This window comes from Desulfomicrobium baculatum DSM 4028 (genome assembly GCF_000023225.1).
GTDB lineage: Bacteria > Desulfobacterota > Desulfovibrionia > Desulfovibrionales > Desulfomicrobiaceae > Desulfomicrobium > Desulfomicrobium baculatum.
On the sequence record NC_013173.1, the window covers coordinates 230687 to 288357 of the forward strand.

At 59.4% G+C, this 57671-nt stretch carries 48 protein-coding genes and 5 tRNA genes (2 of these 53 running past the window's edge); 28 read left to right on the top strand and 25 right to left on the bottom strand.

The features are described 5' to 3' along the window. From recD2 to lon, 6 genes are all read left to right on the top strand, one after another. On the top strand, nt 1–1774 hold the 3' portion of the coding sequence (gene recD2, locus DBAC_RS00990; protein ID WP_012805409.1) for an SF1B family DNA helicase RecD2. The gene continues 401 nt to the left of window position 1, outside the view; only the last 1774 of its 2175 coding nucleotides appear in the window; its start codon lies beyond the left edge, outside the window; its stop codon occupies nt 1772–1774. 109 nt (nt 1775–1883) lie between these two features. Next, nucleotides 1884–1966: transfer RNA gene (locus DBAC_RS00995), tRNA-Leu, on the top strand. A 182-nt stretch (nt 1967–2148) separates the two neighbouring features. Beyond that, nucleotides 2149–3456, top strand: a complete 1308-nt coding sequence (gene tig, locus DBAC_RS01000) for a trigger factor (protein WP_012805410.1) — start codon at nt 2149–2151, stop codon at nt 3454–3456. A 189-nt stretch (nt 3457–3645) separates the two neighbouring features. Continuing rightward, on the top strand, nt 3646–4242 hold the full coding sequence (gene clpP / locus DBAC_RS01005) for an ATP-dependent Clp endopeptidase proteolytic subunit ClpP (protein WP_012805411.1): 597 nt from the start codon (nt 3646–3648) through the stop codon (nt 4240–4242). A gap of 35 nt (nt 4243–4277) precedes the next feature. Beyond that, complete coding sequence (clpX, locus tag DBAC_RS01010) at nt 4278–5528, top strand: ATP-dependent Clp protease ATP-binding subunit ClpX (protein ID WP_012805412.1); 1251 nt, start codon at nt 4278–4280, stop codon at nt 5526–5528. A 35-nt stretch (nt 5529–5563) separates the two neighbouring features. Further along, a complete protein-coding gene (lon, locus tag DBAC_RS01015; RefSeq protein WP_012805413.1) occupies nt 5564–8011 on the top strand; it encodes an endopeptidase La in 2448 nt (815 codons plus the stop codon). 154 nt (nt 8012–8165) lie between these two features. On the opposite strand, the gene DBAC_RS01020 is transcribed toward lon, so the two are convergent. Continuing rightward, nucleotides 8166–8954 (bottom strand): class I SAM-dependent methyltransferase, encoded by a 789-nt coding sequence (locus tag DBAC_RS01020; RefSeq protein WP_012805414.1) that lies wholly within the window; start codon nt 8952–8954, stop codon nt 8166–8168. 136 nt (nt 8955–9090) lie between these two features. On the opposite strand from DBAC_RS01020, the gene DBAC_RS01025 reads away from it, so the two are divergent. Further along, nucleotides 9091–9735: a YqaA family protein gene (locus DBAC_RS01025; RefSeq protein ID WP_012805415.1), complete on the top strand. Its 645-nt coding sequence runs from the start codon at nt 9091–9093 to the stop codon at nt 9733–9735. A 29-nt stretch (nt 9736–9764) separates the two neighbouring features. Here DBAC_RS01025 and DBAC_RS01030 read toward each other — a convergent pair whose 3' ends face one another. Continuing rightward, nucleotides 9765–10064 carry a putative quinol monooxygenase gene (locus tag DBAC_RS01030; RefSeq protein WP_012805416.1) on the bottom strand — a complete coding sequence of 100 codons (300 nt, stop codon included), beginning with the start codon at nt 10062–10064 and terminating at the stop codon, nt 9765–9767. A 703-nt stretch (nt 10065–10767) separates the two neighbouring features. On the opposite strand from DBAC_RS01030, the gene DBAC_RS01035 reads away from it, so the two are divergent. The 4 genes from DBAC_RS01035 (at nt 10768) to DBAC_RS01050 (ending at nt 13012) form a co-directional block, all read left to right on the top strand. Beyond that, on the top strand, nt 10768–10986 hold the full coding sequence (locus tag DBAC_RS01035; RefSeq protein ID WP_012805417.1) for a hypothetical protein: 219 nt from the start codon (nt 10768–10770) through the stop codon (nt 10984–10986). An 8-nt stretch (nt 10987–10994) separates the two neighbouring features. Further along, a complete protein-coding gene (locus tag DBAC_RS01040) occupies nt 10995–11222 on the top strand; it encodes a hypothetical protein (protein ID WP_012805418.1) in 228 nt (75 codons plus the stop codon). Further along, nucleotides 11216–12256 (top strand): GGDEF domain-containing protein, encoded by a 1041-nt coding sequence (locus tag DBAC_RS01045; protein ID WP_012805419.1) that lies wholly within the window; start codon nt 11216–11218, stop codon nt 12254–12256. Before DBAC_RS01040 ends, DBAC_RS01045 begins: the two co-directional genes overlap by 7 nt. A gap of 66 nt (nt 12257–12322) precedes the next feature. Beyond that, nucleotides 12323–13012, top strand: a complete 690-nt coding sequence (locus DBAC_RS01050; protein WP_012805420.1) for an HD-GYP domain-containing protein — start codon at nt 12323–12325, stop codon at nt 13010–13012. Nucleotides 13013–13672: 660 nt separating this feature from the next. Here DBAC_RS01050 and DBAC_RS01055 read toward each other — a convergent pair. The 4 genes from DBAC_RS01055 to ppsA all read right to left on the bottom strand — a co-directional run bounded on the left by DBAC_RS01055 (nt 13673) and on the right by ppsA (nt 19467). Continuing rightward, the gene (locus DBAC_RS01055) at nt 13673–14560 is read right to left on the bottom strand and encodes a YitT family protein (protein WP_012805421.1); all 888 of its coding nucleotides are present in this window, start codon (nt 14558–14560) and stop codon (nt 13673–13675) included. Further along, a complete protein-coding gene (gene ablB, locus DBAC_RS01060) occupies nt 14526–15374 on the bottom strand; it encodes a putative beta-lysine N-acetyltransferase (RefSeq protein ID WP_012805422.1) in 849 nt (282 codons plus the stop codon). The genes DBAC_RS01055 and ablB overlap by 35 nt, the downstream gene beginning before the upstream one ends. Next, nucleotides 15364–16677, bottom strand: coding sequence for a lysine 2,3-aminomutase (kamA, locus tag DBAC_RS01065; protein WP_012805423.1), 1314 nt, complete (start codon nt 16675–16677; stop codon nt 15364–15366). The genes ablB and kamA overlap by 11 nt, the downstream gene beginning before the upstream one ends. Before the next feature lie 378 nt (nt 16678–17055). Further along, entirely contained in the window at nt 17056–19467 is a 2412-nt protein-coding gene (gene ppsA, locus DBAC_RS01070) for a phosphoenolpyruvate synthase (protein ID WP_012805424.1), read from the bottom strand. Nucleotides 19468–19783: 316 nt separating this feature from the next. Between ppsA and DBAC_RS01075 the strand changes: the two genes are divergently transcribed. From DBAC_RS01075 to DBAC_RS01115, 8 genes are all read left to right on the top strand, one after another. Further along, entirely contained in the window at nt 19784–21454 is a 1671-nt protein-coding gene (locus tag DBAC_RS01075; protein WP_012805425.1) for a Na/Pi cotransporter family protein, read from the top strand. A gap of 145 nt (nt 21455–21599) precedes the next feature. Next, nucleotides 21600–23573: a sensor histidine kinase gene (locus DBAC_RS01080; RefSeq protein WP_012805426.1), complete on the top strand. Its 1974-nt coding sequence runs from the start codon at nt 21600–21602 to the stop codon at nt 23571–23573. Beyond that, the gene (locus DBAC_RS01085; RefSeq protein WP_012805427.1) at nt 23570–25180 is read left to right on the top strand and encodes a DUF3369 domain-containing protein; all 1611 of its coding nucleotides are present in this window, start codon (nt 23570–23572) and stop codon (nt 25178–25180) included. The genes DBAC_RS01080 and DBAC_RS01085 overlap by 4 nt, the downstream gene beginning before the upstream one ends. A 153-nt stretch (nt 25181–25333) precedes the next feature. Beyond that, nucleotides 25334–25891, top strand: a complete 558-nt coding sequence (locus DBAC_RS18655) for a hypothetical protein (protein WP_143890740.1) — start codon at nt 25334–25336, stop codon at nt 25889–25891. A 445-nt stretch (nt 25892–26336) separates the two neighbouring features. Further along, a complete protein-coding gene (locus DBAC_RS01095) occupies nt 26337–27668 on the top strand; it encodes a multiheme c-type cytochrome (protein ID WP_228644916.1) in 1332 nt (443 codons plus the stop codon). A gap of 526 nt (nt 27669–28194) precedes the next feature. After that, a complete protein-coding gene (locus DBAC_RS01100) occupies nt 28195–29127 on the top strand; it encodes a nuclease-related domain-containing protein (RefSeq protein ID WP_012805430.1) in 933 nt (310 codons plus the stop codon). Between the two features lie 269 nt (nt 29128–29396). Beyond that, nucleotides 29397–30566, top strand: a complete 1170-nt coding sequence (locus DBAC_RS01105; RefSeq protein WP_012805431.1) for a DUF4062 domain-containing protein — start codon at nt 29397–29399, stop codon at nt 30564–30566. 669 nt (nt 30567–31235) lie between these two features. Next, nucleotides 31236–32350 (top strand): IS3-like element ISDba1 family transposase gene (locus DBAC_RS01115; RefSeq protein WP_143890741.1). Its coding sequence is split into 2 segments (ribosomal slippage): nt 31236–31485 and nt 31485–32350, totalling 1116 coding nucleotides; the frame shifts between segments, so codons are not numbered across the junction. A gap of 67 nt (nt 32351–32417) precedes the next feature. Here DBAC_RS01115 and DBAC_RS01120 read toward each other — a convergent pair. The 3 genes from DBAC_RS01120 to DBAC_RS01130 all read right to left on the bottom strand — a co-directional run bounded on the left by DBAC_RS01120 (nt 32418) and on the right by DBAC_RS01130 (nt 34887). Next, nucleotides 32418–33437 carry an IS110 family RNA-guided transposase gene (locus DBAC_RS01120; protein ID WP_012805434.1) on the bottom strand — a complete coding sequence of 340 codons (1020 nt, stop codon included), beginning with the start codon at nt 33435–33437 and terminating at the stop codon, nt 32418–32420. 52 nt (nt 33438–33489) lie between these two features. Then, entirely contained in the window at nt 33490–33795 is a 306-nt protein-coding gene (locus DBAC_RS01125) for a hypothetical protein (protein ID WP_043810198.1), read from the bottom strand. 147 nt (nt 33796–33942) lie between these two features. Continuing rightward, a complete protein-coding gene (locus tag DBAC_RS01130) occupies nt 33943–34887 on the bottom strand; it encodes a LysR family transcriptional regulator (protein WP_012805435.1) in 945 nt (314 codons plus the stop codon). Between the two features lie 130 nt (nt 34888–35017). On the opposite strand from DBAC_RS01130, the gene DBAC_RS01135 reads away from it, so the two are divergent. Next, nucleotides 35018–35503, top strand: coding sequence for a C-GCAxxG-C-C family protein (locus tag DBAC_RS01135; protein ID WP_012805436.1), 486 nt, complete (start codon nt 35018–35020; stop codon nt 35501–35503). A gap of 369 nt (nt 35504–35872) precedes the next feature. Here DBAC_RS01135 and DBAC_RS01140 read toward each other — a convergent pair whose 3' ends face one another. The 7 genes from DBAC_RS01140 to DBAC_RS01170 form a co-directional block, all read right to left on the bottom strand. Further along, the gene (locus tag DBAC_RS01140; protein WP_012805437.1) at nt 35873–36394 is read right to left on the bottom strand and encodes a type 1 glutamine amidotransferase domain-containing protein; all 522 of its coding nucleotides are present in this window, start codon (nt 36392–36394) and stop codon (nt 35873–35875) included. Nucleotides 36395–36672: 278 nt separating this feature from the next. Further along, nucleotides 36673–37926 (bottom strand): type II toxin-antitoxin system HipA family toxin, encoded by a 1254-nt coding sequence (locus DBAC_RS01145; RefSeq protein ID WP_012805438.1) that lies wholly within the window; start codon nt 37924–37926, stop codon nt 36673–36675. Continuing rightward, nucleotides 37910–38251: a helix-turn-helix domain-containing protein gene (locus DBAC_RS01150; protein WP_012805439.1), complete on the bottom strand. Its 342-nt coding sequence runs from the start codon at nt 38249–38251 to the stop codon at nt 37910–37912. Before DBAC_RS01150 ends, DBAC_RS01145 begins: the two co-directional genes overlap by 17 nt. Nucleotides 38252–38456: 205 nt before the next feature. After that, nucleotides 38457–38984, bottom strand: coding sequence for a hypothetical protein (locus DBAC_RS01155; protein WP_012805440.1), 528 nt, complete (start codon nt 38982–38984; stop codon nt 38457–38459). Nucleotides 38985–39088: 104 nt separating this feature from the next. After that, nucleotides 39089–40135: a glycosyltransferase family 9 protein gene (locus DBAC_RS01160; RefSeq protein WP_012805441.1), complete on the bottom strand. Its 1047-nt coding sequence runs from the start codon at nt 40133–40135 to the stop codon at nt 39089–39091. Then, a complete protein-coding gene (locus tag DBAC_RS01165) occupies nt 40132–41241 on the bottom strand; it encodes a glycosyltransferase family 4 protein (protein ID WP_012805442.1) in 1110 nt (369 codons plus the stop codon). The genes DBAC_RS01160 and DBAC_RS01165 overlap by 4 nt, the downstream gene beginning before the upstream one ends. After that, on the bottom strand, nt 41238–42338 hold the full coding sequence (locus DBAC_RS01170; protein WP_012805443.1) for a glycosyltransferase family 4 protein: 1101 nt from the start codon (nt 42336–42338) through the stop codon (nt 41238–41240). Before DBAC_RS01170 ends, DBAC_RS01165 begins: the two co-directional genes overlap by 4 nt. Between DBAC_RS01170 and DBAC_RS01175 the strand changes: the two genes are divergently transcribed. Next, entirely contained in the window at nt 42337–43167 is an 831-nt protein-coding gene (locus DBAC_RS01175; protein ID WP_012805444.1) for a glycosyltransferase family 2 protein, read from the top strand. The two genes, DBAC_RS01170 and DBAC_RS01175, sit on opposite strands and share 2 nt — an antisense overlap. A gap of 96 nt (nt 43168–43263) precedes the next feature. Here DBAC_RS01175 and DBAC_RS01180 read toward each other — a convergent pair whose 3' ends face one another. The 3 genes from DBAC_RS01180 to DBAC_RS01190 are packed head-to-tail and all read right to left on the bottom strand — an operon-like array spanning nt 43264 to nt 46968. After that, nucleotides 43264–44856: an OpgD/OpgG family glucan biosynthesis protein gene (locus tag DBAC_RS01180; protein ID WP_012805445.1), complete on the bottom strand. Its 1593-nt coding sequence runs from the start codon at nt 44854–44856 to the stop codon at nt 43264–43266. Nucleotides 44857–44875: 19 nt separating this feature from the next. Continuing rightward, entirely contained in the window at nt 44876–45235 is a 360-nt protein-coding gene (locus tag DBAC_RS01185; protein WP_012805446.1) for a molybdenum cofactor biosynthesis protein MoaE, read from the bottom strand. 14 nt (nt 45236–45249) lie between these two features. After that, entirely contained in the window at nt 45250–46968 is a 1719-nt protein-coding gene (locus tag DBAC_RS01190; RefSeq protein WP_012805447.1) for a YcaO-like family protein, read from the bottom strand. Between the two features lie 196 nt (nt 46969–47164). On the opposite strand from DBAC_RS01190, the gene DBAC_RS01195 reads away from it, so the two are divergent. Then, nucleotides 47165–48655 carry a helicase HerA-like domain-containing protein gene (locus tag DBAC_RS01195; protein ID WP_012805448.1) on the top strand — a complete coding sequence of 497 codons (1491 nt, stop codon included), beginning with the start codon at nt 47165–47167 and terminating at the stop codon, nt 48653–48655. Nucleotides 48656–48778: 123 nt separating this feature from the next. On the opposite strand, the gene DBAC_RS01200 is transcribed toward DBAC_RS01195, so the two are convergent. The 4 genes from DBAC_RS01200 to DBAC_RS01215 all read right to left on the bottom strand — a co-directional run bounded on the left by DBAC_RS01200 (nt 48779) and on the right by DBAC_RS01215 (nt 49196). Continuing rightward, nucleotides 48779–48853, bottom strand: a tRNA-Gly gene (locus DBAC_RS01200). 104 nt (nt 48854–48957) lie between these two features. Further along, nucleotides 48958–49032 (bottom strand) — tRNA-Gly (locus DBAC_RS01205). A gap of 7 nt (nt 49033–49039) precedes the next feature. After that, nucleotides 49040–49114, bottom strand: a tRNA-Cys gene (locus DBAC_RS01210). Between the two features lie 7 nt (nt 49115–49121). Then, a tRNA-Gly gene (locus tag DBAC_RS01215) sits at nt 49122–49196 on the bottom strand. 1280 nt (nt 49197–50476) lie between these two features. Here DBAC_RS01215 and dksA point away from each other — a divergent pair. The 3 genes from dksA to moaA all read left to right on the top strand — a co-directional run bounded on the left by dksA (nt 50477) and on the right by moaA (nt 53463). Further along, nucleotides 50477–50839: an RNA polymerase-binding protein DksA gene (dksA, locus tag DBAC_RS01225; protein WP_012805450.1), complete on the top strand. Its 363-nt coding sequence runs from the start codon at nt 50477–50479 to the stop codon at nt 50837–50839. A 72-nt stretch (nt 50840–50911) separates the two neighbouring features. Then, on the top strand, nt 50912–52408 hold the full coding sequence (locus DBAC_RS01230; RefSeq protein ID WP_012805451.1) for an NFACT RNA binding domain-containing protein: 1497 nt from the start codon (nt 50912–50914) through the stop codon (nt 52406–52408). 62 nt (nt 52409–52470) lie between these two features. Next, complete coding sequence (moaA, locus tag DBAC_RS01235) at nt 52471–53463, top strand: GTP 3',8-cyclase MoaA (RefSeq protein ID WP_012805452.1); 993 nt, start codon at nt 52471–52473, stop codon at nt 53461–53463. A 148-nt stretch (nt 53464–53611) separates the two neighbouring features. On the opposite strand, the gene DBAC_RS01240 is transcribed toward moaA, so the two are convergent. Then, nucleotides 53612–53893, bottom strand: a complete 282-nt coding sequence (locus DBAC_RS01240; RefSeq protein ID WP_012805453.1) for a hypothetical protein — start codon at nt 53891–53893, stop codon at nt 53612–53614. A gap of 258 nt (nt 53894–54151) precedes the next feature. Here DBAC_RS01240 and DBAC_RS01245 point away from each other — a divergent pair, with 258 nt between their 5' ends. Next, nucleotides 54152–55186, top strand: a complete 1035-nt coding sequence (locus DBAC_RS01245) for a PhoH family protein (protein WP_012805454.1) — start codon at nt 54152–54154, stop codon at nt 55184–55186. Next, nucleotides 55186–55626 (top strand): rRNA maturation RNase YbeY, encoded by a 441-nt coding sequence (gene ybeY / locus DBAC_RS01250; protein ID WP_012805455.1) that lies wholly within the window; start codon nt 55186–55188, stop codon nt 55624–55626. Before DBAC_RS01245 ends, ybeY begins: the two co-directional genes overlap by 1 nt. On the opposite strand, the gene DBAC_RS01255 is transcribed toward ybeY, so the two are convergent. Next, complete coding sequence (locus DBAC_RS01255) at nt 55601–57268, bottom strand: YcaO-like family protein (RefSeq protein ID WP_012805456.1); 1668 nt, start codon at nt 57266–57268, stop codon at nt 55601–55603. The two genes, ybeY and DBAC_RS01255, sit on opposite strands and share 26 nt — an antisense overlap. 75 nt (nt 57269–57343) lie before the next feature. Here DBAC_RS01255 and DBAC_RS01260 point away from each other — a divergent pair, with 75 nt between their 5' ends. Next, a protein-coding gene (locus tag DBAC_RS01260) for a hypothetical protein (RefSeq protein WP_012805457.1) crosses the window boundary here: on the top strand, nt 57344–57671 show its 5' portion. It continues 293 nt past the right edge of the window; 328 of the gene's 621 nt are visible here — the first part of the coding sequence; the start codon lies at nt 57344–57346; its stop codon lies off the right edge, out of view.

Below are 57671 nucleotides of genomic sequence, written 5' to 3' on the forward strand. Positions count from 1 at the left end.
AGTCTCGTCCTGGCAGGAGAAGCGGGAAGTGCGCGGGCTGATGCTCTTTTTGCAGACCCACGGCGTAGCCACGACCTTCGCCCACCGCATCTTCCGTCATTACGGGGTCAACGCCGTGCAGCGCCTGCGGGCCAATCCCTATGATCTGGCCTACGACATCCATGGCATCGGGTTCCGCACCGCCGACGAGGTGGCCTTGAAGCTCGGCTTTGCCGAGGACGCGCCCCAGCGTCTGGAGGCCGGGGTGGAATACTGCCTGCGCCAGACGGCGGATGGGGCGGGGCACATGTTCCTGCCGCGTCCCACGCTGGCGGAGGAGGCGGCCAAGCTGCTGGGCTGCCATGACCTGGAGCTGATCGAGGAGCAGATCGACGCCCTGGCCGAGCGCAAGCGTCTGGTGATCGAGCCCTTGCCGGAAAAGGGCGTGGCCGAGGCCGTTTTTCTGACCTATTTCTACCGCACCGAGCGCGAGATCGCGTCGCGCCTGCAGGGCCTCCTGGATCATGTCAGCCGCCTCGACCCGCAGAAGATATCAAAAGCCGTGGAGCGTGAGGAGCAGCGCCAGTCCCTGACCCTGTCGGAAGAGCAGCGCGCGGCGGTGGAGTCGGCCTGCGGGCACAAGGTGTCCATCATCACCGGCGGGCCGGGCACGGGCAAGACGACCATCACCCGTGTCGTGGTGCGGGCCTTGAAAGCCCTGGGGCTGAAGATTTCCCTGGCCGCGCCCACGGGCCGGGCCGCCAAAAGGCTGGCCGAGGCCACCGGGTTCACGGCCACGACCCTGCACCGCCTGCTGCGTTATCAGCCGGCCACTGGGTTCGAGTTCAACGAGGAGAAGAAACTCTCCGCCGACGTCATGGTCGTGGACGAGGTTTCCATGCTCGACTGCGGTCTGTGCCTGTCGCTCCTGCGCGCCCTGCCCCTGACCTGCCGCCTGGTTTTCGTCGGCGATGAGAATCAGCTGCCGTCGGTGGGCGCGGGCAACGTGCTCGGGGACATGATCGAAAGCGGCGTGGTCCCGGCCGTGCGCCTGACGCACATCTACCGCCAGGCGCGGGAGAGCATGATCGTGGTCAACGCCCACCGCATCAACGAGGGCGAGTTTCCCCTCGGCAGCCCGGAGGCTCCGCCCAAGGCCGATTTCTTTTGGGTCGAGAAAGAGAATCTCATTGAACTGCAGGCCCTGGTCCTGCGCATGGTCTGCGAGCGCATCCCCGAAGCGTACGGCCTTGATCCCATGACCGACGTGCAGGTGCTCACCCCCATGCACAAGGGCGAGGTCGGTACCGTGGCCCTGAACCGCCTGCTGCAGGAACGCCTCAATCCGGATGGCCGGGAACTGGTGCGCGGCCAGCGTGCCTATCGGGTCGGGGACCGCATTCTGCAACTCAGGAACAACTACGACAAGGAAGTCTTCAACGGCGACCTTGGCCGCATCCTGGCCATCGACACCGAAGACGAGACCTTGCATGCGGAATTCGATGGCCGGGAGGTGGAGTACGGGTTCGACGAACTCGACGAGATCGGTCTGGCCTACGCCATCAGCGTGCACAAGAGCCAGGGCAGCGAGTATCCGGCCGTGGTCATGCCGGTGGTCTCGCAGCACTACATGCTCCTGCAGAGAAATCTCATCTACACCGGATTGACCAGAGCCAGGAAGCTGGCCGTGCTCATGGGCTCGCGCCGCGCCATGCACATGGGCCTGGGCAACGAGCGCGGGCGGCAACGCCATACGTCTCTGGCCGTGCGCCTGGCAAAAGAGGGTCAAATCTAGCCCAAGGGGCTGAAAGGACGGACAAATGGGGCCGAAATCATGGATTTGCGGGCGCGAGATGCGTTGACAGGGCCGCGAAAGCTTGTCTATGGAGTCTCTTTTGTGGATTGCGGGCGTGGCGGAACGGTAAACGCACCAGCCTTAGGAGCTGGCGCCAAAAGCTTGTAGGTTCGAATCCTATCGCCCGCACCAAAAAATAGTGAGCAAGCGTCCTGGCAAAGAGGCCCGAAGGCCAGAACTATTCAGGACTGTTCGGACTTATTGAGGAAATGGCGGGAACGGGCAGACCACGGAAAACAGTTTCGGTCCGTCTCCCGTATCAGATCGATTATCCGGGCCCCCGAGGGAGCGCCCATCACCTAAGGAGTGGAGTCATGGAATACAAAGTCGAAGAACTTTCCCCGGTCAAGCGCAAAGTGGCGGTGGAAGTAAGTGTCGAGGAAGTGCATGCCGCGCTGGCCGCCACCGTGGCCCTGTACCGCAAGGGTGCCGACATCAAGGGCTTTCGCAAGGGCAAGGTCCCGTCCTCCGTGGTCGAGGCCAAGTACCGCAAGCAGATTTACGGCGAGGCCACGACCGACCTGATCAACTATCATATCAATGATATTCTGGGCGAACTCAAGCTCTCCCCCCTGTCCCGCATCGACGTGGATGCCAAGGAGATGGAGCGGGACGAGAATTTTTCCTATTCCTTTTCTTTTGAAATCGCTCCCTCTTTCGACCTGCCCGAGTACAAGGGCCTGGCCGTTGAAGAGGAAGACGTGGTCGTCGACCCGCAGCAGGTTGAGGACGTCATCGAGCGTATCCGTCAGAACATGGCCAAGACCGTGATCATTAAAGAGGAGCGTCCCGCCGCTACCGGCGACATCGCAGTCATCGACTTCCAGGCTTTCCAGGACGGAGCCGCCATGGAAGGGATCGCAGCCAACAAGTTTGAGCTCCCCTTGGGCGAAGGCAATTCCTTGCCCGAGTTCGAGGATATCGTCATCGGCATGACGCCCGGCGAAACCAGGGAGAATGCGCTGACCTTTCCCGCGGATTTCATCAACGACAAGCTGGCCGGCCAGACCGTGTCCATGCAGGTCACCCTGCATGCCATCAAGGCCCGCAATCTTCCCGAGGTCGATGATGATTTTGCCGACCAGGCCGGCGGCTACTCTTCGGTGCAGGATCTGAAGGACGCCATCGAGAAGTCCTATGTTTCGACCCGCAAGCAGCTGGTCAAGGGCGATGCCCAGAAGAAGCTCCTGGACGGCATCAAGGCCGAGATCAGCTTCGAGCTGCCGCAGAGCATCGTCGAAGAGCAGATCGACAAGCAGATCGTGGAGCTGCAGGGCAAGCTTGAGCGTCAGGGCAAGAGCCTCGACTCTCTGGGTCGCACTCCTGCGGAGCTGCGCGAAGAGAACCGCGCGCAGGCCGAGGACGTGGTCAAGTCCTCGCTGGTCCTGCTGGCTATCGCGAATGCCGAAAATCTGACGGTCGATCCGCAGGAAGTGGATCTGGTCCTGCAGAAGATGGCCGCATCCACCGGTCAGGACTTCCATTCCATCAAGGATTATTACGAGCAGCACAATCTGATGATCCCGCTGAAAGATCGGGTCCTGGCCGACAAAGCCATGGAGCTTATTTACGAAAACGCCACGGTGACCACGGTTCCCCCGGCAGCCGCCCCGAACGCATAGTTTCTTGGAGGGCCGGGCTTGACCCGGCCCCTTTTCTTTTCCGGGGAGTTCGCGCTCGATCTGGCAGGCAATGTGCAGGTGGAAGCGGACGAACCGCGAGTCTCAGCACACAACCCTTGACACCCTGCTTCGGATCGTTATTTTTCAAATCTTTGGTGTCTGTCCCTATTTTGTTTTTCAGGAGCTTTCATGGTCAGTAATTCCGTATTCGTCATTGAAAACACCGGCCGCGGCGAGCGGATGTACGATATATATTCCCGCCTGCTCAAAGACCGCATCGTGCTTCTGGGCACTCCCATCGACGACCACGTCGCCAATTCCATCTGCGCCCAGCTGCTTTTTCTGGAGTCGGAAAATCCGGAGAAGCAGATCTACATGTACATCAACTCTCCCGGCGGGGCAGTGACGGCCGGCATGGCCATCTATGACACCATGCAGTACATCTCCGCGCCCGTGGCCACCCTGTGCATCGGCCAGGCCGCAAGCATGGCGGCGGTGCTTCTGGCCGCCGGCGAGAAGGGCATGCGCTACACGCTGCCGCATTCACGCATCATGATCCACCAGCCCATGGGCGGTTTCCAGGGCCAGGCCACGGACATCGCCATCCAGGCCAAGGAAATCATCCGTCTGCGCGGGGAATTGAACGGCATCCTGGCGAATCACACCGGCCAGACGCTGGAAAAGGTTGAACAGGACACGGAACGGGATTATTTCATGAGCGGGGAAGAAGCCTGCGCTTACGGTCTCATCGACCAGGTCCTGGCCTCCCGCAAGGAACTGGAATAGATTTCGGGAATTATTTTAGAATTTTTGAGGTAATCATGGCGGAAAGAAAAAAAAGAACTGGCAAGGATCTGACCTGCTCTTTTTGCGGAAAGGGACAGGACGAAGTGTTGCGACTCATTGCCGGTCCGGATGTATACATCTGCAATGAATGCATTGGCCTGTGCGATGACATTTTGAAAAATGACAATCGCAAGGAAGATATTGATTCATCGGACATCCCGTTGCCCCAGGAGATCAAGGCCGCCCTGGATGATTACGTGGTCGGCCAGGACGACGCCAAGAAGATCCTGTCCGTGGCAGTGTACAACCACTATAAGCGCATCAAGTACCACGCCCTGGTCAAGGATGACGTGGAACTCGACAAGAGCAACATTCTGCTGATCGGGCCCACGGGTTCGGGCAAGACCCTGCTGGCACAGACCCTGGCCCGCATCCTGAAAGTGCCCTTTGCCATCGCCGACGCCACGACGCTGACCGAGGCCGGGTACGTGGGCGAGGACGTGGAGAACATCCTGGTCCAGCTGGTGCAGAACGCCGACTACAACCTGGAGACGGCGGCCAAGGGCATCATCTATGTGGATGAGATCGACAAGATTTCGCGCAAGTCCGACAGCCCGTCCATCACCCGCGACGTGTCCGGCGAGGGCGTGCAGCAGGCGCTTTTGAAGATCATCGAAGGGACCGTGGCCAACATCCCGCCCAAGGGCGGCCGCAAGCATCCGCAGCAGGAATTCATCCGCCTTGATACGTCGAACATCCTTTTCATTGTCGGCGGGGCCTTCATCGGACTGGACGAAATGGTCAAGCAGCGCGTGCAGGGTTCGAGCATGGGTTTCGGCGCCACGATGCGTCGCAAGCAGGACGACAACACCGACAGCCTGCTCAAACAGGTCCACCCCATGGACCTCATCCGTTTCGGACTTATTCCTGAATTTACAGGCCGCATTTCGGTCATCACCTCGCTCACCGAATTGAACGAGGACGATCTGATGCGTATCCTGCAGGAGCCCAAGAACGCTCTCATCAAACAGTACCAGAAGATGTTCGAGCTTGAGAACGTGGAACTCAAATTCACGCAAAATGCCTTGAAGGCCCTGGCCGCCAGAGCCATCAAGCTGGAAACCGGGGCCCGGGGCCTGCGGTCCGTGATGGAATCCATCATGCTCGACATCATGTACACTCTGCCGTCCACCAAGGACGTGACGGAATGCGTTATCAACAAGGCCGTGGTGGAAGAGGGCAAGGAACCTTTGCTCCTGTACAAACCCGAGGCCAAGAGCGCCTGACCATCCGTGGTCGGCCAAGACCTGCGAGACCAACCATGACCGATGCCATTGTTTTCGAGAAATCCACCTACGGGAGCATGATCCTTCCGGTCATGTCCCTGCGCGAAGTGGTCATGTTCCCCAAGTCCATCGTGCCTCTTTTCGTGGGCCGGGACTCTTCCATCAAGGCCATCGAGATGGCCTTGGACAAATACGAGAAGCGGATTTTTCTGGTCGCCCAGAAGGACCCCGGCCAGGAGCGTCCCGATGTGGACGGCCTCTACGCCGTGGGCACGGTCAGCAAGGTGTTGCAGATGCTGCGCCTGCCCGACGGGACCATCAAGGTGCTCTTCGAGGGCCTGTACCGCGCGTCCTGGGACCATGAGCGCGGGCTCATGATCGAGGACGATATCCAGATGGTGCGGACCACCGCGCTGCCTGACATCGAGGGTAGTCTCATGGAAGGGGAAGCCCTGGTCCGTGCCACCCACGAGGCGGTGGAGGAGTACTCTCAGGTCAACCGCAAGCTGGCCAAGGAGACTATCCTGGCCATTACCAGCGTGTCCCAGCCCGGCCGTCTGGCCGACAGCATCGCCCCTCATCTCAAAGCCACCTACGATCGCAAGCAGGGTGTTCTCGAACTGCGCAATCCCGTCCGTCGTCTGGAGCGGGTCTATGAACTCATCCAGGAAGAGGTCGAGGTCTTTTCGCTGGAAAAGAAGATCAAGGGCCGGGTCAAGAAGCAGATGGAGGAGAACCAGAAGGATTACTACCTCGGCGAGCAACTCAAAGCCATCCACAAGGAAATGGGGCGCGACTTCGATCCCAAGGCCGACATGGAGGAGCTCGAAGTCCAGCTCAAAGACAAGGACATGCCCGCAGAGGCCCGCGCCAAGGCTATGGCCGAGATGAAGAAGCTGCGTCAGACTCCGCCGTCCTCGGCCGAGTATGCGGTGCTGCGCAACTACGTGGACTGGATCCTGGCTCTGCCCTGGAACGTGGTCCGCGACGTGGACATCGACATCAAGCAGGCGCAGAAGATTCTGGATGACGACCACTACGGGCTGGAAAAGCCCAAGGAGCGCATTCTCGAATACCTGGCCGTGCAGGCGCTGGTCAAAAAATTGCGCGGCCCCATCCTGTGTCTGGTCGGCCCTCCCGGCGTGGGCAAGACATCCTTGGCCAAATCCATCGCCCGGGCCACGGGGCGCGAGTTCGTGCGCCTGTCGCTGGGCGGCGTGCGCGACGAAGCCGAGATTCGCGGCCATCGACGTACCTATGTCGGAGCCCTGCCGGGCAAGATCATCCAGTCCCTGAAGCGCGTCTCGACCAACAATCCGGTCTTCTGCCTGGACGAGGTCGACAAGATGAGCATGGATTTTCGCGGCGACCCTTCGGCCGCGCTGCTTGAAGTGCTCGACCCGGAACAGAACAGCGCCTTCAACGACCATTACCTGGACATGGACTACGACCTGTCCCAGGTCTTTTTCATCACCACTGCCAATTCCTTGCAGACCATTCCGCTGCCTCTGCAGGACCGCATGGAGATCATCACCATCCCCGGCTACCTGGAGACGGAGAAGGAACGCATCGCTTCGGATTTTCTGCTGCCCAAGCAGCTTGAGCAGCATGGTCTCAAACCCGAGAACCTGAGCATGTCCAAGGGCGCGATCCTTGAGATCATCCGCCGCTACACCCGCGAATCCGGGGTGCGCAACATGGAGCGCGAGCTGGCCTCGGTCTGCCGCAAGGTGGCCAGGGCCCTGGTGGAAGAGGGCGACATGGACAAGACCGTGGCCGTGACCAAGTCCATGCTCGGCACCTACCTTGGAGTTCCCAAGGTTCGCCACGGCCAGCGCGAGGAAGAGGCCCAGGTCGGCGTGGCCACGGGCCTGGCCTGGACCCAGGTCGGCGGAGAGCTGCTGTTTGTGGAAGTGGCGCTCATGCCCGGCACGGGCAAGATCGAGATCACCGGCAAACTTGGCGACGTCATGCAGGAATCGGCCAAGGCGGCCATCAGCTACATCCGTTCCCGGTCGGAATTTTTCGGGCTGCGCAAGGATTTCTACAAGGAGATCGACACCCACATCCACGTGCCCGAAGGGGCCACGCCCAAGGACGGGCCTTCGGCCGGGATCACGCTGGCCACCTGCCTGGCCTCGGCCCTGCTCGACATCCCCGTGCGCAACGACGTGGCCATGACCGGGGAGATCACCCTGCGCGGCCGGGTTCTGCCCATCGGCGGGGTGCGCGACAAGCTCCTGGCCGCCCACCGGGGGCTCATCACAAAAGTGCTGATGCCCAAGGAGAACGAGCGGGATCTGAAGGAAGTGCCGAAAGTCATCCTGAAGGATCTGGAGATCGTCTTTGTCGAGAACATGGACCAGGTGCTCTGCGAGGCCTTAAAAGACGTCACCATGGAGACGCTTTTCTGCCCGACCGCCGATATCATCCCGGTCTCCAAGGCCCTGCACAAGGGGCATGAGTTTACAAGCACGCAGTAATCGTATTTCGCGGGAAATGATTCAAACGCGAGAACCCCCGTCGCGCAAGCGGCGGGGGTTCTCGCGTTTGTTTTAGGCTGCGCCAGGGACTTCTCGTCGAGAGAATAATGTCTTCAGCCAAGCCGACGGTTTTTTTCCGGGGCTGGAGGTGGATTCACCCCATGCGGTAGACCCAGACGGGCTTGTCCGCCCGGTTTCGGAGCACGACGACAGGTTTCAGCGTCGGGGCTTCGAATTCAAGGCTGACCAGCCAGCTTCCTTGGGAAAGCTCCTGCCTTGCTTTCGCTGCTGCCGGTCCCATGCTCTCGGGTCGCTGAAACATGTAGACCATGGAGTAGCCCGACCAATCCTCTTTCCAGATATCCGCGTGGCGTACTCGGGCGAAAGGGCAGCGCCAGGCGCACAAAAAGCGCAGGGGCCAGCTTTTCTCGAGCCCGTCAAGCTGCGCCACAGGATAGACCCGGTGCAACTCCGCAAGCCCCGCACCGAGTCCGCAACCGGCGTCCAGAATGCGATCCGTGCATTTGAGCGGCGCGATCGTGTCCAATCCGTCCAGAATGCCATGGGGAGTGGGGAAGAGCGGGGCGTCCCGCCAGGCGCTCATGGGGTAGAGGAGCAGCAAAAGTCCAAGCGGGATGAGCCAGGCCCAGGGCGAAAGCCCGGCTCCGAGGTTTGAGGCGGCCAAAGACAGGGGAAAGCCGGCGCTGATGAAAAGTTTGCGCCAGGCAGAGGCGGCGCGCAGGCCGGCCGCGAAACCAAGGCTTGTGGCCAGGATCAGACTCCACAAAACAGGAATTTGCAGGGCACTCAGGCTCAGGAAAAGCGCCCAGCACACGCTCCAGGCGATAAGGGCGGGTAGCGGCCACGGCAGGACCGGGCGGCGGCCTGGGGCGTGATCTGTACTACCCGGCACGGGCTTTGGCCGAGTTTTGGGTCTGGTCATGCTGATTCCGGAAAAAGGGTGAGCCTTGAAGGCCGGACTGTGCGGGAAACGCGGGCAAAAGAAAAGGGGCGCAGAGTATGCGGAGGCGCGTTTTTTTGTTGTGATCCCTGCGGTTTTATGCTGCGCTGCCAGCGCAATGAAACACGATTCCTCCACCTCCGCTCCAACCGATCTGGCCCAGGCCCGCGCCACGCGCAACCCTTTGCGAAAGCTCTATTACTGGGTCCTGCATTGGGCTGCCACGCCCTATGCCCTGCCCGCCCTGGTGGTTTTGTCCTTTGCCGAGAGCTCTTTTTTTCCGGTGCCGCCCGACGTGCTGCTCATCGCCTTGTGCTTTTCGACGCCCGCGCGTTGGTTCAAGCTGGCCGCCTGGTGCACCGCGGCCTCGGTTGTGGGCGGACTGCTTGGCTATTTCATTGGTTGGGGTCTGTGGGAGACGGTGGGGCAGCCCATCGTACGGATGTATCATGGCGAGGCCGTGGTGGAGATGGTCCGCGTCTGGTACGAAAATTACGGATTTTTCGGCGTGCTGGTCGCGGCGGTGACGCCCATTCCCTACAAGGTCTTCACCATCGCTTCCGGCATGATGAGTTTTGATTTGGCACAGTTCGTCCTGGCCTCGGTGCTGGGCAGGGCGATGCGCTTTTTCCTGGTGGCCGGCCTCATCCGCCTCTATGGGGCGCGCATCAAGCCCTTTATGGAACGGCATTTCGAGCTGGCCGCTTCGGCCCTGGTTGTCCTGGCCATTCTCGGGTTCATGGCCATCAAATACCTGAAATAGCGCCTCCCCTTCGCGGAGCAAAACCTCTGTCAGTTTTTGGGCCAGATCTTGGTCAAGGCGCGCATGCTCTTGCTCTCCACCCAGGGCGCGGTGGTTCGCGCGTACTCCGTGAAATGGGGCGTTTCACGGTGGATGCCGTAGAACGTCGCCGCATCCGTATATGATTCGTAAAGGGTGATGCGGGACGGGTCTTCGGGGTTTTCGAGGATGTCGAAGCCAAGACATCCCTCTTCCCTGCTCATGGAATTCTCTCCCTGTCTGAGCACCGCTTCCCTGAAATTCTCCACGAATTCTTTTTTGATAACGATATCGACGATGACGACGAACATGAATCCCTCCGGTTTTGTATCGGCCGGGGAGGCGCTCCGCCCTGTCTGATCGGCTCCCCGGCCGGACTGGGCAGGATTTTCTCCCGGCGACGTGCATGAGAAGCGACGGGGTGCAAAAACGCCCCGGCGGCATTTGCGTTTGTCCACCTTGGCGGTGCCGCCTCGTCCGCCATCGTGTCGCTAACAAACCAGATGGCGGTCGTTTCGCAGCCGCTTGAGTAGCGTTCGCAACGTATTTTTTTAGCACTCAGCGGGTTTCCTGCCAAGAGAGATTTGCCAGCCATCTTTAAGAGTGCCATTGAATTCAGGCAGGTGTCTGGTCAGACGGAACTTGGCCTCGGACCGGGTAGGATAACAGGCGCGCGGTATTGGCTTCTCATTTTTTGCGGTGATGAGTATTGACAGAATTGGGCCTGCCGGGATAATTCGCGCTCATACGAATTAGTCGCGTCTAATAATTATTTGTTGTGAGTCGAGACTGCTGACGGTGTTACTCTTCTGTTTACGGGTGCTTTGGGAAGGTAGTATGTGGCGTAAAGACGTTGTGTATAAAAATAGTTAGCTGTGTCTAATAAATGTGTGCGCACCGCTACCGATCTTTCGAGACATGACGCGGCGCGATGTTCACGGCCGGGAAAGATGAACGGGATATTGCGCCTCGTTCATGGGGACAATGAAAATCAATCGAAATCGTGGAGGATATATGTGTTTCAAGCTGGATAACGGATCGGAATTGTTTTCGATTCAGGAAATGCACCGGTTGCGAAAGAACTCGAGCGGCGTGATGGGGTCACGGTCATGGGCCAGAAAGACGGGCATCGGGGACGCGCAAAGCCTTGAAAATAGCGATGGGGCGGGTTCCTGCCAAGACGAGAGCAAGCGACGCGATGCCGTGGAAAAGCACCGGGAAGTACAGGGATGAGGGAAGTTATGCATCTTCATGGAATTGACTCGTTGCGCGTGGAGATATCCGAATCCACGCTGGCCAGGCTTTTGGCGGAAGGCCATCTGGGGGCCTCGGAGCTGCGCTGCCTGGACCATGCGTCCGGGCGGCGCTTGCGACGCTTGTGTCTGAAAAGCTGCGTCTGGCGCAAGGCCGGAGGCGGCTGCAACGCGCCGGGCTGCTGCCCGTTGCGGCGTGAGGGTGCGAAGTGTTGAATTTTTTTTGCGGCGGCCAGCCCGTGAAGGAGCGAAGTTCCAGCCGCGTGTCCGCTCCGGAAACGGCCGCCCAGGCTTCCTTCGACCCCGGCCGTGCGTCCTGGCCGTCGCGTATCGGCATCGTCAGGCGGGTGGCGTTGCTCCTGTTTGTCCTTGTACTCGTGCCCATGGGGACGACCCTGGCCATGCTCGAATCCGGGACGGTCATCGACCCCGTCAACATGCTCGTGGCCAGCCTGGCCGTTGCGCTGGGCCTTCTGGCGCCGATAAGCCGGATCGGGGCGCATTTTCTGGTGCTCCGCGACCTGCGCCTTCTGAACGAGTTCTGCTCGCAGATCCAGCAGGGCCGCTACGGTGCGCGTTTTCCCGTAGGCCTGGAGGGTGATGACGAGCATGAAATGCTGCGCCTGAAGCGCAACATGAACTGGATGGCCCACCACATCGAGACGCAGACCAAGAAGCTTCATGAACGGCTCGACGAGAGCGACCTGCGCAAGCGCTTCTACGAGGAAATGTCCTATCGCGACCCTTTGACCGGACTGTACAACCGGCGTTACTTCGATTGCTTTGTGCCGAATGCCTTGCGCGACCCCGCGCGACGGCAGGGCGTATTCCTGGCATTGCTTGATTGCGACGGGTTCAAGCGTGTCAACGATACGCATGGTCATCAGGTCGGGGATGAAGTTCTGGCGACCTTGGGCCGTGTCATCGGCGAATCGGTGCGAGAAGGCGTGGACGTGGGTTTCAGGTTTGGTGGCGACGAATTCGGAGTCATTTTCCGTACCGTTGATTTTTCTGCCTGTCTCGGTGCCTGCGAGCGGATTCGAGTCCGTTTCGCGAACAGCAATGCTGACGGATGCACGGTTTCCATCGGCCTGTGCGCCTGGAGCCCCGCGCTTGGGCACGACATGCCCGATCTGGTGCGCAGCTGCGATACGTGCCTGTACCAGGCCAAGGGCCTGGGTGGAAATCAGGTGGTCACGAACGAGACCGTTTCCATTCCGCCCCGCCTTTCCTCTCCTGCCCCGTCCTAGGGCATCAAAACCCACTTCGTGCGGCGTGCCCGCAACGCTCTCATCTTTTACGATGTAAGGAATCGTATGTTTCATAATACCGGATGCCTGTTTTGTCAGGCAGAGTCTGTTACGGCCAAGGCCGATCCCTGCGCTCCGCTGGCGCTGACCCTGCATCAATTGGCGGAATCCCTGGGCAGGGCCGTGGACGCCAAGGACGCCTGGACCTGCGCCCATTCCGAGGAGGTGGCCGTGGTCAGCCAGATACTGGCCCTGAATATGGGCTTCACGCCCGCCCAGGCCGAGATTGTCCATCTGGCCGGGCATCTGCACGACATCGGCAAGATAGGCATTCCCGACGCCATCCTGCAGAAGCCCGGGCCTCTGACGCGGGAGGAATTCGAAATCATCAAGCGGCATCCGGCCATCGGCGAGGGCATCGTGCAGCCGGTCAAGGCCTTGAACGGCCAGAGCGGAGTGGCGCGCATGATCCGCCATCACCACGAACGGTACGATGGATCGGGCTATCCGGACGGATTGAGCGGATACGACATTCCGGTGGGCGCCCGGATTCTGGCCGTAGCCGACAGCCTCTCGGCCATGATGCAGGAGCGACCGTACAAGAGCGCCATGTCTTTTGAAGACGCCGAGGCCGAGATTCTGTCCCAGTCCGGGAAAATGTACGACCCGAGGGTGGTGCGGGCTTTTGCCAAGGGCCGCGACCACATCCTGTCCTGGGTTTCAGGCATGCGCGGGGATGTGAGGGCCGCTGGGTGACTGGTTGGGAAAGGTGCTCCAATCTGACCGAGCGTTGGAAGGGCGAGCGCATGTCGACGGGATCCGGGCAAGGACTGCCTGAACTCCTTCGCGGGCCTCGTAATGCTTCCCGACCTTGAGGTTCGGGCATTCTGCCGCGCTTCGTGCGGCAAACGGCCGGGAAGCAAACGATGCCCGGCTCAGTCAGACAGCAGGCAGCCTTTGCCCGGCCCCCGCCGACACGCTTGAGGCGATGCGGGAAGGGGTTGGAAATGGCAGGCAGTTCCCGTGCGGCCGCGAGTCGGGCTTGGCCGGACAAGGGCTGCCTAAGGGCGGGGTGGTTGCCTCTTCATCTTTTTCTGCGGGCCCCCGCCGACACGCTTGAAGCGATGCGGTAAGGGGTTGGAAATGGCTGGCAGTTCCCGTGCGACCGCGAGCCGGGCTTAGCCGGACAAGGGCTGCCGAAACTCCTTTGCGGGCCTCGTAATGCTTTCCGGCCTTGAGGTTCGGGCATTCTGCCGCGCTTCGTGCGGCAAACGGCCGGAAAGCAAACGATGCCTGGCTCAGTCAGACAGTCGGCAACCCTTGTCCGGCTAAGCCCGGCCCGCTGGAGTGGTGTGGAAATGGGGGGGATGGTTTGATGCGTGTGATCGAAGGCGGTTGTATGATACGATTCGGGTGTCAGTAGATCTTGCGCTTGGAAAAGCTTGAGCCCAGCACCGTGAAGGTGTTTTCCACGATGAAGAGGGCCTGCGGGTCGTGGGTGAAGGTGATTTCTTCGAGCTTTTTGAGCTGGATGTTGTTGACCACGGTCATGAGCACGTTTTTTTCGCGCTTGCTGAACGCGCCCATGCCTTTGAGGAAGGTCGCGCTCTGCTTCATGGAATCGAGAATGGTCTGGCTGATGGCTTCGGAATGATCGGAGATGATGAAGACGACCTTGCGTTGCGAAAAGAGCGCCAGGGTCTGTTCGACCATGGCCGAGGAGATGAAGACCAGAATGAGGGATACGATGACCAGATCGGCGGGCATGATCGTCAGGCACAGGAGGAAAAGGGCAAGGTTGAATCCGAAATAGACCTTGCCCACGCCGATATTGTACGTCTGGAAGAGATAGACCGCGATGATGTCCAGGCCTCCTCCCGATCCCAGAGAGCGCAGGATGAGCCCGCCGCCAAGCCCGTTCAGCACGCCGCAGGCTACGGCCGCGTAGAATTGGTTGTGAATCACGACGTCTATGTCCATGACCTCGAAGGCCACGGTCATGACCACCATGCCGTAAAGGCTGTAGAGCACGAAACGGGGGCTGAGCTTGTACCAGCCCAGAATAAAAGCGGGCAGGTTGATCAGGAAAAAGAGGATGCCCGGCGTCAGCCAGCCCGTTTTGTAATATATGAGCGCGCCCACGCCGAAAAAACCGCCGGGGATGAACTGTTGGGGCACGGCGATGCTTTTCATGGCGAAGGCGCACAGGAGCGCGCCGCTGGTGATCAGAAAGAGATTCCAGCGGACGGAGTAGGCCAGATCAAAACGTTTAATTGCAGGCTTCAAGGGGTTTATACCAGACATTCATGCTCTCAAGATCGCCTTTGATCTGGGTGTTGTTGGGCAGGGTGCCGGCAAAGTCGTACCCCTGCCTGGCGAAAACGATGTTCATGCCGGTGGCGTGGGCCCTGGCGATGGTGTAGGCGGTGTCGATTCCGGCCTTGGCCATCGCTTTTTCCATATGGGCCAGGAGGATGCTGGCCAGACCCTTGCCGCGACAGTCCGCGAGCGTGGCGAAGTCCGTCATTTCCACGTTGCCGGCCGAACAATCCATTTCAGCCGAGGCCAGGGCTGTCAAGCGACCCGCGTCATCGCGAATTCCGAAGTAGCGCACGTGCGAATCCATCGTCGAGCGCAAATACTCCGGGTCGTGGATGGGAAAGGGGTAGGTCTCGAAGACCTGGCGGTAGAGATCCGCCATGGCTTGCGCATCCTCCGGTTTCATTGTGACTGTCTTCCACCCTTCGGGCAGGCTTCGCCCGCTGTGCACGCTTTGCTCCCTGGCCGTACTCAGCACTTTTTGCACCAGTTTGGGGCTGCTTATGACCGAGCGTTCCCGCTTCGGATATTTGGCCATGAAGCAGCCGTCCTGGTTGCCGTTGAACATGCCCGGAACCCTGGCCTCCACCTTGAAGCCCTGGGCCCTGAACCAGCCCTCGGCCTGCCCCGGAACCTTGGCGAAAAGCTTGGAGTAGCCGTTGGTCGAAGCAAGCTGCTCCATGAAGCGGATGATGCGCGGCACGTCCGGGGACGCCAGCTTCATCAGATAGACCCGGTCGCTGGCCGGCCCGTGCTGGAGCAGAGCCCCTGTCATGCGGATCATGCTGTCAGGCTGCATCGGTGCGCCTCCCTATGCGTTCGTTCTCTTCGGGGGTCAGGCTCTGGGTGTCGTCCCAGTCGGCCAGCAGGCTTTCGATGCCGATGGCCTTTTCTTCGGCGTCGGCCTCGCGCAGCTGCAGGTTGCAGGTCGTGCATTCGCGGTCACAGTACGTCGGCTCGTAATGGGCCGGCTCGTGGTAGGTGGTGATGACGCCCTCGTAGTTGCGCAGCACGACCTTGTTCGCTGTCCACGAGATGATGTAGTTGGGCATGAGCGGAATCTTGCCGCCGCCGCCCGGAGCATCGACCACATACGTCGGGATGGAGAAGCCGCTGGTGTGGCCGCGCAGGCTCTCCAGGATCTCGATGCCCTTGCCGATGGGCGTGCGAAAATGGGTCAGGCCCTCGGACAGGTCGCACTGGTACAGGTAATAGGGGCGGACCCGGTTGCGGACCAGCTTGTGATTGAGAACCTTGATCAGGCGCGGGCAGTCGTTCACCCCGGCCAGGAGCACGCTCTGGTTGCCAAGGGGGATGCCTGCGTTGGCCAGCTTGGCCAGGGCCTGCTTGGACGAGGCCGTGATCTCCGCCGGATGGTTGAAATGCGTGTTGATCCAGAGCGGATGATGCTTTTTGAGCATCTCGACCAGTTCGTCGGTGATGCGGTATGGCAGAACCACCGGAGTGCGCGTGCCGATGCGCACGACCTCTACGTGCTCGATGCCGCCGATCTCGGTCAGCAGCCAATCGAGCATGTCATCCGAGAGCAGAAAAGGGTCGCCTCCGGACAGGAGCACGTCGCGCACCTGCGGAGTGTTGCGGATATATTCGATCCCCTGGCGCAGGTCTTCACGGCTGGGGATGGAATCACGGTCGCCGACCTTGCGCTTGCGGGTGCAGTGGCGGCAGTACATGGCGCAGGTGTTGCTGACATGCAGCAGCACCCGGTCCGGATAGCGGTGGGTCAGGCCGGGCACGGGGGAATCCTCGTCCTCGTGCAGAGGGTCGCTCATGTCGTGGCTTTCGATGCGCAATTCGTCGGTCGAGGGAAAGGCCTGCATGAACACGGGGTCGTTGCGATAGTCGCTGGGATCAATGAGGGACAGATAATACGGAGTGATGGCCATAGGAAATTTTTCCGTGGTGTTCCTCAGCGCTTTGCGCTCCTTCTCGGTAAATTCGATGCCAAGCAGACGCTCGACTCCCTCGATGCTTTTGATGCTGTTGCGGACGTGCCACTTCCAATCCGTCCAGTTGGAACGGGTGGCGTCCGCCGCGATGTTTTTTGCCAGGCGCCGCTGGTTTTCGGAATATATGTGCATTTGATCTCCTTTTCCGCGACCGTTAATTTCTGAATTATGACAAGAAAAATTGATTCCAGAATTACAGTATGCAATTGGTGCGTTCAAAAAAAGTCAAAGACAAAGCAGTTCTTTTAGAAAAAGAACCATATCTTGCAAAATGCAAAAATTTGTAATGAGTTAGATGAAGCTTTTCGTGGTCGCAGGATTGGCAATGTAGATCATGTAATATCGTTCTGATCAAGGGGATGCGGGGGTTGTGTTTCGGGTATGGGCGAATACCCGATTGGGTGGTCCATTTTCGATATAAGAGAGACGTGCGCGCATAATCGAAAAAGCGCGCTTGGCGGAGCAAAAAGTCAGAGCCGGACGCGCCCGGCGCGTCCGGCTCTGGGATGTTCAGCCAAGGCCCAGCTTCTTTTCCAGCTCGGCCACGATGAGGGTGGTCTTGATGACCGTGTCCGGATTCAAGGACATGGATTCGATGCCGCACTCGACCACGAACTCGGCGAACTCGGGGTAGTCGCTCGGGGCCTGGCCGCAGATGCCGATGTATTTGCCCTTCTTTACCGCCACCTCGATGACCTGTCTGACGAACCGCTTCACGGCCGGATTGCGCTCGTCGTAGACGTGGGCCACCAGGGACGAATCGCGGTCCACACCCAAAATGAGTTGGGTCAGGTCGTTGGTGCCGATGGAGAAGCCGTCGAAGACTTCAAGGAATTCCTCGGCCATGATCACGTTGGACGGGATCTCGCACATGCCGATGATTTTCAGGCCGTTCTCGCCCTGCTTCAGGCCGAACTCGGCCATGGTCTCGATGACCTTTTTGGCCTCCTCCACGGTGCGCGGGAAGGGGATCATGATCTCCACGTTGGTCAGCCCCATGTCCTCACGGATTTTCTTCATGGCCCGGCATTCAAGGCCAAAAGCCGCCTTGTAGTTCGGGGAATAGTAGCGCGAGGCCCCGCGCCAGCCGATCATGGGATTCTCCTCGTCCGGCTCGAAGAGCTTGCCGCCGATGAGGTTGGCGTACTCGTTGGACTTGAAGTCCGAGAGGCGCACGATGACCTGCTTGGGGTAGAAGGCGGCCGCGATCATGCCCACCCCTTCGGCCAGCTTGTCGACAAAAAACTCCGCCTTGTCGGCATAGCCCGAGGTCATGTCGGCGATGGCGCGCTTCAGGATGTCGTCAGGCAGGTCCTCGTAGTTCAGAAGCGCCAGGGGGTGGATCTTGATATAGGAGTTGATGATGAATTCTTCCCGCGCCAGACCCACTCCTTCGTTGGGGATGAAGCTCTTTTCGAAGGCCTGCTCGGGGCTGGCCAGGTTCATCATGATCTTGGTCTTGGGTTTGGGCAGGGTGCCAAGATCCGTCTCCTGGACTTCAAAAGGCACGAGGCCCCGGTACACGCTGCCGATGGAGCCCTCGGAGCAGTCCACGGTCACGTCCTCGCCCTGGGTCAGCTTCGTGGTCGCGTTGCCTGTGCCGACGATACACGGGATCCCGAGCTCCCGGCTGACGATGGCCGCGTGGCAGGTCCTGCCTCCACGGTTGGTGACGATGGCCGACGCGATCTTCATGATCGGCTCCCAGTCCGGGTCGGTCATGTCCGTGACCAGCACCTCGCCTTTGCGGAAGGTGTGGATCATCCCCGCCGACTTGATGACCTGCACCGGCCCCTGCCCGATGAGCTCGCCCACGGACTGACCTTCGACCAGCGTTTCCCCCTTTTCCAGGAGCACGTATTTCTTGAGCACGGCCAGGTCTTTCATGGAATGCACGGTCTCGGGCCGGGCCTGGACGATGAAGAGTTCTCCGGTCTGGCCGTCCTTGGCCCATTCGATGTCCATGGGCGTGAACTGGCCGCGATGGGCGCTGTAATGTTCCTCGATGGTGCAGGCCATGCGGGCCAGGGCCACGACCTCCTCGTCGCTTATGACCAGCCTGCGCCGGTCCTCTTCGGGCACGGTCACGTTCTTGGTCGGGGCCTTGGCGTCGGTGGTGTAGATCATCTTGATGGCCTTGCCGCCGACCCGCTTCATGATGATGGGCTTGAACCCTTTTTTGAGCGTGGGCTTGAAGATGTACCATTCGTCGGGGTTGACCGCTCCCTGGACCACGTTTTCCCCGAGGCCCCAGGCCCCGGTCAGGAAGACCGCGTCCTTGAAGCCGGTCTCGGTGTCGATGGAGAACATGACGCCGCTGGACGAGAGGTCCGAGCGCACCATCTTCTGCACGCCGATGGACAGCGCGATGGAGAAATGGTCGAAACCCTTGTCCTGGCGGTAGGAGATGGCCCTGTTGGTGAAAAGGGAGGCAAAGCAGCGCTGGCAGGCGTCCATGAGGTCTTCCGCGCCGCGGATGTTCAGGTAGGTTTCCTGCTGACCCGCGAAGCTGGCGTCGGGCAGGTCCTCGGCTGTGGCCGAGGAGCGCACGGCCACGTCCACATTGGAGCCGTACGTCTGCTCCAGTTCGCGGTAGGCGCCTGTGATGGCGCTCTGCAGGTCCGCCGGGATTTCGAGATTGCGTATGAGGGCGCGGATGCGGCTTCCCCGTTCCATGAGGTTGTCCATGTCGTGGGTATCAAGGCCCTCCATGATGGCCCTGATCTTGTCCATGGCCCCGGAAGCTTTGAGCAGGTGGCGGTAAGCGTGGGCGGTGACAGCGAAACCGTTCGGGATGGGCACGCCTTTCGGCACAAGGTTGCGGTACATCTCGCCAAGGCTTGCGTTCTTGCCGCCGACCAGCGGCACATCTTCTATTCCGAGCTCGTCAAACCAGAGCACGAAGGCGTTTTGTTTATCCACGGCAGTCCTCCTCGGGGTGCGAAAGGGGTTTGGTCGCGTCTTTTTTTTCATCTCACGGCTAGGCGAATTGTGCAACTCGGGAAGTGCTTTCCAGCGGGCCGGCGTGTTTCGCGGAGAGTGGATTTCAGGTTCTTATTCCGAGATATTTTAATATAATCTTTTAAAATAAAAGAAGATAATTCGATTGTTACCGCTCTGTGACAGTTTTGTTTCCGAAGAGTAAAAAAACTTTTCTTAACGCCCAAGATACTCTACAGAGGTGCGGGTTTCACGTCTTTGTCATACAATTGTCACAAACATCTTTTATGGATACCTTATGCTCAATATCTTGATTCAGACCCTTGGAGGACTCGGCATTTTCATCCTCGGGATGAAGCTCATGACCGAGGGCCTGCAGATGGCCGCCGGCAACAGGATTCGCAACGTCCTCAAGGCCGTGTCCGACAACAGGGTGGTGGGCTTCGCCACGGGCGCGGCCGTCACCGCCCTGGTGCAGTCATCCTCGGCCACCACGGTCATGCTCATCAGCTTCGTGTCGGCGGGGCTCATGTCGCTGACTCAGGCCGTTGGCGTAATGTTGGGCTGCAACGTGGGCACGACCATGACCGCCCAGCTCATCGCTTTCAAGCTCTCGGCCCTCGCCCTGCCCGCCATTGCGCTGGGCGTGCCCCTCAAGTATTTTTCCACGCGCAAGAAATACCGCTATCTCGGTGAAGTCATCCTCGGTTTCGGCCTGCTCTTTTTCGGCATGACGGTCATGGGCGACGGCCTCAAACCCCTGCGCCTGGAGCCTGAGTTCATCGCCTTTTTCACCAAGTTCAACGCGGCTTCCTTTGGCGGGATACTTCTTTGCGTGGCCACGGGCTGCGGGCTGACCATGATCCTGCAGTCCTCCTCGGCCACGGTGGGCCTGACCATGGCCCTGGCCACCCAGGGACTGCTCGACTTTCCTTCGGCCATGGCCCTGGTGCTGGGCGAAAACATCGGCACCACCATCACCGCCGAGCTGGCCACCATCGGGTCGACCAGTATCGATGCCCATCGGGCTGCGCGGTCCAACACCATGTTCAATGTGCTTGGAGTGTGCATCATGCTGCTCATATTTCCCTGGTTCTTGCAGGGGATTGAATGGGCAACCGCGTCCATGGGCGTTCCGCCCTGGGATATGCACGTGGGCCAGGAATACCCGCATATAGGCCGCTATCTGGCCAACGGTCACACGCTTTTCAATTTGACCAACGCCTTCGTTTTTCTGGTCTTTTTGCCCGTGTTGGTGCGGGTGGGCACCTGGCTTTCCCCCAAGGACAAGACCACGGGAGACTCCCTCTTCCGTCAACCGGTCTTTGATCAGCACGTCGAGGACAACCCCGTGGCGGCCTTGGCCCAGGTTCGGGGCGAAATCCATCGCATGTCCCTGACCGTGCAGGCGGCATATAGCAACGCCCTGGAATGCCTGGAGACGCGGGACCACCGCACCATTCGGCAACGCCAGCGTTTCGAGGATCAGGTCAACGCCATGCACCGGGCCATCTCCACCTTCCTGGCCAAGACCATGCAAAGCGAAATCAACGAGGAAACCTCCAACGACATCGCCGAGCAGATGCGCGTCGTCAACAATCTCGAGCGTATCGGCGATGCCGTGGAGGCGTTTGGGCTATTGTGCGAGGACATTGTCGACAAGGAGCTCAAATTCAACGAAGTCGCCATGCGCGATCTGTTCATTATCGCCGCCAAGGTCGATGAATTCCTGAAGATGATCAGCGATGCCCTGATCAGGCAGCCGGAACATCTCATGGAGAAGGCCGAGGAGGCCGAGCGGACCATCGACGCCATGCGCGAGTCCATGCGTGAAGCCCACATCGAGCGGCTCAAGATCGGCAAGTGCGGGATCGAGGGCGGCCTGACCTTCATCAACCTGCTGGCCCGGCTCGAAAAGATCGGCGATTATTGCTACTCCATCGCCCGTTCCGTGACCTCCGAGCACTAGACCGCTTCGGGCACTCAAGACACCCCAAAATTCCCGCAAGAAGCCTTATCTTGCGGGAATTTCTTGCTTCCATCTCCCTGCGCCGTTATTACTCCGTTAAAAGCATGCACGCTTTGCGAGCGCTTTTTTGTTTGCCGGAGGACATATGAGGCTTCCGTTTTTCTCTTCAATCCGTGCGACCCTCATCTTTCTGGTACTTTTGGCTATGTTGCCGGCTCTGGGGATCATGCTTTTTTCGGGCTACACGCTTCGGGAGAACATGGTGGACAGCGCCGAAGCGGCGGCCCTGCGGCAGATCCAGGTCATGGCTTCGCACCACGCAAAGGTTATTGAAAATGCCCGCTTGCTGTTGGCCACCCTGTCCAAGGCGCGCGAGATACAGGTGCTCGATCCTGAGGGTTCTCAACTTCTGCTGGAGGAAATGCTCTCCCGCAATGGAGACTACGCCGCCTTGGCCCTGTCCGATACCGACGGCCGTATCGTGGCTGTGTCTCCGGTGGCCTCCTTTTCCTCCATCGCAAGCGAGACCTGTTTTCAGGAAGCCAGGCAGGGCGTACGGTTTGCCATGGGGAAATATCATCTGCATCAGGATACCCGAAGCGTGGTCATGGATTTCGCCCAGCCGGTCACGGATCGGGAGGGTACGCTGCGCGGAGTGCTGGTGGCCTCTTTTGATCTGATCTACTTCGGGCGGATTTTTGCCGAAGCTCATCTGCCGGAGGGCTCGGTGTTTACCCTGACCGACGCCGAAGGCATCCGTCTGACCCGGTTTCCGGAAACCGAGAAATACACATGGGTTCCGGATCTGCCCCATATGATAGAGAAGATGTCGGCAGACGCGGAGGAAGGCGCTTTTCTGGACAAAGGCGTTGACGGGGTGCGGCGGCTCTACGGTTTCAAACGCCTGCAGTTCGAGGACGCCCATTCGCCGCCGCTCATGATCCGTCTTGGGCAGCCCGAAGACCTGGCCCTGGCCGAGGCGAGGAGGGCGCTTGTGCGCAATCTCGTGCTGCTTGTGCTCGCGACGGCCCTGGCCATAGGCACGGCTCACTTTGTAGGAGAACTGACCATCATGCGTCGTCTGGATCGGCTCATGTTCGCCGTGGATAGCCTGGGTACAGGCGACCTGGACACGCGCACGGGCCTCGATCACGACGAGGGGGAGCTTGGCGTCCTCGCGGCGGCGTTTGATCGCATGGCGGAAAGCCTGCAAATTCAGGATTACGATCGGCGACGGGCCGAGGAAGAGGTCTGCATACTCAACGAGGATCTGGAGGACCGGGTCGAGCAGCGAACGTCCGAATTGGCCAAGGCCAACGAAAATTTGCAGACGGCCCTGGAGAGCCTGCGTCAGGCCCAGGGACAGCTGGTCATGTCCGAGAAGCTCGCGGCCCTGGGCGGGCTTGTGGCGGGTGTGGCCCACGAAATAAACACGCCTGTGGGCGTTGCCCTTTCCGCCACGTCCACCATGGCCGAAAAGAACCGGATCTTGAGCGAACTGTTCGCCACGGGAGAGATGAAACGCTCAAACCTGACCGAATATCTGGAGTCCACCCGCGAAGGCGTGGAGATGAGTCTCCTCAATCTGAACCGTGCCTCGGATCTGATCCGCAGTTTCAAAATGGTCGCGGCGGACCAGGTCTCCGAATCGCGGCGCAGCTTCAACGTGCGGGAATATATCGGGCAGGTGCTCCTGAGCCTGCGGCCAAAGCTCAAGAAGACGCCGCATCGCGTCGAGGTGGAGTGCGACGAGGATCTGGTCATCGAGAGTTATCCCGGGGCGCTTTCCCAGATCTTGACCAACTTCATAGTCAACTCCCTGACTCATGCCTTCGGCGAGGGGCAGGCCGGTCTGATCCGCATTGTGGTCGCCAGGAATGACGGCACGCTGAGCCTGACCTATTCCGACGACGGATGCGGCATCGCCCCGGAAGTGCAGGACAGGATCTTCGAACCCTTTTTCACCACGGCTCGGGCCAAAGGCTCCACCGGTCTTGGCCTGCATATCGTCTTCAATATCGTGACCGGAACCCTGGGCGGAACCATCACCTGTTGCAGTGCCCCGGGCCAGGGCACTACGTTTCAGGTGCGCATGCCCGTGGAAAGAGAGAGCGCATGACCGATAACGACGAAATCCTGTTCAAGGACGAGATCCCACCCCTGGCTCCTGCCCAGGGCGCAAAGGACGACGGCTGGAAGATCCTGATCGTGGACGACGAGGCGGACGTGCATACCGTCACGGTCTATATGCTCGCCGGGCAGGAGTATCGCGGCCGCACGTTCTATTTTTTGCATGCCTACAGCGGTGAAGAGGCCAAGATAGTCCTGGCGGAGCATCCCGACATCGCCGTGATTCTGCTTGATGTGGTCATGGAGACCGATGACAGCGGGCTCAGGCTTGTCAGGTACATTCGCGAGGAGCTGTGCAATTACACCGTGCGCATCATCCTGCGCACCGGGCAGCCGGGCAAGGCTCCGGCGGCGCAGGTCATCCTTGATTACGATATCGACGACTACAAGGAGAAGACGGAGCTGACCCTGGAGAAGATGCTGGTCACGCTCATCTCGGCCCTGCGCAGCTACAGCTTCATCACCACCATCGAGAACAACCGCAATGGCCTGCGGCGCATCATCGAGGCGTCGTCGGACATTTTCGAACGCCAGTCGTTGCAAAAGCTCGGGTGCGGCGTCTTGAGCCAGCTGACGTCCATTCTGCAGCTGAAAAAAGACGCCGTGTACACTCATGCTTCCGGCCTGACCGCTTCCGGGGTTAAGGATGAATCGATGGTCCTGGCCGCAACGGGAGACTTCAGCCAGTATGTGGGGATGCACATTGAAGAGATCGGAAGCGAAGCGGTGCACCGGGCCCTGGACCGGGCCAAGAGCCAGCCCCACGGCTTTTACTGCGAGGATGACAAGTGCGCCTGGTATTTCAAAAGCAAGACGGATTCGGAGAATTTTCTGTACTTCGAGCTGGCCAAGGATCTGGATGAAAATGACCGGGATCTGCTCGAACTCTTTTTTACCAACGTATCCCTGGCTTTCGACAATCTGTACCTAAACAAGGGCATCGAGGACACGCAAAAGGAAGTCATTTTTCACATGGCCGAGACCATGGAATGCCGTTCGGCCGAGACCGGAAGCCATGTCCGACGCGTCTCGGAATACGTGCGCCTGCTGGCCCTCAAATACGGGCTCGGAGAGGAACAGGCGGAGATGCTGAAGCTGGCCTCCACGGCCCACGATCTGGGCAAGATCGGCATCCCCGATTCAGTCCTGAACAAGCCCGGCCCCCTCACTCCGGAAGAATACGAGATCATCAAGAGCCATGTGCAGCGCGGACATGATCTGCTCATGCGCTCATCAAGCCCCATCATCCAGACGGCGGCCCGCATCATCCTGCTGCACCATGAACGGTGGGACGGCCATGGCTACCCGCAAGGGCTCGTGGGTGAAGAGACGCACATCCATGGCCGCATCGTGGCCGTGGCCGACGTGTTCGACGCCCTGTCCAACAAGAGGGTCTACCACGAGGCCTGGACCTGGAAAGAGGTCTTCGCCCATTTCCTGGAAGAGAGCGGCAAGCATTTCGATCCGTGCCTGGTGGATATCCTGCTGGAGAACAAGGAAGACTTCATCGCCATCTGGGAAGAGTACCATGATGTGTGCGGGGTCTGTGCAGGAAGCCGCGAAGCGCTCCCGGCGGACTCTGACCGCCCCGCGTGAAGCGGGCTGTAACGGTCTCGCCTGTGGTTTAAGAGGTGTGAAATATTTTAAAAATATCGTTGTAACCAGGAAATTCAAGATGTGCTTCTTGGGCGGCAATAGATTGTCAGATCGCTGCAAGATATGTGTGTACACCATATATTTGAAGGTGGCATGATGCGAATTAAAATTAGCAACCCCCTTTGTCCAATAAAGCTTTTTTTAGTTGCGGTAATAATTGCATCCTCTGCTGGCTGCGCTAAATTTACTAAGTACGAGTATGTTTCACACGTTTTCCCCCTAGATGATGGAAATGAGCTTGTCATTTCTACGTTTGCATCTGGGTATCCAAATATCAAAAGTCGAATATCTTTCTTGTATAAGGAATTATATGCTCCACAATCTGTCTATTTCCAATTTTTTGTGCGGGAAGCAGGTGTCACAGGTGGTCGCAATCCAAATATTGAATCCATTCTTGTCCGAAATTTCTCCTATGAGTTTCCAGGACAGGCCTCTGTGGTATTGATTCAAGACTACCCAGACGGTTTCTGGCAGCAAGGACAGCGCGACTATGATTCTGAAAATTTGGAGCCAGTGCCGTGCGTTGATGGTTGGCACGTTCGAGTAAAGTTCGATTTGGTATTGAATGGAAGAGCCTTCAAGGGCGAGCATATTTTGTACGCGCGGGAAGTGTCGAAAGTGTACCCTCTTATTTTCGATGCGTTAAGATAGGCATAATGATTTTTGAAGCATGTTTTGTGCTGGATGCACTTACAATAGTTGGGGGAAATTCAATATCTGGCCGTCTGAATTTTGCGAATTAAGCAAAAGGAACAATGAGTTGAAAAAAATGGGATTGTTTGCAGTTTGCGCTCCGTGATCTTTATTTTTTACTCTGTTGTGTCGTAAAAATATTTCATGAAGGCCAGATCAGGAGGTGCGGAATATGCGGAATTTATTAATTGCCGGTCTATTGGCGGGTGGGATTGCAGGGATGGTTCCCTTGCTGAATGCTGGGGCAACGCAATCTGCGGCAGTCCCGGTTAGCAAGGACACTCAGGATTGTTTGTTCTGTCATGAGGATCTGCATCCAGGGATTGTCTCGGCTTGGCGGGAAAGTCGTCATGCTCGTATCACCCCGGGAGAGGCGATACAGGTCAAGGGGTTGGGGCTGAAAGTGTCATCCACGGAGATTCCGGAACAGTTCCTGAACGTAGCCGTAGGCTGTGCCGAATGTCACACCCAGCGTTCCGAGGCCCATTCCGGAACTTTTGACCACGGCGGGTACGATGTGCATACGGCCGTGAGTCCCAAGGACTGCGCCACCTGTCACGCCCAGGAGGCGGACCAGTTCTCCCGCAATCTGATGGCTCACGCTCGGGGCAATCTGGTCAACAATCCTCTTTACATGGATCTGGCCAGGACCATCGAAGGCCGGGTGGCGCGTGCGGAACAAAAGCTGGAGTTCACGCCTGCTGATCCTTTGACCCAGGCGGAGTCATGCCTTCACTGTCATGGAACTGAACTGGAGGTCGTCGGCTCGGAAGAACGGGACACTTTTCACGGCGGTATGGAATTTCCAGTGGTGACCGGTTGGCCGAACCAGGGCGTGGGCCGGGTAAACACCGACGGCAGCCTTGGGACGTGCGGAGCCTGCCACAATCGGCATCAGTTCTCAATCGAAATGGCCCGTCAGCCCTATACCTGCAAGAAATGTCATGTCGGCCCGGATGTCCCCGCCTACAAGGTCTACTCCGCCAGCCGCCACGGCAACATGTTTTCAACCCACGGCAAGGAATGGGACTTCAAGAAGGTCCCCTGGACCGTGGGTGAGGATTTCACGGCGCCAACCTGCGCCAGCTGCCACGTCAGCCTTCTGGCGGACGCGTCCGGCAACGAAATCGCACCCAGGACGCACCAGATGACGGACCGTCTGCCATGGCGGATTTTCGGACTGATTTACGCCCACCCGCACCCCATTTCCCCGGACACGAGCATTATCCGCAATGCCGACGGGCTGCCGCTGCCAACCAACCTGGACGGCACCTTTGCGGGGGATTTTTTGATCAATGCGTCGACCATGGCCGAGCGCGCGGAAAACATGCAGAAAGTCTGCCGCTCCTGTCATGGCAGCGCTTGGGTGAATAATTTCTGGGAACGGTTTGAAAATACCATCATGACGACCAATGCGGCGACTCTCGAAGCATCGCGCATCATGCTGGATATTTGGGACAAAGGCTACGCCGTCAATCACCTGGCAGGAGGGAGCCCGTTTGATGAAGCCATGGAGCGGCGCTGGAGCGACGTCTGGCTGTTCTACGCCAACAATATTCGCTTTGCCTCATCCATGGCAGGAGGCGGGGACTACGGGGTGTTCGCCGACGGGCGGTATCATATTGCCCAGGCGATCATGGAACTCAACGATTGGTTCGCCCGGCAAAAAGCGATGGACGCCTTAGGGAACACGGGGCAACCAGCCTCGAAGCCCTCCCTGCAGAAGGCCAAATAGAAAAGAACATCTCGGCCTGGCCGCCCCGCGGCACCGGTGAGGTAAGACCTATGTTCTGAAACCGAAGTGCCGGATAGTTTACGCAATTTCGTGTAAAGCCGGGGTCGTATCTTGAATTTCAAGGTTCAATGATCTTTGATCTGTGTTTTTTCAAGTTTAAAGAGGTCAGCAGGTAATTTCTGCTGACCTCTTTGCGTGGGGAAAATCTGGAGTCAGCCATCATGTTGCAGTAACGTCTGTATGACAAAATTCAACGTGTGCGCCGCATCGGAAATAGCCGAACGAGTTGTCGGGCATATTGAGCAGATGTAAATTGATGCGGAGGCATGTCTTTATCCAGGCTGTTGGTCGATACATCACTAGCCTATCGGCGAATAACCTCGCTCTTTCATATCAATACTAAACGAACTTGGTACCGCAGTCAGATAAAATAATGATTGCTACCCATGTCTTACAATCATTCACTCCTTGCTCAAATCAATATTTGTTGCTAACCGACGCATTTGCCGCAATCCGGAGGCCGGGAATGATCATCAAGAGTCGAGATCCGAAAGACAAGGATATTGCCGAACTCGATGCGTTGCTGAAGCAGACCGACGCTCCAGGCAAGCGCTTTCTCATCGAACGCGAACTCAGGGCCATGAAGGCTGGAATAGCGGGGGAGGAGGACTGCGCCTACTACATCAACTTCTATTTCGGCAAATCCGACAACTGGTGCGTGATCCACGACCTGCGCATCGAGCACCAGGGCAGCGTGGCCCAGATCGACCACCTGCTGATCAACCGCCTTTTCGATATCTACGTCATCGAATCAAAAAATTTCTCCTACGAAGTGGCCATCAACGACAGCGGAGAATTCACCCTTAAAAGCGGCTCCCATTCCTTTGGCATCCCGTCGCCCATCGAACAGAACAAGCGCCACATATTCCTGCTGGAAAAGTTCATCGCCGACCGCGGCCTCATCCCCGGCAGGCTCGGCATCCCCATCGTCCCCCGCTACAGAAGCGTGATCCTCATGTCCCCCAAATCCGTCATCACCAGACCGGACAGGAAGACGTTCGATACCGACATGGTGATCAAGGCCGATACGTTGCGGACAAAAATCGACGAGTTTGTCGACAGAATGAACCCCCTTCAGGATCTGGCTGCCATCGGGAAGTTGTCAAAGATCACGATCGTGGCCGAATTCGCAGATTCCCTACAGTCACACCACTCCAGCGCCTCCCCCGACTACCGCAAGAAATTCGGAATCCACCCCGCGCATGACCCTATCCAGACCGTGATCGACAGAAGCAACGGTGAGGAAGAGCAGGGGGAAAAGAAGTATTACTGCTTCAAATGCAGGAAGGCGATTCCGGATAATGTGGCGCGGTTTTGCTGGAACAATAAGGAGAGGTTTGGGGGGAAGGCGTTTTGTTATGAGTGTCAGAGGGGATGTAATGATATTGAATCACTTTAGAAAATTCAAGATTCAAGATCTGAGCCTTAACTCGCGTACACTTATGAGTGCCGCATAACCCTGACTTCAGCCAGAGCATAAATCTGACTTCAAAATTAATCAGAAGATGGTTTTTTAAAAAATATGCAATAAAATAATAGCTGTAGCGACATGCTCACGGAATTAGATTTGCTGAAGGAAATTCAGTAATCAGTGAACTGCCATTTTGGTGAAGTCCGGATAATAACACTGTTAACACAATTCTAAAAGACCACAGAAGGGTTTTTCCGATGCCGAAAGGATATGCTCCCGCAGTCTTCGTAAGCTCCACGTGCTTTGATCTCGGGCAAGTCCGAGCAGATTTGGCCGAATTCCTCGTAACCTTGGGGCTTGACCCGATAATATCAGAGTACGCAAGTTTTCCGGTCAACCCCAATTACGATGCAATAGCGAACTGCTTGGAAACAGTAAAGACACGGGCGGACATATTCGTCCTGATAGTAGGTGCCAGATATGGACAGACACCACGTGAAGGTAAATCTGTAACAAATTTAGAGTATCTTGAGGCACGTGCAAAAGGAATTCCAATATACGTATTCGTGAACAAATCCGTTCTTAGTTTCATGGAGGTATGGAAAAAGAATCCAGATGGAGACTATACAGGGATCGTTGATTCAACTTCAGTCTTTGAATTTATAGAGGCTCTGCGAGGAAACGCGGAGCATTGGGTGTTCCCATTTGAAAAAGCTCGCGAAGTTACCCATACACTGAAGGCTCAACTGGCGTATCTGTTCATGGACGGCTTGGCTAGCCGCTCAAGGATCCGAAGCGTTGCCCTCCCAGACGATCTGCAGACACTTTCTCCCCGGGCTTTAGAAATTCTCCTTCAGAAACCAACAGGCTGGGAATATCTCCTGTTTGCCGAGGTGTTTAGGGAAAGTGTTAGAGCTTTGAGGAACCGAAGATATGACTACGACTACGGGCTTAACTTCGCCTCATCGATAAGCATTAATGAGATGGGCCCCCTGATGAATTGGCTCTCAACTCATACCGATGGCATGGTGCGGGTATCTGATTCGCTTATACGATTAATGAACCAGGCTCTTCCTGTCGCATTTGGTGCGCCAGGTGAGCCTGGTGATCCATCGCATCTGGTCTATATCGCAAAAAGCCTAGGGGCAGCCTATGCAAAGGCCATAGAATGGGGGCTTGAGTTTCAACGTATTCATACTGACGATGCCTACTCGCGGTTGATGCAGATAACGTCAGGGATGACCAAGAACATAATCTCGGAAATTGAAGAGTTCGCTGAGCACGTGCACTCCCAATTGAATACTGCTTTTGCGAGAGAAATACCGGAAGGAGAGATTGTGCGTCTTGAACTCACATTAACGCTTACAGCCCCTGACATGTCAGAGTTTAATGCCGAGATGGAACGCCTTCAAGGCGAGATCTGTTGATGAGAGAAGGATAAGTGGATATCTAGCTAATTTTAAAAAATAAATGTACCAGAGAAGTTGGTGATTTTGACGTTATGCGTCAAATATAGGCCGCCGCAATGGTTGATTACGATCTTGGGAAAAGAATCATCGCGCTACGGGAACGTGTAGTGACGGACTTTGATGTCGGAGACTGGGAGGGGGTCGGTATTCTCACGGGCTATTCCGATCTAATTTCAGGGCACCCGTGGGGCATGGGTCACCCATCAAAAGGACCGAGGTCAAGAGAAAGTGCTCCAGCGGGCCAGAAAATTAGGTTTTCTCGCCTCGGACAAAACTACTTGATAATACCTCGAATTTCTTTGTTTTTGCCTTTCTCGAAATATCAGCTTTGCGATGTCAGCGTATTTCGCCGCACCAGTCACCCATCAGGATCTAGGCTGCCGGAGCAGCCCCACCGTCTTGCGACGGCCAGATAATCTTCGATCCCACGCCATGTCCAAAGTGTTTTTACAGATCTCATGGTTGTGAACCAACCCGTTGCTGGCTCATGTCGTGGTCGGCGAAACAAAGTCATCCGAAAAGCTGGAAGCGATGGCTACCAATCAGATCTGGTGGTTATGACCTGCCCGGCACTTTTCAGACCAGTCGAAACTTGAGATAGGTTCCCCCTCAACCACGAGGGAACTGATGAAAAAGGGACGATTTTCCGAAGAGCAGATGGTGGGCATCCTGCGCGAAGCTGACCGCAGTCCGGTGGCCCAGGTGGCCAAGAAGCATGGAATCAGCGAGCAGACGATCTATACGTGGCGACAGCGGTTTGCCGGCATGTCCGCCGATGACGTGAAGCGGCTGCGGTTGCTGGAACAAGAGAACACGCGACTGAAGAAGATCCTTGCGGAACGGGACCTCGAAATCGAGGTCATGAAGGAGATCGCCGCAAAAAAGTGGTAGGCGCACCCGCCCGACGCCTCCAGGTGGCATACGCCAGGAGTCGCGGACTTTCACAACGCAGGGCGTGTGCGCTGTTATCCACTTCCCGGTCGTCGCTCCACCACTACGAGTCACGGCTGGAGGCCCGGGACAAGCCACTGATGGCGGCTATGACAGATCTGGCTGCGACGTATCCGCGCTTTGGATATCGCCGGATCAACGTGTTCATGGAGCGTCTGGGGCATGTCATGGGCGCCGACAAGGCGTTCCGCCTGTGGTCCAAGGCCGGGTTGCAGGTGCCCAGGAAGCGGCCTCGGAAACGAGTGGCGGCGTCCCGCCCGAGACCGCAACTGCCGATGGGAGCAAACGAACTGTGGGCGTACGACTTTGTCTATGACGCCTGCGCCAATGGTCAGCAGATCAAATGCCTGACTGTGGTAGACGAATACACGCGGGAATGCCTGGCTATAGACGTTGCCGGCAGCATCAGATCGGGCCGGGTGATCGAGGTGCTGTCCCGCCTGATCAGCGAACGTGGAGCCCCTCTGAGCCTGCGTTCTGACAACGGACCGGAGTTCGTGTCGAAGGCGCTGCTCAGATGGGCGGCTCAGGAGTCTCTGGATCTGGCGCTGATTGAGCCTGGGAAGCCATGGCAGAACGGTTTGAACGAGAGTTTTAACGGCAAATTTCGCGATGAGTGTCTGTCGATGGAATGGTTCCGGTGTCGGTCCGAGGCGCGGGTTGTGATCGAGGAATGGAGGCGGCACTACAACTCCATTCGTCCGCATTCAAGCCTGAACAACATGACGCCAGAGCATTTCTGTCGGCAGTATGGGAAAAACCTGAACCGTGGGGAAACTCTCAAGAATTGAGTGGTCCGAAGTTTCCCGGCAGGTCAGTTATTCCAACCCTAATGCTGGTTCCCCACCGCCTCCAAATTTATGCAAAACATTTCTCGTGATCAAAGTTCACGCCCTCCCGCATGATGAAATACGCGGCCCGCGCAAGTTTGTGGGCCAAGGCGCTATGTGCGACCATTCTGTTGCTTCTGGCCATCTTGCGGTCATACCATGAACGGCTTGCGTCGTCGTAACGCCTTGCGAGTTCTGCGACCTCTGAGAAAGCCCACGCCAAGTACTTGTTTCCGTTCTTGGTGTTGCCTCGCCCCTTACGCTTACCGTTGCTAATCCAAGTGGACGGCACTTTCCGGCAATATGAGCTAAAATTGCCCGCCTTGGGGAAACGATCAATTGGACCGGTTTCCAACATGATCGTCAGACCGAGAATCACGCCTACTCCTGGCATGGAAAGCAGGGCCTTGTACGTCGGACGCAGTTCGATTCTCTCCTCGGCCTGCTTCTCGATCTTCTTTATCTGCCGCCCCAGGTAGTCGATGGTGTCTTTGCTGACTTCTCCGCAAAGCGCCAGATCCTCATTGGCGACGCAAAGTGGTGCTACGTGATTTGTCTTAAGCTGTTTGATCTTGTTCACCGAAATCGAATGCCCGTTGTTTCTGGAGACAATACCTTTCAAACTGGTGATCAATGAAGTTCTTAAACGTACCAAGTGGCCGCGTTTACGCAATAAATCTCGGATCGGGCGTTCCGCTTTGGGATAGATGTACCCTTCAGGCAGGACGCCGAGGCGAAGCATCTCGGCCAGCCAAGCCGCATCACTGGCGTCGTCGCTGTGCTTGAGCCCAGAATACTTCTGGATGGCCGCCGGATTGGCCAAATGCACCCGATACCCTTCGTCCATCAAAGCATCGACGATCCAATACCAGTTAAAAGTCGACTCGATAGCAATTCCTTGGACCTGCTCTCGATAGGCAGCAAGCGGATGCAAAATTGCCTGGACATCGTTAGCAAGTTTTCGTTTTTCAATGATCTTTCCTGCACTATCGACCACAGACAAGAAATTTGAATTTGAATGCAAATCGATTCCTGCGTATATAGCCATTGGACACCTCCGATACGAGTGTTTGCCAACTCCTATATAGCAGAGGAATCGGTCACCTGCTATTTTCGGAGGTGTCCTTTTGTATGGTTATCAGATCTTGAATCTTGAACAGTTCCGTTTCTTTCAAATGACCTAGACTCGGCATTCGGCTTTTCAACAATTCAAGGTTCAAGATCTGACCCCAGCCTTCTGTGACCCCAGCCTTCTGCGTTTCTTTCAAATGACCTAGACTCGGCATTCGGCTTTTCAACAATTCAAGGTTCAAGATCTGACCCCAGCCTTCTGTGACGACATCGCCAGGAATGCCTTCCTGGCCGTCCTCCGGCAGAGGTCGCGCAGGTTCAATGCGCTTTGCCACGCCTACTGCCTGATGACCTGACCTGTCGGGATACGGCGAATCCCCCTTGAAAGATCCGTCAGCGGTGGCAGGGGCCCTGCCGGCGTTCTCCACCTTGCGGCACCAGCGTCCGGGCCGGCGGTGATACGCGGTTGAAGGGGCCTCCCCTCAGCAGCATCGTTTTCCTCTTCCGCCGGCTACGGGTATCGAATGTGCGCCCATCGGGGGGATTCCAAATTCCTCCCGCACAAGCTCCATGAACGCTGCCAGGGGCGGGGAAAGCCATTTTTCCTTGTGGTGAAGCATCAGGACCGCCGTCTCGAGCCGGGGCCCGGCCCAGGGCAGGATTTTCAACTCACCGCGTTCGATTTCACCTTTCACCGCAAACCCCGGAAGAATGGAAACGCCGCCGCCCTCGAGCACGCACCCGCGCAAGGCGGCAGCGCTGGAGAACTCCAGTCCGGGTGCCGTTTCGACGCCGCTCTCCTCGAGCAGCCCTTCGAACAGGACCCGGTAGGAGCAGTCGGCCTTGGACAGGACCAGGGTCTCCCCTGCAAGGTCCTCGGCGCGGACCGCGGCCAGTCCTGCGAGTCGATGACCGGGACCGCAGACCAGCGCGAGGGACTCCACGGACAGCGCCTCGACCACGAGATCCTTCCCGGACACGGAGTCCGCCATGAGGAAGGCCAGATCCGTCAAGCCGCCCCGCAGATCCCTGTCCAGCCCCTCCGACGCGCAGGCGGTAAAACTCAACGCCATCCGGGGAAAGCGCTGACGCATGGCGCGGATGGCTGCACCCAGACGGTAGGCGCAAAGGGACTCCGGAACCCTTACGGAAATGCTACCGCGCGACTCACCTTCCCCGCAGACCCAGGCACGCGTCTCGTCCTCCAGGTCCACCATGCGCCGGGCATAGTCCAGCAGGCGACGCCCCGGCTCCGTGAGTACGATCCTGCGCCCGAGCCGCTCGAACAGGCGCACGCCCAGATCTTCCTCCAGGGCCGCGATACGCGCGGACACGGTGGACTGTGCCGTGTGCAGTTCGTCGCTGGCGCGGTGAAAGCTCTGCAGGCGAGCAACGACCACAAATGTCTTCAGGTCTCGAAGCTCCATGTATCCTCCCGTTTCGGAAAATCGATCGGTGCGATCGAAAAAAATCGCTGGATTCGATCATAATTCGTATTAAATCGGATTTCCAGATCGTTAACGCAAACCAGTCGGAAATCAAACACGGAGAGAGATCATGCATCCATCACAAGTTGAAGAACGCACTTACGAAATTTTTCAGAGCGGCATGCACTGTGCCGAGGCCGCCCTCGGCGCGCTGCTTGAAAGCGAGGGACACGACAGGGAGAGTCTGGGCAGGGCCGCCAGCGCCTTCGGCGCAGGTGTGGGCAGAAGCAGAGAGGAACTTTGCGGTGCCCTTTCGGGCAGCCTCATCGCCCTGGGGATCCTGCGCGGCCGCAGCGCTCCGGAGGAATCATGGGACACCGTGGCGGCCATGGCCAAGGATTTTCGTGAGCGTTTCCAGAGCATGCACGACTGCACCGCCTGCGGCGAACTCCTGGCGAATTTCGGCCCCCAGGAGAACATGGAGAAGTGCAAACGGCTGACGGCCAGAGCCGCGGGCATGATGCGCGAGATCATGGACCGGGACGCGGCGGATATAGCTCCGCTGTCCTGCGGCTGCTGCGCATGCGCCGCGAAGCCCTGCGGGGCCGGTGCATGAAGGCCTGACAGGGCGCTCCGGATACCTCCCGGTCCGCCTCAACCGGGATCGCCGGCGGAAGCGCTCCGACCCTGTCCGGGACCTGGCCGCAACGCCGGTCCCGGACAGGCGCTTCCCGTCGAGAACGCCGCCGCGCGGGTCCTCGAGCGGATCGCACCCGCCGGGATCAGAACTCGACGCAAGGGTCGACCTCGGTCTGCACATGAGTGATCCTTGATCTCTCTTGGCCTTCTGAACTCTTTGGCTACCATCCAGAAAAAGGGCTCAGGGTTACCTTTGGCCTTTCTGCCACGAAGACCGCAGGAAAAACCGCAAATAGGTTGGCATGTAATTTCTGCTGACCTATTTGCGTATGCGCTACTGAAAGGTCTATTTCGCGGCCTGTGCTATGATGGCGCGGCAAAATGCAGGCAGATCATCAGGCTTTCGTGCGGATATCTGATTCCGGTCCACGACAACTTCCTTATCCACCCACGTAGCGCCCGCGTTGGCCAGGTCGTCCTTGATGCCGGGGGTGGATGTGCAGGTGAAGCCTTTCATGATCCCTGCGGAGATCGGAATCCATCCGCCGTGGCAGATGTGGGCGACTATTTTCCCGGCTTCGTGCATTTCGCGAGTGAGTTCCAGGACCTTGGGGTCACGTCTGAGTTTGTCGGGGGCGAACCCGCCGGCAATGACCAGCAGGTCGAAGTCCCTCGCCTGCTGATCCGCTATGGCGGCAGTGGATTTGAAGGGATACCCGTTTTTGCCGGTGTAGACGACTCCCGCCTGAGGCCCGGCGACGACCACTTCGGCGCCTTCTTCGATCAGGCGGTAGTATGGGTAGAGAAGTTCCATGTCTTCATAGATGTCATCCACAAACATCAGGACTTTCTGGTCTTTTAATTTCATTTTGGACTCCGGTGGGTTAACGGATGATGCGCATAGAGGAAACAGTTTGCCTGTCCCCGTATCTGACTGTTGAAAAATTCAAAATTCGCAGGCCGTTCAAAAATGGTGAGATGCAAGGAAGCGAAAAAAGCCAGGACGCGCAGTGTATTGCTCATACATAAGCGGTCTGGCTTTTTCCGCTGACGCCGCAGATCGCCGTTTTTCAACGGCCTGATATCCCAATCTTGCGCTGCATGTCCATGTCATGGCTTGGGTTGAGCCCTGCTACAGGAAAAGGGCTACTCATGTATGGTCCCTTCCGCTAATGCGAAGCGGTGCCTGAGCTCCTCCATTTCCCGCTTTGTCACGCCGTGCCCGGCGAAATGCTCTGGCCAGCCTGCGACCGTTTCCCGCATCTCTTCCCAGATTCTTCGTGCCTCACGTTCGCTGAGTCCAAAGGGCCGGACGTCACTCAGGATATTGGACCGTGTGGCCGCGCGGCCTTCCAGTCCGCAGCGCAGGGACAGGTCCCATTGCCTGAAGCGGATGGAGGAGGGCACCAGGTCGTAGGCCGGGGTCATGGCGATGGCTTTGCGTGAGACGAAAAAGGCGTGGTTGCGCAGGTGGTCGTCCCGGTTCGAACACAGGGCGTTGAAAGCCATGCGGCGGAATATCTCCGGGCCGCAGTCCGCGTCGCCGAGCCTGCGGGCCTGTTCGGCCAGGTTCTGATAGCTGCCCCAGTCGCCGTCTTCCTTGGCCCCCGTCACCGTGAAGCCCGAAATGACGTGCCGCGAGCCGCCGTTCAGGCGGTCGAAGCGCCCGACCAGCAGGACGAAATGCCCGTCCAGTTCCATCAGCCGTGTCGATGCGACCGTGATGCCGCAGCGTGCGGCCAGGGTCATGGTCGCGTGCTCGACTACGGGTTCGCGCCACGGGTCCCCGCGTTTGGAGAATTTGGCGATCCAGGACGCCCCGTCCAGGGTGACCATGGCCTTGGGCCTGGCGCCGCCCAGGGACAGGCTGGAGGCGAGGGCCGCCAGGAACGCGTCTTCAGGCATGCCGCTTCGCACGGCATCGAGCTCCTCGTCGTCCTCGACCTCATCGACGCGGGCGACGATGGCCGCCACCCGCCACAAATCTTCGGGCACCATGCAGAACGCATCGCCCGTGGCCCAGGGAGCCAGGGACGCCGGACCATCCGGCGTGGGGCCGAAGGCCAGGGCGCCCATGCGCTGCGGGTGATGGGCCGCCGTCAGAACTTCGAATTCGCTCAGCGTTCCGGGGGCCAGGCCAGCCATGAGTCCCAGCACTTTGCGACCCCAGCGGTCCGGGGCGGCGTCGCGCAGGGCGCTGAAAAGGGTGTTTGCGGAAAACTCCATGTCGGCCAGGGGCATCCGGGCCGGATCGAGGGGAATGGCGTCTGGCCGCTCAAGATACCGGCGGCCGTAGCGGAAGAAATATGCCCGGTCCACATGCCGGAGCAGCCCCGCAGGAACGTAGTCCATGCCGGGCAGGCGGATGAAGACCACGGCCCGCTCAGAAGTCGAGGTCATCGCTCACCTCCGTTGTGACGCGTCGCGGCAGCCTGCTCACGGCCATGGCCCTGCCCACGGGGTCGGATTCCAGGGACGCCATGCCGCCAAGCTGGTCATCGAGCTGCAAGACCCACAGGACATGGGCCAGCACCCCGAGAGAAACCCCAGGGTGCCCGTTTTCCAGGCGGCGGATGGTCTCGCGCGTGGTCATGGTGCGCGCGGCCAGATCCTGCATGCTTAAGGCCCGCAGTTTCCGGGCGGCGCGAATGTTGCGCCCCAGGCGCTCAAGATTGGCGGCGGGGCTCCCCGGCAGGTCGTGTGCGGACGTTTTTTTGGGTGACATGCATCATATATATGTCTTTGTGCGTTTCTATGCAATATGAATCACTCATTTCGTCGGTAGTGATTGGACGCCCTTTTTCTTCTTGGGTAATCTTTTCAAGTCGTCATTTATGGCGAAAAACGTACAAATCAGGGGCGGATGTCGTCATTTTTTACGATATGCGAATTCCAATCAGAAAAGGTGGCAGGTCAAGCGATGACTCCCCCTATTTATTCTTGCCTTTTCCTTTACCCTGGCCGTCAGCCTGACCTGTGGGCATGGGGCGGTCGTCCTGGCCTCCGCCGTGTTTTTTACCCTTTTCGCCTGAATACGAGGCCCCGCCTTTTCCATGGTCGTTGCCTTTTCCGGATCGATCCGTGCTGTACCCGAAATCCCCGTTCTTGAGGGCGTGGAATTCCGCAGACCCCGGCTTGATGCCCAGATCCTTGGCGATGACGCCCCAGCCCTGTCCCTTGTTGGCGCGGTACTGGTTCATGATTCTGTCCCGGCTCAGGCCGGTCCAGCGTCCGATTTGCAGGACCATGAACGCGTCGGCCAGACTGCCGGTGGTGCCCATGATGAGTTCCACATCGGAGTACGGCACGCCGAAATGGGAGCCGACGCTGGTGACGACGCCGTGGCGATCGGCCCCTGCCTGGACATTCAGGTTGTTAAGAAATGTATCCAGACCGTCGGCCATGGCCGGTCCGGCGCAGAACAGCAGAATGCAAAGTGAAAGCGCGAATCTCTTCATGAGGTTACTCCTTGGTAAAAATCGTGGATCGGAAATCTTGCTGATGCAGCCTTCTTCATAAGGCCTGGATGGTGCGCAGGCAATGCCGATGATTCAGACGTCCCCTATGCGGTGGACTGGGCGCTTAAAATTTCCAGCACCCGGTCCGCGACCCGCTGCGCAGGAAGATTCTCCAGGCAGGCGTGATCTTTTCGCGCGCAGGTGTTCTGGTTGCAGGGGCGACAGGGCAGGTCTTCGAAGATGTCCTGGTGCTGCTCGGACGGAAAGCGCCAGCCGGAGCTTGTCGCGCCCAGGATGGTCAGCGTGGGCGTGTTCACGGCCACGGCGAAATGACGCGGGCCGGAACAGTTGCCGATATGCAGTCGGGCCAGCGATTGCACCGCCGCCATCTGGCGCAGGCCGATGACCGTGTCCGGAAAGACGCAGGCCTCGGGGGCGGGGCAATGCGCAAGCACTTCGCGGGCCATGTCCGCCTCGCCCGGCCCGTAGAGGATGAGGAAACGCAGATCGGGCCGCGTGGCATGAACCTGCCCGATCATGGCTCCGTAATGACGGGCCGGCCAGAGGCGGGTGGAGCGGCGGTGGGTCGGGTCCAGGGTGATGTACTGCCCCGGGGCGAGCCCGAATCCGGCCAGATACTCCGTGGCCCAGGCCGTTTCGTCGGCGGTCAGGAAGATTTCCGGGGCCTGGCCCTGCCAGGCGATGCCGAGCGGGGCCAGGATGCTGGCCCGGTAGCTGCCGGAGTAGCCATGCACGGGTTTGGACCAGTGGGTGTAGAGCAGACGGTTGTACCAGGGCGGCGGGTAGGACAGCCGAACCTGGGCGCGGCTCATGAGGGTCACGAAGCGGCAGCGCGGCAGCTGCTGGAAATCCACGATCAGATCGTAGTTTTCGCGGGCAATGCGGGCATAGAATTTCAGTTCGGCCCAAAAGTTGGGCAGCTCTTTTTTGTTCAGCGCCCAGATTTTCCGCACATGCGGATTGTTTTCAAGCACCGGGGTGCATTTCTTTTCGGTGAAGACGTCGATGGCCGCATCCGGGTAGCGCTCATGCAGGAGGCGGATGGACGGCGTGGTCAGCAGCACGTCCCCGATCTGGCGCAGTTGGCAGACAAGGATGCGTTTGGGCTTGAACGTGGCAAGATCGGTCATGAAAATTCCCGGATGAGGTCGGCGTAAGGTTCCAGGCCGCTCAAGGGCGCATAATCCTTTCGCGCGGTGCGGCCTTGGTGGATCAGGGAGCGGATGCGGCCTGCCAGGGCCTGTGCGTCGGTAGGGTCGTTTATGACCGCCTCGGGGCGCAGGAAGACGGAACTGCCGTTGCTGGACGTGGAAATTGTCGGCAATCCGCAGGCCAGGGCTTCGAGCACGGCGTTGGCGCAGGCGTCGTAAAAGGTGTTCAGCACGAAGATGTCCCCGGCCTGATACAGGGCGGGCATGTCGTCCACCCGGCCCAGAAAATGGACGCGCTCCTGGACGCCGAGACTCTCGGCCAGGTCGAGCAGCTCCCGGCTGCCCCGCCCTCCGGCCACGGCCAGATGGAAGGACGGCGGCAGCTGGGCCAGGCTCCGGATCAGGACATGAATGCCTTTCAGGCGAAAATTGGTGCCCGCCGTGATGATGAGGTCAGCGGTTTCCGGAAGGCCGAAGCGCTCGCGCAGTTCCACTTTGGCGGCTGGATCGCCCGGAGAAAATCGGGTCAGATCCGGCTTGTTGTAGATGAGCCGGATGTTTTCGGGCTTGAGCCGGGGGTGGGCCTTGACGGTCAGGTCGCGCACGAACTCGGAGTTGGCGACCAGCACGGGGGTGCTGCGCACGCAGAGCCCTTCGACGAGCCGGCCAAGCTGCTTGCCCGGGGAAAGACGTCTGGCCAGGGATTTCACGGTGCGTTCCCGGCCCGGCGCGTAGGCGCGGATGGAGTAGTCCCAGAAAAGGCCTGTCGGCCCGCCGGAGAGCCGCGCGATGTCCTGGAAGACGGTGTTGCCAAGTCCCACGCTGACGTCGAATTTCCCCCTGCGCCGGGCGACTTCCGCAGCCAGCGCGAACCAGAGCACCTTGCCGAGCTTGCCCGGAATGGGACGCCCGACCCGGATCACCTTGACGCCTTTGGGGGCGGGGCCGTCCTGTTTGGCGCAGATGAAGGTCACCTCGAATTCACGGTCGCAGTGCGTGGCCAGGTATTCGGCCAGGCGGTATCCGAACTGCTCGGCCCCGCCGTAGCGGCTGAGCTTGGGGAGCATGAGGGCCACGCGCTTCACAGGACGCCCTCGTAAACGGCCAGGGTTTTGGCCAGAAAATCGTGGCCGGAAAGATCGCTCATGCGCCTGTGCTGTTCCCGGCGCAGGGAGTCGGCCAGTTCCGGGCGCTCCATCACCTGGCGGATGCGCTCGGCCAAGGCGTCCACGTCTCCGGCCCCGAACAGGGCCTCCGGTTCCAGCAGGTCGGGCATGACGCCCACGCCGGTGCCGATCAGCGGCACGCCGGTGGCCATGATTTCAAGGGCCGCTCTGGCGATGGTCTCGGACCACAGCGAGGCGACCACGCCCAGGTCCAGGGCGTTCAGGCAGGCGGAGATGTCCGGGCGCTTGCCCGTGATGGCGGTGATGGACTCGATGCCCTGCTCTTTGATCCAGCCGCGCACCGTCGCTTCCGGCGTGGCCGAGTCGAAACCGAGCAGCAGCAGGCGGATGTTCGTTATGCCCTGTCCATGCAGCTTGGCCACGGCCCGGATCAGCTCGTGCTGGCCCTTGACCCGGTCGAAGCGGCCCAGCAGGCCGACCACGAAGTCATTGCCCCCGTAGCCCAGTTCCGCCCTGATGCGGTCGCGGGCGGCCGGGTCGGGGTGGAAGGCGTCCGTGTCCACTCCGCCGAGGATCTGGTGCAGTTTGCCTTGCGGCACCTTGAAGACATTCTGGAAATGGCGGGTCATGGGCGAATTGGTGGTGATGACCGCGTCGCTGACCTCATTGTGCAGCCAGCGGTTGACGAGGTTCGCCTTGGGCAGGCGCTGGTCGCCACGGGTGCGGACCAGCCTGAAGCTTCCCAGTTCCTTTTTGAGCAGGCCCCACAAGAGGTAGCTTTCGCCCCGGTGGCAGTTGACCACGTCGGGTTTGAATTCGCGCACCAGCCCCTTGAGTTTGCCGTACAGCGCGGCTATGCCCCAGGGCGTGGCCGTGTTCAGGTCGAGAAGCTGCATGGGTAGTCCCCACTCCTGCCCCTTGCGGGCGGAGAGGGTGTCCGGCAGTCCCAGGACCAGCACGTCATGGCCGTTCTCGAGCAGGAGGCGGCTCAGGTACATCCCGTACCAGGCTGTGGCGTTGAACCAGCGGACATTGACGACCTGGATGCTTCTCATGACATGCGTTTCCGTGATTATTCCCACCCACAACCGGGCGGACGTTCTGGGCCGGGCCATTGCCTCCGTGCTGGGGCAGACCTGGGCCGATTTTGAGCTTATCGTCGTCGATGACGGCTCCACCGATGCTACGCCTCGGGTGCTGGCCGAATTCGACGATCCCCGGCTTACGGGAATGCACCAGGAAAATAAAGGGGTAAGCTCCGCCCGTAACCGGGGCATCGCGGCCAGCAGGGGTCGGCTCATCGCGCTCCTGGATTCCGATGATCACTGGATGCCGGACAAGCTCGAAAAACAGGTCCGTTTCATGGCCGAGAGCGGCTTTGCGATCTGCCAGACGGATGAAATCTGGATCAGGAACTGTGTTCGGGTCAACCCCCGCTTCAAGCACGCCAAGCCCGCCGGGTGGTTTCTGGACCGCTCCCTGGACTTGTGCCTGATCAGTCCGTCCTGCGTCATGTTCACCCGCTCCCTGTGGGACGAACTGGGGCCTTTCGACGAGAGCCTGCCCGCCTGCGAGGACTACAGCCTGTGGCTGCGGGTCGGCGCGCGCTATCCCGTGGGCCTGGTGCCCGAGTCTCTGGTCGTCAAGACCGGCGGCCACGCGGATCAGCTTTCGCGTCGCATCATCGGCCTTGATCTGTACCGTGTCTACGCCATGATCGACCTCTTGCGGAGCATGGCGCTTGATGGCGAGCAGCGGGCGATGGTCGCGGCGGCCCTGCGGGAAAGGGTGCGGCTCTATGCCCAGGGCTGCATCAAGCACGGCAAGGACGAGGAGGCGGTGCGGGTGCGGGAGTTGGCAGCGGGGGCTTTGCGCGGCCTTTGAGCGGATGGATGGCCGGGAGGGCGTGGACGTAAAAAAAGGGCTTCGGCGTGCGCCAAAGCCCTTTTTTACATTGTTTTTACGGTGTCGTCCCGCGAATCAGGGATTGTAGAGCGTACGGTCCGTCATGGCCGGGGGCGTCATCTGGTAGACCCAAGTTTCGCTGATGCGGCGGCCGTCGGCTTCAAGGTGCAGACGCAGGTCGATGGGGTTCTGGGTTTCGTCGGGCGGGACCACGTCGAACATGCAGCGGAAGCCGTTTATGGCGTGCTGTGGCCGCACCGAGGTGATTTCGATGCGTCCGGCCGAGGTGCTCAGGACCGGGGTGATTTTCGCGTCCTTGGCGATCATGGCCAGGTCGCCGCCGGCGAAGTCCACGGCGAAGCGCTTGCTGTAGTATTCGCGCTTTTTGCCGACCACGCCGCCAAGGCCCGTGAAGGTGTCGACCACTCGGGCCAGGTTGCCGGGCGCGGGCGGATTGGTGCCCCAGTACAGATTGTAGCTGAAAAGCATTTCCTGCCCGGCTTCCACCGGAGCGGCGGGGTTCCAGAAGGCCACGATGTTGTCGAAGGTCTCGTCGACATGGGAAATCTCGACCAGCTGCACCGAGCCCGCGCCCCAGTCGCCCACGGGTTCCACCCAGACGCTGGGGCGTTTGTCGTAGAACACGCCGTCGTCCTGGTAGTGGTCGAAGTTCTGGTCGCGTTGGAACAGGCCGAAACCGCGCGGGTTCTGGTCCATGAAGGCGTTGAAGCGCAGGAACGGCGGGTTTTCCAGCGGCCGCCAGATCCATTCGCCGTTGCCGTTGTGGATGGCCAGCCCATCGGAGTCGTGGATTTCCGCCCGCCAGTCGTAGCCCATGCGGCGGTCGTTCTCGCCGTTCAGAAACATGCTGGTCAGGGGCGCGACGCCCAGGCGTTCGATGGGTTTGCGCGGGTAGAGGGCCGCGTCCACCTTCATGCTCAGGGTCTGCCCCGGGCGGATGTCGAAGCGGTAGGCCCCGGTCACGCTGGGCGAATCGAGCAGGGCGTAGACCGTGGCGGTGTCGCTCCCGGGACGGGGTTTTTCCAGCCAGAAATGCGTGAAGAGGGGGAACTCTTCGGGGCGCGGCAGGGCCGTGTCCACGGCCAGTCCGCGGGCGGAAAGCCCGTACTGCATTTCTCCGCCCACGGCGCGAAAGTAGCTCGCGCCCAAAAAGGCCACCAGATCACGGGCCCAGTCGGTGTGGTAGCGGAAGCGGAATCCGGCGAAGCCGAGGTCCTTGGGCAGATCCTTGCCTTTTATTCCGGAGTTTCCGTATTTGAAGAGGTCAGGCGTGTAGTCGATCTCTTTGACCTTTCCGTCCTGCAGTTCGTAAATGGTGATGGGAGTCCTGAAATACAGCCCCAGATGGAAGAGCTCGGCTCGGAACAGGGACTTTTCATCCTGCCACAAGGCATGTTCCGAGTCGAAGGAGAGCTGCATGTAGTTGTCCCAGGTCAGGTTCTGCAATGCCTTTGGCAGTTCGCCTTCATGGCTGACATGGGGCGATGCGGCCAGGGCCCGGGCGCGGCCCTTGAGCCAGGCGTAGTCGAAGGCCGTTCCGCCGGTGGGCGTTGGCGCATCCGTGGCCGCCATGGCGGACACGGATGCGGCCAGGAAGGCGCCAAGAATGATCGGGACGATCAGCGTGAACAGGGTTTGACGCTTCATTGTCTGGTGGGCTCCATTATCAGGCGAGTTCCTGCTTGCTGACCGCTTCGGACTTGATGCGGTCCAGCAGTTCGCTCAAGGCAGGCTTTACGTTTTCGCGGATGTCGCCGGCCACGATCAAAAACAGCAGGTCGTCGCCGGGCACGTATTCGCCGCTTTTGGCCTCGGCCACGACTTTGAAGATGCCGGGACGGGCTTCGAATTCGGCGCGAATGGCCTCGACCTTGTCCTGATCGACCTCGATCTTGACCCGTCCGACCTTGGACTTGTCCTTGCGCGACCAGGCCCGGACCACGCCGTTATGCACCAGGACCATGCCCACGTTTTCCCTGAAACCGGGGATGGTTTTGAGTTCCGCGATTTTTTTGCTGATATCCATGTTTTTCTCCTTCGCTACAGTTCACTGAGATGGGTGCGGGCGAATTCCAGGCTCGGATCGAGAGTCAGCGCCTCGCCGAGAAGTTCCCGCGCCTTGTCCGCATTGTTCATGAATTTATGACATAAACCCAGATTGGCCAGATCCATGGCCGATCCGCTGTCCAGAGCAAGGGCCAGTTCGAAGTTGGCCGCTGCGCCAGCATACTCTTGCTGCTTGAAATAGGCCACCCCGCGCAGGTTGAAGTACTCCTTGACCTCGGGGCAGTGCTGAACGGCGCGGTCCAGGTGAGGGATGGTTTCGGCCCACTGGCCCTGCTGGGACAGGGCGTAGGCCTGGTAAAAGGCGGCCAGACCCTGGTCGTCGGCTTCGGGCTGCAGGGGTTCGGCCCGGGCGAACCAGGACGCGGCCTGATCGATCTCGCCCTGGCGCAAGGCCACAAGACCCCGGAAGAACGGGAGGTAATGGGCATCGGGGTAGATCTCCTGCAGCACCTCAAGCCCCGCCAGGGCCTCTTCCGGGTCCACGTCCTCCGCCAGCACGCGGCCGACGAAAAGACCCAGGGACGCCATAGGCGTGCGTTCCCGGAAGAGAAATCCGGGGACGAAATTGTAGTTGGCGGGGATGTCCAGTTCTTTGACTGTGGTGTCTACGGAGAAAAAGGCAAAGCTCTGGTCTTTGAGCCGCGCGCAAAAATTCAAAAGTTCCGTGGCGATGTCCGCGTCCGTGTTGGACGGCAGGGAGTGGATGGAGACCACCTCCCCGCGAGTCAGCCATGCGCATTGGTCAGGGTGGATGAATTTGGGCAGGCCGGAGGCCTCGTAATTGCTGCACGTCTCGAAATCCCCGCCGAGCTGGGCGATTTCGGTCAGGGCGCGGATGGCCGCCTTTTCGGGAGAGGAAGCCGTGCCCGCCGTGAACACGATCTCGCTCTTGTGCGGAAAAGTGGCCGGGTCCATGACCAGGGCCGCCACCGTGGGCACGGGCAGGCCGAGGCTAAAATCCTTGAGCCAGACTTTAAGTCCCTTGGTCGTGAATTTTTCGTACAGTTCGATCAGCACCGGATCGCTGAAGGAGGCGGGATCGATGCTGGGCGTGTCCTGCCGGGTACGGTCGACGACGGCGCAGACATGGCGCTCGACCAGCTCGCAGCCGCCTTGCAGCATGGATTCCTCCAGGGTATTTCCGGCGGACGAACCATTGAATTCGTTGAGCTTCTTGAACCAGTCCAGCGGAGCCATGAACTCCTGTCCGGCGCCGATGTCCGTGACCGGCGCGAAGCGCCAGGGCAAGAGGTCAAGGATGCGCGCCGCGTCATCTTCGCTGACCGTGTCCGCCACGGACTGGATCATGTAGGAAATGGGCAGCAGCCTGTCGCCAAACGCTTCCCGCGCCTGTGACCAGGTCAGGGGCTGAAAGTTTTCGGGGTTGTCCCAGAAGGAGAAATAGCTGAAGCGCTCCACCAGTTCCATCAGCGCCGAGGCTTCGGCCTGGGGGGCGGAAGCGCCTTTGCCCATCTGTTTGCGGGTGGGCATGATGTCCAGGGCGTCCTCGCCGCAGATGGACATGTAGACCGGGATGCCAAGTCGTCCGGTGTCGATGCGCCGGGTTTGGGCCAGGATGCGCTTGCCCGAGTGCGCCAGGGCGTCTCGCGCTTTGACCACTGTTTCCTCTGGGGTGCAGGTCTTGTCCAGATCCGTGACGTAGCCCTTGGGGCAGGAGTGTATTTTGATCATATTGGTCCGAATTGCGGCGGGTTGGGGTTTTTTCCAAAGCTCATCCGCGCGAGGCGTTGTCGGCGCGGGATGAACGGCTTGCCGAGAGTTGTTGTGGCGGGGCTTTTGGAGCAAGTCAATGGCCTTTGTTTTTCGAACTCACTTTGATATGTGAGTTCGGAGTCATCACACGGCGGTGTACCCTGAAGGAGGGGCCATGAGCGCAGCGGATTTTTTGATTGGAGGAGCCGAAGGAAAAGGGTTGTATCAGCTTGGGAGCATGGGCAACCGTCACGGTCTGGTCACGGGGGCCACGGGCACGGGCAAGACCGTTACCTTGCAGGTGCTGGCGGAGAGCTATGCGCGGATGGGAGTTCCGGTCTTCGCGGCGGACATCAAGGGCGATCTTTCGGGTATCGCCGTTCCCGGCACGCCGCATCCCAAGATCGACGAACGTCTGGCCGCCATGCCTGCCGAAGGTTTTTCCTTTCAGGGCTGTCCCGTTGTGTTCTGGGACGTCTTCGGCCAAAGCGGGCACCCTCTGCGCAGCACGATCTCCGAAATGGGCCCCTTGCTTCTGTCCTCGCTCCTGGACGTGAACGAGACGCAAAGCGGAATTCTGTACGCCTGCTTCCGTATTGCCGACGAACAGGGCCTGCTGCTCCTCGACCTGAAGGATTTGCGGGCCATGCTGCAGTTCATGGCCGAGAACGCGGCCGAACTGCGCGCAACGTACGGTAACATCAGCGCCGCCAGCGTGGGGGCCTTGCAGCGTCAGCTTCTGGTGCTCGAAGAGCAGGGCGGGGACATTTTTTTTGGTGAACCAGCGGTGAACCTGGCCGATCTCATGCACGTCGATTTTTCGGGCAACGGCGTCATTTCCATTCTGGATGCTTCACGCCTCATGGCCCGCTCGCCGAAAATCTACGCCACCTTTCTGCTCTGGCTCCTGGCCGAGCTTTTCGAGCAGCTGCCCGAGGTCGGCAACCCGGATAAACCCGTCATGGTATTTTTCTTCGACGAGGCCCACCTGCTTTTCGATAACGCGCCCAAGGCCTTGGTGGACAAGATCGAGCAGGTGGTCCGTCTGATCCGTTCCAAGGGTGTGGGCATCTATTTCGTCACCCAGAGTCCGACCGATGTTCCGGATCAGATCCTGGGGCAGCTCGGGCTCAAGATCCAGCATGCTCTGCGCGCCTATACGCCGAAAGAGCAAAAAGCCGTGCGTTCCGTGGCCGAGAGCTTTCGGGCCAATCCCGCCTTCGACACCGGGGAGGCCATCGTCAGCCTGGGCACGGGCGAGGCCCTGGTCTCCACTCTGGACGAAAAGGGCCGGCCGTGCATGGTCGAGCGCGTTCTGATCCGGCCGCCCTATTCGCGCATTGGTCCGCTCACGGCGCAGGAGCGGGTCGCCATCACGTCGCGTTCTCCTTTAAAGGGGCGCTACGACGCGGCCCTGGACCGGGAATCGGCTTTCGAGATGCTGCAGGTCAGGGCGCGCCAGTCCATGCTCCAGGCCGAGGAGGCCAGGGAGGCCGAGACAAAGGCCAAGGCTGAGCAGAAGGAAGGGGGCTGGTTTTCCGGGTCGGGACGCAGACAGGGCGTGGGCGAGGCGTTGGTCAAAAGCGCGGTACGGACCATCGGGACCCAGCTCGGGCGCGAGATTCTTCGCGGCGTGCTGGGCTCGATTTTTGGGAAGAAGCGCTGAGAGCGGCAGGAAGAGGGGGGCGTAGCGCCCTGACGGATCGGGGCTGTTTTGGATTCGTTGGGGCGCGGACGTATGCTGCGGAGAAAAAAGAAAAAGGCCGGACAAACCGGCCTTAATTTTTTTTGGAGCGGGAAACGAGATTTGAACTCGCGACTTCAACCTTGGCAAGGTTGCACTCTACCACTGAGTTACTCCCGCGCTCGAAGTGAGGCTGTCCTAATCAGAAGGCCGCCACGAGGCAAGTATTTTTTTGCGCATCGAGGCGGATAAAAAAAAGGCCGGACGGGCCGGCCTGTTTTTTTTGGAGCGGGAAACGAGATTTGAACTCGCGACTTCAACCTTGGCAAGGTTGCACTCTACCACTGAGTTACTCCCGCAGGACTTTGGAGGCGGCATCCAGATTTGAACTGGAGAATGGAGGTTTTGCAGACCTCTGCCTTACCACTTGGCTATGCCGCCTTCGTTGTGGAGCGGGAAACGAGATTTGAACTCGCGACTTCAACCTTGGCAAGGTTGCACTCTACCACTGAGTTACTCCCGCTCAACGAGGAAACGTGTTTATAAAGGGCGGTGCGGGCTGTCAATTAAAAAAATGGTTTTTTTTTCTTCCCGGAAGCGTTTCGCTGGGGGGAGGGCGGGGTGGTTGCCTCTTCGTCTTTTTCTGCGTCACAACGCCTGTCGGCGGGATCCGGGCAAGGGCTGCCGGAACTCCTTCGCTGGCCTCGTACTGCTTCCCAGCCTTGAGGTTTGGGCATTCTGCCGCGCTTCGTACGGCAAACGGCCGGGAAGCAAACGATGCCTGGCTCAGTCAGACAGCCGCCACCTCTTGCCCGGCTCCCGCCGACAGGCTTGAGGCGATGCGGAAGGGTGATAGAAAAGATGAGACTGTGGGAGCGAATCCCCTGTCTCTCAAAGGCTTTTTTCATAAAAATAGGTCGCTAACGCACAAAGCATGCAGCTCCGCCAGCAGTCGCTCCAAGCCCCATTTTGCCAGGGCGGGGTGCCTGCGCGTTTGGCCCTTTGTCGAGAACTCCCCTCCTGCCAAGGAGGGGTGCCCGAAGGGCGGGGTGGTTGCCTCTTCGTCTTTTTCTGCGTCACAACGCCTGTCGGCGGGATCCGGGCAAGGGCTGCCGGAACTCCTTCGCTGGCCTCGTAATGCTTCCCGGCCTTGAGGTTTGGGCATTCTGCCGCGCTTCGTACGGCAAACGGCCAGGAAGCAAACGATGCCTGGCTCAGTCAGACAGCCGCCACCCCTTGCCCGGCTCCCGCCGACAGGCTTGAGGCGATGCGGAAGGGTGATAGAAAAGATGAGACTGTGGGAGCGAATCCCCTGTCTCTCAAAGGCTTTTTTCATAAAAATAGGTCGCTAACGCACAAAGCATGAAGCTCCGCCAGCTGTCGCTCCAAGCCCCATTCTGCCAGGGCGGGGTGCCTGCGCGTTTGGCCCTTTGTCGAGAACTCCCCTCCTGCCAAGGAGGGGTGCCCGAAGGGCGGGGTGGTTGTCTCTTCATCTTTTTCTGCGGGACCCCGCCGACACGCTTGAGGCGGTGCGGGGTGGGGCTAGAAATGATAAATGTCAGGGGTGCAGGGGACGCGTCCCCTGCCCGCCGGAGGCATCTCTTTATGCGGGGTTGCGCGTATCGGCGGGGTCCGGGCAAGGGTTTGCCGGAACTTCTTCGACATGCTTGAGGAGATGCGTAAATGTGGTTAAGGACGTGAAGAGGTTGGGGATTTCGGCGAACCGGTCAAGGGCTTTACTTTTTGCTTTTCAGTGAATAGAAACACTCTCCCTAAGTTAACAGGCGTGCAGGAGGAAGTATCATGGAAGCCAAAGACCTTGAGTTCTTCAAAGAATATTTGACTCAGATGATTGATGATATCCAGCGGCAGGGTGAGGCGACCATCGAAGAAATGTCGGATCACGTGGAATATTATTCCGATCCCGCCGACAGGGCATCCGCCGAATCCGATCGGACTTTCACTCTGCGCTTGCGCGATCGGGACCGCAAACTGATCAAGAAAATTAACGAGGCCCTGGACCGTATCGAAGACGGTACTTTCGGAGTCTGTGAAGATTGCGATGAAGAAATCGGAATTCCGCGCCTCAAAGCCCGTCCGATGACCACCTTGTGCATCGAATGCAAGAGTCGCAGGGAAGAAGAAGAGCGCTTGCGTGGCGACTAGACCCGTCTGATGCTCAATGTCCATTGAAGCGCGTGCCGTTTGCGGGACGCGCTTTTTTTTCGGGGTGGATTCATGGATGCCAGTGTTTTTTGTTTTGTGGCCAGGGAATTGGCCGAGCGCGTCGTCGGCATGCGCGTGGAGAAAGTCTTTACGCCTCTCCCCGAGACCTGGACCATAGATCTTGGCCGGGCCGGATACCTTGTGTTGTGCACCGCCAAGCCCACGCCGTTTCTCTATCTTTGCTCTCACAAGCCCGAAAATCCGCCCAATCCGTCAGGACGCGCCATGTGGCTGCGCAAGCGTCTGAAGGGTCGCCGCGTCCTGGGCCTTGTTTCGGACTGGCCGCTGCGGCGTCTGGCCCTGGAGCTGTCGCCGGGCGAAGGCAAATGGCTCATCCTTGATTTGGCGGCGGCTCCGCAGCTGGCGGACGTGTTGCCGCCCGAATTCGGAAGCGAGCCGGTCTGGCCGGACCTTGAACGCATCAAAAGCGAGGACGGCCTGTGGAGAGCGTTGCCTCACCTGACCCCGCCCTTGCGTCATCATCTGCGTTCGGTTTCGCCGGGCGAGGCAAAGTCCGTTTTGGAGAATCTCAAGGCCGGGACCGTTTCCACTTTTTATCATGGCTTCGATCATCAGGGGCGGCCCCAGGTCAGGCTTTGGCCCTTGCAGGACGGGGGCGCCTGTTCCAGCGCCCTGGAGGCTGCGCAGAAGGCCCACGGCCAGACGCTGGCGGGCCTTGAGCGGGTTCATGCCGGTGCGGACAGCGCCGTGGCCCGCAATATCCGTCGCATCCGCCGCGCTCTGGAGCGGGTGCAGGATGATCACAAACGTCTGCAGGGCATGATCGAAAAGCGTCGCGAGGGACTTATGCTGCAGGCCCATCTGCATCATCTGGACAAGAATGTCCGGCTGGCAGTGCTGCGCCTTGCGGATGAGCACGGCGAGGAAGTGGAGCTTCGCCTTGATCCGGGTTTGACGGTGCGTGAAAACATGGAACGTTTTTTTGTACGCGCGGCCAAGGGCGAGAGGGGGCTTGGCATTGTCGCCGCCCGCGTCCTGGCCCTCCAGCGTGAGCTGGACGCGGCCCGTCAGGGCGTGGTGCCGTCCGAGTCCCTGCCTGGGCGCTGCGCAAAAGAGCCCGCGCCTGTCGTGCTCCCGGCCAAGTACCGCAAGATCAAGGTTCAGGCCTATCGCTCCTCCGACGGGTTTCTCATCGTTCGCGGCCGCAGCGCCCAGGCCAATCATCAGCTCCTGACCCAGGCCGCCAGCCCCTTCGATTACTGGCTGCACGCCCAGGATGGTCCCGGCGCGCACGTCATTGTCAAACGCGACTTTCCGGCCCAGGAAGTGCCCGAGCGGACCATCCAGCAGGCGGCGGCGCTGGCGGCTCTTGCCAGTCATCTGAAAATGGCGGACCGGGGCGAGGTGCTCCTGTGCCTGGTCAAGGATGTGCGGCCCATCAAGGGCGCGGCTTTGGGGATGGTCGGAGTGGACAAGGTTTTGCGCACGGTGCGCCCGGTCATCGACCCCGCCCTGGAAGAAAGCCTTCGCCTTGAAGGGCAGCGCTGACTTTACATCCTGTCCTGCCGGACATACTAGTGGCAGCCACACCATTTGCGCGAGGTATACCCATGTTGATCGATTCCCACGGCAGAAAAGTCAGTTATCTGAGATTGAGCATCACCGATCGCTGCAATCTGCGTTGTCTGTATTGCAGGCCCCAGTCCGAATGGACGTTCATGCCCCATGAACAGATTCTGTCTTTCGAGGAGATGGCCGAACTGGTGGATGTGGCCAAAGAGGCCGGGGTGGAGAAGGTTCGTCTGACCGGAGGGGAACCCTTCGCGCGCAAGGATTTCATTCCGTTCACGGGGCGTCTGCATGCCAAGTATCCCGACCTGGATCTGCGCATCACCACCAACGGAACCCTGCTTTCGGGCCGCGTCGACGAACTGCGCGAGGCCGGCGTCTCCTGCCTGAATATTTCTCTTGATACCCTGCAGCGCAAGAAATTCGAGGAAATCACCAAGGTCGACGCCTATGACCAGGTCCGGGCGGGCATCGATGCCTGTCTCGCGGGCGGGCTCCGGGTCAAGGTCAATGTCGTGGCCCTGAAGGGGATCAACGACGACGAGCTGCCCGGATTCGTGGATTTTGCCCGTGAGAACGGGGTGGATGTGCGTTTCATCGAGTTCATGCCCATCGGCTATCAGTCGCGCTGGAGCCGTGAAAATTACTGGCCTGCCGAGGAGATCATCGCCGCGGTGGAGAAACTGGTGCCTCTTGAGGAGGTGCTTGAAGCGTCCCGCAACAGCGGTCCGGCGCGGATGTACGGAATTTCCGGAGGGTCCGGGAGGATCGGGGTCATCTCGGCGGTCAGCAATCATTTCTGCGAGAGCTGCAACCGCTTCCGGGTCACCTCCGACGGCAAGCTGCGCACCTGCCTTTTTTCGGACCGGGAATACGACGTGCGGTCCATTCTGCGCGATCCGGGCCACACCATGCAGGACCTGCTCGACCTCTTTGCCCGCGCCAACGCGGAAAAGCCCTTGGGCTATCGCCTGCTCCAGGATCGCGAGCACAATCAGGTCTGCGATCGGGCCATGACGGCCATCGGAGGCTAGCTGGCTGTTGCAGATGACGACTGTGCAGGCTGCCTCGAAACGGTGAGATGCGGGGAGCAAAGAAAATCCAGGCCCCAGGCATAGCGGGGCCGGCGGGGGGCTGGATTTTTTGCAGCGACGAAGCGGACCGCCGTGATGGGGCTGCCGGCTAGGATTTTTTTTTGTGGACCAGTTCGTCCACGGCTTCGGGTGTGGACGCGATGGAGAGGGTGGGTTTTCCTTCCTCCAAAATGCGGTCGATATCCAGGGTTTCAATGACGATGTCGGATCCAAAGGCGTCTTCCTGCAGGGCCAGGTAGGCGGTTTTGGAAAAGGCCCGGGACTTGGCCCACCAGGAACTCCCTTTTTGCTCCCAGAAGCGCTGTCCGGATCGGTAGGCATACATGCCCGAACAGGCCAAGAATGCGAGATTGGTCTTGATTGCGGTCACGAAAGCTTTCCTCACCATGCTTTTTGCTTCTTGAAAAGCAAGTTGCGTTTCCTGTCTGACGGCCGGCAGCTGGCTGGTTTCTTCTCTACTCTTTGTACTCATATTTTTTCGGCCACTGGTGGGCCTGGAATCGATGCTTTGTTTGCTGAAAAATCTTTGATGCCAAAGTTCAGCTTCTACGGGAGTCCGGAGAGATTTGCAAATGGAGCTGGAGGTGGGTACGTATTTTCAAACAATTCATCCGGAGCCTGAAAACGCATGGAAACTCAGGAAATATCTTTTGAAAACATGGACTTCACCCGCGAAGTCTTTGGTCCCGGGAACGCGCATCTGGACACCGTGGCCGGGATGACCGGCGTGCGGATCGAGAGCCGGGGCAATGAACTCTCCATTTCCGGCGAAGACCCGCTCATGGTCGGTCTGGTCTGCCGGTATTTCGCCCAGATTTATGATCTGGTGCGGGGCGGGCATCAGCTTTTCGAGCGCGACATCGAGCAGAGTCTGCGCATCATGCTGCGGGATCCGTCCACCCCGCTCAAAACATACTATCAGGAAGCGCTGTTCGCGGTCTCATCCCGCAAGACGGTCTGCCCCAAAACCGTGACCCAGCGCGAGTACCTGCACTCCCTGCGCGAACTGGATCTGACCCTGGGCATTGGTCCGGCCGGTACAGGCAAGACGTATCTGGCCGTGGCCGTGGGCGTGTCCCTGTTTCTGCAGAAAAAGGTCAAGCGCCTGATCCTGACCCGGCCGGCCGTGGAAGCGGGCGAAAAACTGGGCTTTCTGCCCGGCGATCTGGTGGAGAAGATAAATCCGTACCTGCGTCCGCTCTATGACGCCCTGCACGACATGCTCGACTACACCAAGGTCCAGGAAATGATCGGCACCGGAGCCATCGAGATCGCGCCCCTGGCCTTCATGCGCGGCCGCACCCTGAACAACGCCTTTGTCATTCTCGACGAGGCCCAGAACACGTCCCCCGAACAGATGAAAATGTTTCTGACCCGCCTGGGCTATGGTTCGCGGGCCGTTGTCACCGGCGACATCACCCAGATCGACCTGCCCGGGCATATCGGGTCGGGTCTGGTGCAGGCCATGGAAGTGCTGAAGGATGTGCAGGGCGTTGCCATGATTCATTTCACCGAGGCGGACGTCATTCGCCATCCGCTGGTGGGGCGCATTGTCCGAGCCTATGACCAGCACCGTAAGGCCACCCTGTCGCGCGAGGCCGACGCATCCAGGCCGACCGCGCGCGGCAAGGGCCGCCGGGTCACGCCGGCGCGGGAGGGCTGATGCTGCACCTGGACCAGACCGTGCCTGTGGATCCGCGTTTTCCTTTGTCGGGGCCTGAGCTCATGGAGATTTTCGAAGGGCTGGCCCTGGCCTTTGGCCTTGATGAGTGGCAGCTCTCCCTGCGTATTGTCGATGACCGGGAAATGGCCGAGTTGAACGGCCAATACATGGGCTGCCTGGGACCGACCAACGTGCTCAGCTTCCCCGGCGACGAAGACTGGCTCGGGGACCTGGTGCTGTCCGCCGAGACATTGGTCCGGGAATGCCGGCTCTACAACCAGGACCCCCACGAATACACCGTGCGCCTGCTGGCCCACGGCCTGCTGCATCTCATGGGGCACGATCACGGCCCAGAGATGGAGGCGCTGACCGAACTCGCGGTGGATTCGGTCCGGCTTGACGCTGACGAATCCTTCAGGCGCCTGTTCCCTTCAGTCTGAGCACATCCCTCCACAGGCGAGGGCTGATGCGCGTGAAGCGGTCGAAGTCCGAGACAATCTCAAGGCCCGGCACAATGGCGCGAAAGACCGGCAGCCGCAGCTCGCGTTTGGTCAGGTTGGCGTAGAGAGGCGAAAGGCCCTGTGCGTCCAGGATCGCTTCGAGCAGGGTCAGGTCGCCTGCGGCCGAACCCGTGGAAGAGTCGGGCAGGTCTTCGAGCATGCGCACGGGCAGACCGTCCGGACCGGGAGCCGATGCTTCCGTGCAGGGAAAAGGGAAAGGCGTTTCGGTCAGGGCCGACAGCGCCGCCCGCAGGCCCGACAGGGATGCGCCCGTGGCCTTGACCAGCCCCCCGTCCTGCAGATGCACGAAACATTTATAGCATGGCACGCCAAGGTCCGTGGTCAGATCCTGAAAAACAGGGTCAATGCCCTGCTCGCGGTAGCGTTCCAGTACCGCGTGCATGCCGGCGTCACCGCTCCGTACCCGAAAACAGCGCGAAGGATCGAACACGCTGACGGCCTCGGCATCGCGTTCCACGACTTCAAGCAGCCCGCTGACCTTGGCCTCTTCCGGGGTATTCCCCGAGGCCAGGCCCGTGGAACCCAGCCCGCTGAACAGGCGGATCTCATCCAGATTGGTGAACAGATATACGGATTGGACCGGAACGAACCGTGCCTGTCCGTTTTTGTCGTGGGCGGTCATCCAGTGCAGGGGCTGCTGCGCGTAGGGTACTTCAAGGCGCATGCTATTCGGGTCCATGGCCATGTCGCCCAGTTCACGGCAGCTGCCCACCCGGATTTCGCCTTCATCCTGGCTGCCCGAGATTTGCCGGCCCCGGATGTCGGCGAAGGAACTGTAGCGTTCCACGATCTCCATGGCCAGGGATGCCTGCGCATCTTCCAGGCACAGCCCCCGGCCGTAGCTGGTCATGAGCCCTTCCAGGCGGTGGTTGAAGCTGCCGCAGCGCGTGGTGCGGTCCAGTCGCCAACGCTGCAGCACCCCCCACGGAGCCAGGGACGCGTGATGGCGCATCTGTTGGCCGTCCAGGATGCCGAGGCCATAGAGCCTCTCCATGGCCAGCGCGTACGTCTGCTTTGCCGGTCGCCGGGGACAAGGGGGCAAGGGCGCAAGGGCGGCCCTGATCCCGGCCGGGTCAAGTGCGACCTGCTCCCGGGCCGGTTTGAGAGGCAGGGCGGCAATGTCGCCTGGCAGGGGCTTGTGCTCGAAAATGTTCGCGGCCAGCAGGCGGCTTGCGCGGGCGTGAAGGTCATGGTCTGGCAGGGACGCGCTGGCCAGAAAGAGCTGCGGAGTCAGATCAGCCTGCGCCTGCCCCCGCATCCGTTCCCACAGTGCCGAGTGGGCCGGGGTCAGGAGCACGGCTTCGAGAATCAGGCTCTTGATGACGGGGTCGGCATCGGCATGCAGGGCGTGCAGACTGTCCGCATCGAGGGCGGCCAAGCGGGGGCGGACATGGGCGCGCATGAACTCATCGTTGGGCGTGCGGCGGACATGTTCCAGGCATTGCTCCAGAGTCAGGGATTCGGCAGGCTCAGGGCTGAAGTAGGCCACGCCGAGCAGACTCTCCTGATGGGCCAGTCGATAGCGGAAAGGGGCGGATGCGCCGGGGGCTGTCACTGTCACGGTGTTCTCCTGCAGCGGTTGATGTGGAGCTTGGTATCTATCTTGCTTGAAAACGCCTGCCAAGGAGATGCTGCCATGAAATTTTGCATGCTGTTCGTGTTGTTGTGTTGCGGTTGCGCGTATTCACCGGTGGATGTGAGCCTGAGCGAAATCCGTTACCATGATGACGCCCCGGTCGTTTTAAGCGAACTGGTCGAGGCGGTGACGCCTGAGTCCCTGCCTGAAAGCGGCCTTAGAGCCTTGATTCTGCCCTTTGCCCTGCGTCAGGACATTGCCGTGCGCAAGGACGTGGGCAGGGAGATGGCGGACATATTTCGGCTTGCCTGGCTTAATCGCCGCGTCTTCGAGGTTATGGAATACGATCCTTCCCGGCCGTGGCCCGGCCTTGCAGAGGCCATGGCGC

Excerpts from the sequence above, each read along its gene's own strand:
- DBAC_RS01020 (WP_012805414.1), bottom strand. The coding sequence starts at position 8,954 with ATGACCAGACCCAAAACTCGGCCAAAGCCCGTGCCGGGTAGTACAGAT.
- DBAC_RS01085 (WP_012805427.1), top strand. The coding sequence starts at position 23,570 with ATGACCGATAACGACGAAATCCTGTTCAAGGACGAGATCCCACCCCTG.
- DBAC_RS01080 (WP_012805426.1), top strand. The coding sequence starts at position 21,600 with ATGAGGCTTCCGTTTTTCTCTTCAATCCGTGCGACCCTCATCTTTCTG.
- DBAC_RS01120 (WP_012805434.1), bottom strand. The coding sequence starts at position 33,437 with ATGGCTATATACGCAGGAATCGATTTGCATTCAAATTCAAATTTCTTG.
- DBAC_RS01185 (WP_012805446.1), bottom strand. The coding sequence starts at position 45,235 with ATGGATATCAGCAAAAAAATCGCGGAACTCAAAACCATCCCCGGTTTC.
- DBAC_RS01140 (WP_012805437.1), bottom strand. The coding sequence starts at position 36,394 with ATGAAATTAAAAGACCAGAAAGTCCTGATGTTTGTGGATGACATCTAT.
- ybeY (WP_012805455.1), top strand. The coding sequence starts at position 55,186 with ATGCTGCACCTGGACCAGACCGTGCCTGTGGATCCGCGTTTTCCTTTG.
- DBAC_RS01160 (WP_012805441.1), bottom strand. The coding sequence starts at position 40,135 with ATGACCGATCTTGCCACGTTCAAGCCCAAACGCATCCTTGTCTGCCAA.
- DBAC_RS01040 (WP_012805418.1), top strand. The coding sequence starts at position 10,995 with ATGCATCTTCATGGAATTGACTCGTTGCGCGTGGAGATATCCGAATCC.
- kamA (WP_012805423.1), bottom strand. The coding sequence starts at position 16,677 with ATGCACATATATTCCGAAAACCAGCGGCGCCTGGCAAAAAACATCGCG.
- ablB (WP_012805422.1), bottom strand. The coding sequence starts at position 15,374 with ATGCAGCCTGACAGCATGATCCGCATGACAGGGGCTCTGCTCCAGCAC.
- DBAC_RS01105 (WP_012805431.1), top strand. The coding sequence starts at position 29,397 with ATGCCGAAAGGATATGCTCCCGCAGTCTTCGTAAGCTCCACGTGCTTT.
- tig (WP_012805410.1), top strand. The coding sequence starts at position 2,149 with ATGGAATACAAAGTCGAAGAACTTTCCCCGGTCAAGCGCAAAGTGGCG.
- DBAC_RS01075 (WP_012805425.1), top strand. The coding sequence starts at position 19,784 with ATGCTCAATATCTTGATTCAGACCCTTGGAGGACTCGGCATTTTCATC.
- DBAC_RS01135 (WP_012805436.1), top strand. The coding sequence starts at position 35,018 with ATGCATCCATCACAAGTTGAAGAACGCACTTACGAAATTTTTCAGAGC.
- DBAC_RS01190 (WP_012805447.1), bottom strand. The coding sequence starts at position 46,968 with ATGATCAAAATACACTCCTGCCCCAAGGGCTACGTCACGGATCTGGAC.
- DBAC_RS01145 (WP_012805438.1), bottom strand. The coding sequence starts at position 37,926 with ATGACCTCGACTTCTGAGCGGGCCGTGGTCTTCATCCGCCTGCCCGGC.
- DBAC_RS18655 (WP_143890740.1), top strand. The coding sequence starts at position 25,334 with ATGATGCGAATTAAAATTAGCAACCCCCTTTGTCCAATAAAGCTTTTT.
- DBAC_RS01035 (WP_012805417.1), top strand. The coding sequence starts at position 10,768 with ATGTGTTTCAAGCTGGATAACGGATCGGAATTGTTTTCGATTCAGGAA.
- DBAC_RS01050 (WP_012805420.1), top strand. The coding sequence starts at position 12,323 with ATGTTTCATAATACCGGATGCCTGTTTTGTCAGGCAGAGTCTGTTACG.
- DBAC_RS01180 (WP_012805445.1), bottom strand. The coding sequence starts at position 44,856 with ATGAAGCGTCAAACCCTGTTCACGCTGATCGTCCCGATCATTCTTGGC.
- clpX (WP_012805412.1), top strand. The coding sequence starts at position 4,278 with ATGGCGGAAAGAAAAAAAAGAACTGGCAAGGATCTGACCTGCTCTTTT.
- DBAC_RS01175 (WP_012805444.1), top strand. The coding sequence starts at position 42,337 with ATGACATGCGTTTCCGTGATTATTCCCACCCACAACCGGGCGGACGTT.
- DBAC_RS01230 (WP_012805451.1), top strand. The coding sequence starts at position 50,912 with ATGGATGCCAGTGTTTTTTGTTTTGTGGCCAGGGAATTGGCCGAGCGC.
- DBAC_RS01155 (WP_012805440.1), bottom strand. The coding sequence starts at position 38,984 with ATGAAGAGATTCGCGCTTTCACTTTGCATTCTGCTGTTCTGCGCCGGA.
- lon (WP_012805413.1), top strand. The coding sequence starts at position 5,564 with ATGACCGATGCCATTGTTTTCGAGAAATCCACCTACGGGAGCATGATC.
- DBAC_RS01025 (WP_012805415.1), top strand. The coding sequence starts at position 9,091 with ATGAAACACGATTCCTCCACCTCCGCTCCAACCGATCTGGCCCAGGCC.
- DBAC_RS01030 (WP_012805416.1), bottom strand. The coding sequence starts at position 10,064 with ATGTTCGTCGTCATCGTCGATATCGTTATCAAAAAAGAATTCGTGGAG.
- DBAC_RS01130 (WP_012805435.1), bottom strand. The coding sequence starts at position 34,887 with ATGGAGCTTCGAGACCTGAAGACATTTGTGGTCGTTGCTCGCCTGCAG.
- DBAC_RS01100 (WP_012805430.1), top strand. The coding sequence starts at position 28,195 with ATGATCATCAAGAGTCGAGATCCGAAAGACAAGGATATTGCCGAACTC.
- DBAC_RS01195 (WP_012805448.1), top strand. The coding sequence starts at position 47,165 with ATGAGCGCAGCGGATTTTTTGATTGGAGGAGCCGAAGGAAAAGGGTTG.
- DBAC_RS01150 (WP_012805439.1), bottom strand. The coding sequence starts at position 38,251 with ATGTCACCCAAAAAAACGTCCGCACACGACCTGCCGGGGAGCCCCGCC.
- DBAC_RS01245 (WP_012805454.1), top strand. The coding sequence starts at position 54,152 with ATGGAAACTCAGGAAATATCTTTTGAAAACATGGACTTCACCCGCGAA.
- DBAC_RS01055 (WP_012805421.1), bottom strand. The coding sequence starts at position 14,560 with ATGTCTGGTATAAACCCCTTGAAGCCTGCAATTAAACGTTTTGATCTG.
- moaA (WP_012805452.1), top strand. The coding sequence starts at position 52,471 with ATGTTGATCGATTCCCACGGCAGAAAAGTCAGTTATCTGAGATTGAGC.
- DBAC_RS01170 (WP_012805443.1), bottom strand. The coding sequence starts at position 42,338 with ATGAGAAGCATCCAGGTCGTCAATGTCCGCTGGTTCAACGCCACAGCC.
- clpP (WP_012805411.1), top strand. The coding sequence starts at position 3,646 with ATGGTCAGTAATTCCGTATTCGTCATTGAAAACACCGGCCGCGGCGAG.
- dksA (WP_012805450.1), top strand. The coding sequence starts at position 50,477 with ATGGAAGCCAAAGACCTTGAGTTCTTCAAAGAATATTTGACTCAGATG.